52 protein-coding genes, 3 rRNA genes and 3 riboswitches (1 of these 58 only partly in view) are annotated in these 57,671 nt (G+C 46.4%); of the genes, 45 read left to right on the forward strand and 10 right to left on the reverse strand.

Annotated features, from left to right (window positions below):
- Positions 1–446: 446 nt before the first annotated feature.
- The gene (locus tag NSS95_RS07185; RefSeq protein ID WP_014098335.1) at positions 447–1,274 is read right to left on the reverse strand and encodes a class I SAM-dependent methyltransferase; all 828 of its coding nucleotides are present in this window, start codon (positions 1,272–1,274) and stop codon (positions 447–449) included.
- A 437-nt stretch (positions 1,275–1,711) separates the two neighbouring features.
- Here NSS95_RS07185 and NSS95_RS07190 point away from each other — a divergent pair, with 437 nt between their 5' ends.
- Both NSS95_RS07190 and NSS95_RS07195 read left to right on the forward strand, forming a co-directional pair.
- Positions 1,712–1,942 carry a hypothetical protein gene (locus tag NSS95_RS07190; protein WP_035184928.1) on the forward strand — a complete coding sequence of 77 codons (231 nt, stop codon included), beginning with the start codon at positions 1,712–1,714 and terminating at the stop codon, positions 1,940–1,942.
- Positions 1,943–2,053: 111 nt separating this feature from the next.
- Positions 2,054–2,344 (forward strand): hypothetical protein, encoded by a 291-nt coding sequence (locus NSS95_RS07195; protein ID WP_014098333.1) that lies wholly within the window; start codon positions 2,054–2,056, stop codon positions 2,342–2,344.
- Positions 2,345–2,614: 270 nt separating this feature from the next.
- Here the strand turns inward: NSS95_RS07195 and NSS95_RS07200 are convergent, their stop codons facing one another.
- Together NSS95_RS07200 and NSS95_RS07205 are read right to left on the reverse strand one after the other, a co-directional pair.
- Positions 2,615–2,797 carry a hypothetical protein gene (locus NSS95_RS07200; protein ID WP_014098332.1) on the reverse strand — a complete coding sequence of 61 codons (183 nt, stop codon included), beginning with the start codon at positions 2,795–2,797 and terminating at the stop codon, positions 2,615–2,617.
- Positions 2,798–2,817: 20 nt separating this feature from the next.
- A complete protein-coding gene (locus NSS95_RS07205) occupies positions 2,818–3,561 on the reverse strand; it encodes a type II toxin-antitoxin system SpoIISA family toxin (RefSeq protein ID WP_017551306.1) in 744 nt (247 codons plus the stop codon).
- Between the two features lie 137 nt (positions 3,562–3,698).
- On the opposite strand from NSS95_RS07205, the gene NSS95_RS07210 reads away from it, so the two are divergent.
- The 21 genes from NSS95_RS07210 (at position 3,699) to NSS95_RS07310 (ending at position 25,292) form a co-directional block, all read left to right on the forward strand.
- Positions 3,699–4,229 carry a GNAT family N-acetyltransferase gene (locus NSS95_RS07210; protein WP_017551305.1) on the forward strand — a complete coding sequence of 177 codons (531 nt, stop codon included), beginning with the start codon at positions 3,699–3,701 and terminating at the stop codon, positions 4,227–4,229.
- Positions 4,229–4,723 (forward strand): GNAT family N-acetyltransferase, encoded by a 495-nt coding sequence (locus NSS95_RS07215; RefSeq protein WP_017551304.1) that lies wholly within the window; start codon positions 4,229–4,231, stop codon positions 4,721–4,723. Before NSS95_RS07210 ends, NSS95_RS07215 begins: the two co-directional genes overlap by 1 nt.
- Entirely contained in the window at positions 4,720–5,133 is a 414-nt protein-coding gene (locus tag NSS95_RS07220) for a GNAT family N-acetyltransferase (protein WP_168986011.1), read from the forward strand. Before NSS95_RS07215 ends, NSS95_RS07220 begins: the two co-directional genes overlap by 4 nt.
- A gap of 344 nt (positions 5,134–5,477) precedes the next feature.
- On the forward strand, positions 5,478–5,918 hold the full coding sequence (locus NSS95_RS07225; protein WP_017550096.1) for an NUDIX domain-containing protein: 441 nt from the start codon (positions 5,478–5,480) through the stop codon (positions 5,916–5,918).
- 35 nt (positions 5,919–5,953) lie between these two features.
- Positions 5,954–6,394 (forward strand): nucleoside 2-deoxyribosyltransferase, encoded by a 441-nt coding sequence (locus NSS95_RS07230; protein WP_017550095.1) that lies wholly within the window; start codon positions 5,954–5,956, stop codon positions 6,392–6,394.
- Between the two features lie 14 nt (positions 6,395–6,408).
- Entirely contained in the window at positions 6,409–7,398 is a 990-nt protein-coding gene (locus tag NSS95_RS07235; protein ID WP_046722008.1) for a thymidylate synthase, read from the forward strand.
- Positions 7,399–7,563: 165 nt separating this feature from the next.
- Complete coding sequence (locus NSS95_RS07240) at positions 7,564–8,334, forward strand: class I SAM-dependent methyltransferase (protein WP_017551866.1); 771 nt, start codon at positions 7,564–7,566, stop codon at positions 8,332–8,334.
- A 122-nt stretch (positions 8,335–8,456) separates the two neighbouring features.
- On the forward strand, positions 8,457–9,668 hold the full coding sequence (gene bcmE, locus NSS95_RS07245) for a thiamine pyridinylase (protein ID WP_017551865.1): 1,212 nt from the start codon (positions 8,457–8,459) through the stop codon (positions 9,666–9,668).
- 271 nt (positions 9,669–9,939) lie between these two features.
- Positions 9,940–11,277 (forward strand): putative hydroxymethylpyrimidine transporter CytX, encoded by a 1,338-nt coding sequence (gene cytX / locus NSS95_RS07250; RefSeq protein ID WP_013859334.1) that lies wholly within the window; start codon positions 9,940–9,942, stop codon positions 11,275–11,277.
- 100 nt (positions 11,278–11,377) lie between these two features.
- Positions 11,378–12,196 (forward strand): bifunctional hydroxymethylpyrimidine kinase/phosphomethylpyrimidine kinase, encoded by an 819-nt coding sequence (thiD, locus tag NSS95_RS07255; protein WP_013859335.1) that lies wholly within the window; start codon positions 11,378–11,380, stop codon positions 12,194–12,196.
- 86 nt (positions 12,197–12,282) lie between these two features.
- A riboswitch (TPP riboswitch) is annotated at positions 12,283–12,394 on the forward strand.
- 67 nt (positions 12,395–12,461) lie between these two features.
- Complete coding sequence (locus NSS95_RS07260) at positions 12,462–13,223, forward strand: 3-oxoacyl-ACP reductase (protein WP_014098324.1); 762 nt, start codon at positions 12,462–12,464, stop codon at positions 13,221–13,223.
- Between the two features lie 138 nt (positions 13,224–13,361).
- Positions 13,362–14,174, forward strand: coding sequence for a hydroxyethylthiazole kinase (gene thiM / locus NSS95_RS07265; RefSeq protein WP_013859337.1), 813 nt, complete (start codon positions 13,362–13,364; stop codon positions 14,172–14,174).
- A gap of 5 nt (positions 14,175–14,179) precedes the next feature.
- Positions 14,180–14,986 (forward strand): bifunctional hydroxymethylpyrimidine kinase/phosphomethylpyrimidine kinase, encoded by an 807-nt coding sequence (gene thiD, locus NSS95_RS07270; protein ID WP_017551863.1) that lies wholly within the window; start codon positions 14,180–14,182, stop codon positions 14,984–14,986.
- A complete protein-coding gene (gene thiE / locus NSS95_RS07275; protein ID WP_035184916.1) occupies positions 14,983–15,627 on the forward strand; it encodes a thiamine phosphate synthase in 645 nt (214 codons plus the stop codon). The genes thiD (NSS95_RS07270) and thiE overlap by 4 nt, the downstream gene beginning before the upstream one ends.
- 353 nt (positions 15,628–15,980) lie before the next feature.
- Entirely contained in the window at positions 15,981–16,637 is a 657-nt protein-coding gene (locus tag NSS95_RS07280) for an MOSC domain-containing protein (RefSeq protein WP_017551862.1), read from the forward strand.
- Between the two features lie 400 nt (positions 16,638–17,037).
- Positions 17,038–18,591 (forward strand): 16S ribosomal RNA (locus tag NSS95_RS07285).
- A gap of 165 nt (positions 18,592–18,756) precedes the next feature.
- Positions 18,757–21,689, forward strand: a 23S ribosomal RNA gene (locus tag NSS95_RS07290).
- Positions 21,690–21,927: 238 nt separating this feature from the next.
- Positions 21,928–22,043 (forward strand): 5S ribosomal RNA (gene rrf, locus NSS95_RS07295).
- Together the 16S, 23S and 5S rRNA genes form the textbook arrangement of a ribosomal RNA operon.
- A gap of 853 nt (positions 22,044–22,896) precedes the next feature.
- Entirely contained in the window at positions 22,897–23,358 is a 462-nt protein-coding gene (locus NSS95_RS07300) for a GNAT family N-acetyltransferase (RefSeq protein WP_017550364.1), read from the forward strand.
- Positions 23,359–23,569: 211 nt separating this feature from the next.
- Positions 23,570–23,734, forward strand: a complete 165-nt coding sequence (locus NSS95_RS07305) for a hypothetical protein (protein ID WP_164931349.1) — start codon at positions 23,570–23,572, stop codon at positions 23,732–23,734.
- 445 nt (positions 23,735–24,179) lie between these two features.
- The gene (locus NSS95_RS07310) at positions 24,180–25,292 is read left to right on the forward strand and encodes a DUF6688 domain-containing protein (protein WP_340714051.1); all 1,113 of its coding nucleotides are present in this window, start codon (positions 24,180–24,182) and stop codon (positions 25,290–25,292) included.
- Between the two features lie 36 nt (positions 25,293–25,328).
- Here the strand turns inward: NSS95_RS07310 and NSS95_RS07315 are convergent, their stop codons facing one another.
- Both NSS95_RS07315 and NSS95_RS07320 read right to left on the reverse strand, forming a co-directional pair.
- On the reverse strand, positions 25,329–25,976 hold the full coding sequence (locus NSS95_RS07315; RefSeq protein WP_328229645.1) for a TetR family transcriptional regulator: 648 nt from the start codon (positions 25,974–25,976) through the stop codon (positions 25,329–25,331).
- Positions 25,945–27,195, reverse strand: a complete 1,251-nt coding sequence (locus NSS95_RS07320; RefSeq protein WP_328229650.1) for an MFS transporter — start codon at positions 27,193–27,195, stop codon at positions 25,945–25,947. The genes NSS95_RS07315 and NSS95_RS07320 overlap by 32 nt, the downstream gene beginning before the upstream one ends.
- A 429-nt stretch (positions 27,196–27,624) precedes the next feature.
- A riboswitch (TPP riboswitch) is annotated at positions 27,625–27,736 on the forward strand.
- A gap of 262 nt (positions 27,737–27,998) precedes the next feature.
- On the opposite strand from NSS95_RS07320, the gene NSS95_RS07325 reads away from it, so the two are divergent.
- Together NSS95_RS07325 and NSS95_RS07330 are read left to right on the forward strand one after the other, a co-directional pair.
- Positions 27,999–28,763 carry an ABC transporter permease gene (locus NSS95_RS07325; protein WP_328229646.1) on the forward strand — a complete coding sequence of 255 codons (765 nt, stop codon included), beginning with the start codon at positions 27,999–28,001 and terminating at the stop codon, positions 28,761–28,763.
- Between the two features lie 11 nt (positions 28,764–28,774).
- The gene (locus NSS95_RS07330; protein ID WP_168986015.1) at positions 28,775–29,764 is read left to right on the forward strand and encodes an ABC transporter substrate-binding protein; all 990 of its coding nucleotides are present in this window, start codon (positions 28,775–28,777) and stop codon (positions 29,762–29,764) included.
- Positions 29,765–30,059: 295 nt separating this feature from the next.
- Here NSS95_RS07330 and NSS95_RS07335 read toward each other — a convergent pair whose 3' ends face one another.
- The 3 genes from NSS95_RS07335 to NSS95_RS07345 are packed head-to-tail and all read right to left on the reverse strand — an operon-like array spanning position 30,060 to position 31,915.
- On the reverse strand, positions 30,060–30,458 hold the full coding sequence (locus tag NSS95_RS07335) for a VOC family protein (protein ID WP_017550371.1): 399 nt from the start codon (positions 30,456–30,458) through the stop codon (positions 30,060–30,062).
- Positions 30,442–31,227: a phosphosulfolactate synthase gene (locus NSS95_RS07340; protein WP_328229647.1), complete on the reverse strand. Its 786-nt coding sequence runs from the start codon at positions 31,225–31,227 to the stop codon at positions 30,442–30,444. Before NSS95_RS07340 ends, NSS95_RS07335 begins: the two co-directional genes overlap by 17 nt.
- Positions 31,220–31,915, reverse strand: a complete 696-nt coding sequence (locus NSS95_RS07345; RefSeq protein ID WP_017550373.1) for a 2-phosphosulfolactate phosphatase — start codon at positions 31,913–31,915, stop codon at positions 31,220–31,222. Before NSS95_RS07345 ends, NSS95_RS07340 begins: the two co-directional genes overlap by 8 nt.
- Positions 31,916–32,088: 173 nt before the next feature.
- Positions 32,089–32,189, forward strand: a riboswitch (SAM riboswitch).
- Between the two features lie 120 nt (positions 32,190–32,309).
- Between NSS95_RS07345 and NSS95_RS07350 the strand changes: the two genes are divergently transcribed.
- From NSS95_RS07350 to NSS95_RS07420, 15 genes are all read left to right on the forward strand, one after another.
- Entirely contained in the window at positions 32,310–34,166 is a 1,857-nt protein-coding gene (locus NSS95_RS07350) for an assimilatory sulfite reductase (NADPH) flavoprotein subunit (protein ID WP_328229648.1), read from the forward strand.
- Between the two features lie 17 nt (positions 34,167–34,183).
- A complete protein-coding gene (gene cysI, locus NSS95_RS07355; protein WP_328229649.1) occupies positions 34,184–35,896 on the forward strand; it encodes an assimilatory sulfite reductase (NADPH) hemoprotein subunit in 1,713 nt (570 codons plus the stop codon).
- A 197-nt stretch (positions 35,897–36,093) separates the two neighbouring features.
- Positions 36,094–36,612 (forward strand): hypothetical protein, encoded by a 519-nt coding sequence (locus NSS95_RS07360; RefSeq protein WP_225620885.1) that lies wholly within the window; start codon positions 36,094–36,096, stop codon positions 36,610–36,612.
- Positions 36,613–36,661: 49 nt separating this feature from the next.
- Positions 36,662–37,405, forward strand: a complete 744-nt coding sequence (locus tag NSS95_RS07365) for a MerR family transcriptional regulator (protein ID WP_017550377.1) — start codon at positions 36,662–36,664, stop codon at positions 37,403–37,405.
- A gap of 127 nt (positions 37,406–37,532) precedes the next feature.
- Positions 37,533–38,912 (forward strand): dipeptidase, encoded by a 1,380-nt coding sequence (locus tag NSS95_RS07370; protein ID WP_017550378.1) that lies wholly within the window; start codon positions 37,533–37,535, stop codon positions 38,910–38,912.
- Positions 38,913–38,975: 63 nt separating this feature from the next.
- Positions 38,976–39,962, forward strand: coding sequence for a DMT family transporter (locus NSS95_RS07375; protein ID WP_017550379.1), 987 nt, complete (start codon positions 38,976–38,978; stop codon positions 39,960–39,962).
- 159 nt (positions 39,963–40,121) lie between these two features.
- On the forward strand, positions 40,122–41,114 hold the full coding sequence (locus NSS95_RS07380) for a thiamine pyrophosphate-dependent dehydrogenase E1 component subunit alpha (protein WP_328229228.1): 993 nt from the start codon (positions 40,122–40,124) through the stop codon (positions 41,112–41,114).
- Positions 41,115–41,139: 25 nt separating this feature from the next.
- Entirely contained in the window at positions 41,140–42,168 is a 1,029-nt protein-coding gene (locus tag NSS95_RS07385) for an alpha-ketoacid dehydrogenase subunit beta (protein ID WP_026683425.1), read from the forward strand.
- Positions 42,169–42,194: 26 nt separating this feature from the next.
- On the forward strand, positions 42,195–43,403 hold the full coding sequence (locus tag NSS95_RS07390) for a dihydrolipoamide acetyltransferase family protein (protein WP_328229229.1): 1,209 nt from the start codon (positions 42,195–42,197) through the stop codon (positions 43,401–43,403).
- Positions 43,404–43,419: 16 nt separating this feature from the next.
- Complete coding sequence (gene lpdA / locus NSS95_RS07395) at positions 43,420–44,799, forward strand: dihydrolipoyl dehydrogenase (protein WP_035184897.1); 1,380 nt, start codon at positions 43,420–43,422, stop codon at positions 44,797–44,799.
- A 150-nt stretch (positions 44,800–44,949) separates the two neighbouring features.
- Positions 44,950–46,782 carry a sigma-54-dependent Fis family transcriptional regulator gene (locus NSS95_RS07400; protein WP_328229230.1) on the forward strand — a complete coding sequence of 611 codons (1,833 nt, stop codon included), beginning with the start codon at positions 44,950–44,952 and terminating at the stop codon, positions 46,780–46,782.
- Between the two features lie 60 nt (positions 46,783–46,842).
- A complete protein-coding gene (locus tag NSS95_RS07405) occupies positions 46,843–47,898 on the forward strand; it encodes a mechanosensitive ion channel family protein (protein WP_429890065.1) in 1,056 nt (351 codons plus the stop codon).
- A 126-nt stretch (positions 47,899–48,024) separates the two neighbouring features.
- Positions 48,025–49,002, forward strand: coding sequence for an MBL fold metallo-hydrolase (locus tag NSS95_RS07410; RefSeq protein ID WP_225620887.1), 978 nt, complete (start codon positions 48,025–48,027; stop codon positions 49,000–49,002).
- 247 nt (positions 49,003–49,249) lie between these two features.
- Positions 49,250–49,588 (forward strand): SCP2 sterol-binding domain-containing protein, encoded by a 339-nt coding sequence (locus NSS95_RS07415; protein ID WP_014098298.1) that lies wholly within the window; start codon positions 49,250–49,252, stop codon positions 49,586–49,588.
- 221 nt (positions 49,589–49,809) lie between these two features.
- A complete protein-coding gene (locus NSS95_RS07420; protein WP_035184889.1) occupies positions 49,810–50,715 on the forward strand; it encodes a R2-like ligand-binding oxidase in 906 nt (301 codons plus the stop codon).
- 175 nt (positions 50,716–50,890) lie between these two features.
- Here the strand turns inward: NSS95_RS07420 and NSS95_RS07425 are convergent, their stop codons facing one another.
- Positions 50,891–51,457 carry an O-acetyl-ADP-ribose deacetylase gene (locus tag NSS95_RS07425; RefSeq protein ID WP_014098295.1) on the reverse strand — a complete coding sequence of 189 codons (567 nt, stop codon included), beginning with the start codon at positions 51,455–51,457 and terminating at the stop codon, positions 50,891–50,893.
- Positions 51,458–51,581: 124 nt separating this feature from the next.
- Here NSS95_RS07425 and NSS95_RS07430 point away from each other — a divergent pair, with 124 nt between their 5' ends.
- From NSS95_RS07430 to NSS95_RS07450, 5 genes are all read left to right on the forward strand, one after another.
- Entirely contained in the window at positions 51,582–51,761 is a 180-nt protein-coding gene (locus NSS95_RS07430) for an H-type small acid-soluble spore protein (protein WP_014098294.1), read from the forward strand.
- A gap of 100 nt (positions 51,762–51,861) precedes the next feature.
- A complete protein-coding gene (locus NSS95_RS07435; RefSeq protein WP_035184886.1) occupies positions 51,862–52,617 on the forward strand; it encodes a 3-hydroxyacyl-CoA dehydrogenase in 756 nt (251 codons plus the stop codon).
- Between the two features lie 250 nt (positions 52,618–52,867).
- Positions 52,868–54,019 carry a thiolase family protein gene (locus tag NSS95_RS07440; protein ID WP_035184884.1) on the forward strand — a complete coding sequence of 384 codons (1,152 nt, stop codon included), beginning with the start codon at positions 52,868–52,870 and terminating at the stop codon, positions 54,017–54,019.
- A 101-nt stretch (positions 54,020–54,120) separates the two neighbouring features.
- Positions 54,121–55,629: a class I adenylate-forming enzyme family protein gene (locus NSS95_RS07445; protein ID WP_035184909.1), complete on the forward strand. Its 1,509-nt coding sequence runs from the start codon at positions 54,121–54,123 to the stop codon at positions 55,627–55,629.
- Between the two features lie 406 nt (positions 55,630–56,035).
- Positions 56,036–56,413 (forward strand): helix-turn-helix transcriptional regulator, encoded by a 378-nt coding sequence (locus tag NSS95_RS07450; protein WP_014098290.1) that lies wholly within the window; start codon positions 56,036–56,038, stop codon positions 56,411–56,413.
- Between the two features lie 214 nt (positions 56,414–56,627).
- Here NSS95_RS07450 and NSS95_RS07455 read toward each other — a convergent pair whose 3' ends face one another.
- A protein-coding gene (locus tag NSS95_RS07455; RefSeq protein WP_225620889.1) for a pyridoxal-phosphate-dependent aminotransferase family protein crosses the window boundary here: on the reverse strand, positions 56,628–57,671 show its 3' portion. Its footprint extends 210 nt past the window's final position; 1,044 of the gene's 1,254 nt are visible here — the last part of the coding sequence; the start codon falls outside the window, past its right edge; the stop codon is at positions 56,628–56,630.

Consider the following 57,671-nt stretch of genomic DNA (forward strand, 5'->3'; position numbering starts at 1 on the left):
TTTTAGCATTTTATAAAAATCAGATAAAGGTTTAAAATATTGTTGCCAAAGATCAAGCAGTCCCACTTCCGGCGGAAAAATGCCCTGATTTCTCATGGCCAGAGGCCGGGCGTGAGAAAAGGGGAAGGAAGAGATCAACCGGAGACTGCAATCTGCCAGCAGGGGTTATTTGGAAACCTTTTGGATTAAACAAAATAAACGTCTGGCATTTTGGACAAACCCAACCGGATCCATTTCTGATCCGGTTCCTTCTTCATTTTGAAAAATGGCGTTGATAATAGAAATTATTGCAGGGATGATGATAAAGCCAAGCCGGATACCCACCCAGTAATCCCTTTGGGCGCGCCGCCTAATTGAAAGTTTTTTTGTACCATAATCCGCCGCTTTGTATTTTGACGTAATCCTCAATAGGCGAGAATAATTTTGTCTCTATTTTCGACCATCTGTTATTGATCTTCCGGCTTTTGCGATTCATGGTACTTGCTCATCTTTCCTCCCCATGTAAGTGCAGATGGTTTGATTCCAATCACCCGGATGCGTTTATAGTCTGCGATCCAGTGCCCGTTTTTCCACAAACTGCCTTTCAGTTGTTTTTCTGTATTCGCAATGATCATTTCTGTTTCCTGTTCCGGGATGCCTTCCAGCAACTGCGTACAAAACATTCGGATCCAGTTTTTCAGGCCGTCTTCTCCCTCCAACGGTGTCGGCCGGTCAAAATGCATAGCGAACGTAACATAAAATCCGGCTTTTTCCATCAAAGCGGTATACTCGCCAATGCTGGGATAGTACCAGGGAAACTGTTCCGGAGAGAACTCGAACCCGGTTTCTGTGATTTGCTGGATGAGCGAAGACGTGATCAATTCTACATTACCTTTGCCGCCAAATTCTGCGACAAATCGGCCGCCTTGTTTCAGGCTCCGGAACACACCTTCCAATGCGGCGCCCGGTTCCTTGATCCAATGGAGGACAGCATTTGAAAAAACAGCATCAAATTGGTTCGTATAGGGCAGTTTTGCCGCATTCTGTACATCAAAAGCGATGTCTGGATATTTGCTTGAAGCCTGCCGGATCATATTTTCCGACTGATCGATGCCAACAATATGTGCGCCGCTTTCCCCGATTTTATAAGATAAATCGCCGGTTCCGCAGCCGAGGTCGAGAATGTTTTCGCTGGGTTGCGGAGAGAGCAGCCCGATCAGGCTGTTTCCGTATTCCGATACAAATTTGTGTTTGGTATCATACAATTCGGCATTCCAATTGTCTGCTGGCTTCATTACGGATTCTCCTTCTCTATTTTGCTGAAAAGTAAAAATAATATGGGTTTAAATAAAATATATCATACATCAAAAGGAAATGAGGATTGTAAAATTTTATTTTTCCGGATTGCGGTTGCTGCCCGGCACATGAATTCGTTTCCAAGAGCAGATCCCGCGTGATAAAATGGTTGTAATACCCGAGGAAAATAAATGCCCTGGTTTTAACCGTGGCGCTGGTGGGATTGTTATTTTCGTATTACTGAAAAAAGCCTTAACACCGGTTTGCCTGCTTTTGATCCGGTTATCAATGTCCGGCTTCTCTGCTTTGCCATATTGGAGATTATCATTTTGCTACAAATGAAAATATTCAATTTACAAGAAGGAATTTTGCATGTGTGCCCACAATAGTTAATATTAGATGTATCGCTTGCAGACAGGGGATGATTTTTTTGAAAATGGCTGGCGTGATTTTTGTGGTTATCGGTGTGATTCTTCTTCCGTTTGGCATTTTGCAGTTTAAAAAAGAATGGAAAGCCTACCGGAAATTTTCCCCGAAAACCCAAAAGGTATTTGTGCTGATTGAAATATTCGATGTATTATCGGGTGTCCCCATCCTGTCAACCTGGTTGATGTACCTTTCAGCATTCTGTATTGTGATGGGTGTCATCATGATCACAACGCATTAAGAAAGATGATGAAAAACGCGAAAAGATGGCGTCCTGCGGTTGTTTTGAGCCGAATGGGGAGTACATCGCCAAGTTGACATAAAAAAGCGCTGGAGATGAGGGGGCAACTGGATGTTAAAAAAATGCTTATTGGTGCTGACTGTATTTTTACTGGCTGCTGATGCTACTATTTTGTATATATGGCTTGCCAAATGGCAAAAACTTGCAACGATTCCCGGTATGGTGGGCTGGGGAATAGCCTTTTTGTCAGGATTGCTGTTATATATGATCTTAAAAAAGTTGAGTTCCGGAGAAAAAATGGTGATGGTCTTCAGCCGGCTTGCACTCGGTTCCGCTGTCCTGCTTTGCGGTTTAGCGGTTTTGACGGTTCTCATTACCCTTACTGTCCGCTCAATGCCGTAAGAGAGGTATGTTACATATCCCATTTGCAAGAACAAAAAATCTGCGGGTGCTAATCTGATTTCATGTTGCCCGCTTATTTTTCAGCTTATCAATAAAGCTGAGGAGTTCCACTGTCTGTTTTTTTCTGTTTTTTTCCATTGGGGAAGGAGAAGGGGGCGGAGAGTAAACGCTTGTTTCTTTATGGAACTTTTTCACATGATCACCTCTGCTGATTATCTGCAATAGTGTATGTAGAGTTGTTAAAAAGTATGAAGGGCAATAACCAGTTTGTTATTGCCCTTGAGAAGATTTTTTGCCGTACTTTTTCAGGATCTGTTCGTTTTCTTCCATGATTTTTAAAGTCGTCGGGCTGATGCCCACTGAAGGAACACGGACTCTTGATTTTCTTCTGAAAGTTCCCCGAATATTTCCGGTTTCATTTCTCTGTGCCAGGAGTGCACTGCTTTTTTTCATTTTTGTCACCGCCTTGTTTTTCAATCCATGTCGTCCGGCGGAGCCGCAAAATCATAAACATGGGCCATGATGACAAACAGGATACAATCCATTTCTGTAATGGCTCTGGAACCGGATATTTTTAATAGATACAATTCGTCATGAAAAAGATAAATCGGATGGAGCGCATCGTTTCCATCGACATGATACACCGTCTCCAGCCTGTCCAATTTTGCGCGGACGGAACCGGGATTTTTGTAACGATACAATGCCTGATCTTTCTCTAACGGTGTTGTAAACGGCAAAATATTAACGCTCATATCCGCTTTTTCCGCATAAGATGACAGTACTTCTTTTAAACCTAACAGATATCCTTCTTTACTACCATAATACCCTACGATGCCCTCGTTATTCAAGATGTCGAGCATATTTTTAGCCATTGACAGATTGTCCTGAAGCAAAGACTCGTTTGCAGAAACGGTTTTCGTAAATCTCTCCAATTCATATTTTCCGGCTTTACGGAAATACATATTTAAAAAAATAAAACCGTCGATTGCTGCAAAAATAAGCGCGGTGATGGCATAGTTTTTAAAATCCGTGAAAATGCTCGCCGGATGGATCGTCCAGTAAACCAGCGCGCCAAATAAATAAACCAAATACCAGATTTTCCGGATCAGAAAAACTTTTGCATCCATCTTTTCTTCATTTTTTCCATACAGGTAAGTGTATATCACGAGACCGGCAAAACAAAGCCAAACAAAAGTTTTAAAAAACAGCGTTTCCAAATCTCCGCCCCCCTATATTCCAGAAAAGTACTGTCTGCCATTATTTTATCATAAAAAGGGGAACTATTGTTTGGCTTTCTTCATAAAAGGCAGAATTGATGAAATGTTCCTAGGATGATAGACGGATAAAGAGAGATATGTTAGAATTTAACAAAATATGGGGGGAGCTGGCAGTTTTGGAAGCAAAAAACGCGTTAAACATCCGACAACTGGGAAACAAGGAAAAACTGCCGATGGATTTACTGCTGCTTGCCGACCCGTCACGCGAAATGGTGATGGCCTATGCCAAACGCGGGGAATGCTATGTGGCGGAAATCGAAGGAAAAGTGATCGGGGTTTACATCCTGCTAGCGGCAAGGCCGGGAATCGTGGAATTGGCGAATGTGGCGGTTTCAAAAGAACATCACGGAAAAGGATTTGGAAAACGGCTTGTGCTGGATGCCATCCAGAGGGCAGGAAGAAAAGGATTTAAATCGATCGAAGTGGGTACCGGTAATTCCAGCATCAGCCAGCTGGCCTTGTATCAAAAATGCGGTTTTCGGATCTCCGGGGTGGACAGAGACTTTTTCGTCAGGCATTATGATGAAGCGATTTATGAAAACGGGATTCACTGCCGGGATATGGTACGGTTATCACTCGATTTGGAAGAAACGACATGTAAGGGGTAATGGAATTGGAACTGGTCTTTTACAATGATGATTTAAAGCAACAATTGGACAACTATACGATAACGGATGATCAGCTCCGTTTTACGGGGCATCCAAATGAAGCCATTGCCCTTGCAAAAGAGGATCCGGAACGGCACCCTGTTGTTGCAGTCCGCCATAACATGATCACAAACTTTTTTGTGCTTCATGAAAAAAATGGCGCCAGGCTCTATACAAATCATCCGCATGCCATATTGCTGCGGACTTTTTCAACCGATTTCCACCAGCAGGGAAAAGGATACGCCAGGCAATGTTTAAAACAGCTGCCCCATTTTGTCTGTACCCATTTTCCGGAAATAGAGCAAATGGTCCTTGGGGTGAATGCGGAAAATCTTGCTGCCCAAAATTTATACAGACAAGCCGGGTTTGTGGATGAAGGGGACAGGATGATGGGGAAAAAGGGCGAATTGATCATTATGCATTACCATTTAGACAAAGAAGGGGTATACAGGTGAAAATAAAAGAACTTACAACCCGGGAAGAGTGGAAAGCGGCGTTTCCGGTGATGAAACAGCTGCGGAAACATTTGGACGAAGAAAACGATCTCCAGCTGGTGGAGGCGGCGGCAGAAAAATCGGATTACAAGATGGCCGCTGTAATAGATGGCGGAAACATTGTGGCGGTAACCGGGTATATGCCGATGATTACTTTGTACAACGGGCGGTTCATTTGGGTATACGACCTGGTGACAGATGAAGTGCACCGATCAAAAGGATACGGCGCCAGGCTTTTGGCGTATGTGGAAAAACAGGCTAGCGAAAACGGATACGGCATTGTATCCCTGTCATCCGACCTGCAAAGAAAAGACGCCCACCGGTTTTATGAAGAAAAAATGGATTATGATAAAGTCAGTTATGTTTTTTAAAAAGATTGTAGTTTGTGCATTTTGGCTTAAAAAAGCGCAGTTTATCGCCGTACCTCTTCATCTCCCGGGATGGCCGGTGTTATAATGCTGATAAGAATCAAAATTGAGTTAAAAATGCGGCTAATCTCTTGACATTGTGACTAACTTAATATAGAATAATATTGAACTGGAAAACTGGAGCTAGGGTTCCGCTTCATTCAGAAGGTCTGCGACCGAGGGCTTCATCTCTTGTAATAAGACAAGAGGCACCTATTGATATAAAAGATCCGAGGGGAAAGGTTCAGTGTATTTCTTATGCGCTGATTCTTTCCCCTCTTTTTTTATTTTAAAGGAGGAATGAGGCATTGAATGTAATCGACCAAATTTATCCGGGTGTAGCCGTTGTTCTTTTTGATCAACAGGAAAGAGTATTACTTCAAAAGCGGGTAGATGTTGGAAAATGGGGTCTTCCAACCGGCCATGTTGAACCCGGGGAAACTGTTTCACAAGCAGCAATCAGAGAGATGCAAGAAGAGACAAACTTAACAATTCGGATAAAACAAATAATTGGTGTTTATTCCGACCCTGAATTTCAAGTTTTCAAGTATCCCGATGGAAAGTGTGTCCATTTTATCACCACTTGTTTTTTGGCGGAAATTGCAGGAGGAAAGCTGCAAAACAATTCTTCCGAATCTTTAGCACTCCAGTTTTTTCAGAAAGATCAGCTTCCTGCAAATTTATTAAAAATGGTTCCGCTGTGGCTTGGGGACGCTTTAGCAGGCTATGCAGGTGCATTTATCCGATAAGATTTAAACGAAAAGAACAGGAGGGGTAGTTCAATATGAAACAAAAAATCTTTCTGGCAGCACCATTTAAAAAAGTGATGGATCCTCAGACATCATTATTAGAGGATAATATAAAAAGGCAAATAGAGAAACTAATTTCTGTATTAGAGGAAAAAGGATATTCAGTGCACAATGCTCATAAAAGGGAAGAGTGGGGGAACAAATTCATGGGCCCAAATGAATGCACAAAAGTTGATTATGAGGAGATCAAAAAATGTGATATTTTTATTGCATTTCCTGGAATTCCTGCTTCACCCGGCACTCATATCGAAATCGGGTGGGCTTCGGCGTTTAATAAAAAAATTATCCTTTTACTATTAGAGTCTGAAGAAAATTATGCCTACTTAATTAGAGGGTTAAGCGTGGTTAGTAATGTTCAATACATTGTTTATCAAAATGAAGAAGATTATCTTGATAGTCTAATAAGTATTTTATAAGGGAAGTGAAAAAATTGATCTACAATAATTTTCATGACGCATATTTGAATACACTTAAAGAAGTCTATAACACACCTCAATTTTATAACGCACCAAGAGGACATGAAAGTAGAGAAATATTGAATTATCATTTTACAATTGGAGATCCCATTAACAGAATTTGCTATCTTTCTTCGAGAAAGACAAATATTATATTTAATTTTGCAGAAGCGCTTTGGTATTTATCAGGGAGTAATAAACTATCTTTTATTGAATATTACGCAAAAAACATGAAAAGATACTCTGAAGATGGAAGAGTGCTTAAAGGCACAGCATATGGACCAAAAATATTTTCTTATGGTAAAGAGAACATTAATCAATGGAATAGAATCATCAATATATTTAAAGAAGACAGAGATAGCAAGCGAGCATGGATTCAAATTTTTGATGCCAATGAGATTCTAGATTTAACAAATATAGATGTGTCGTGCACTATAGGATTTCATTTTTTTATTAGGAGCAACAAACTTTACATGTCTACATTCATGCGAGCGAACGATGCGTACAGAGGAATTGTAAGTGACGTATTTTCTTTCACATTTATTCAAGAATTTTTGACAACTCAATTAGGTATTCAAATGGGCGAATATTACCACAATGTATCAAGCATTCATGTGTATCAGCCTGATAATGACTTAGTTGAACGGGTTTTGCAGGGTGACGATAAAACTGTTCCTGAATCAGTACAGCATTTTCCGAAGATGCCATGTAAAAACAATTGGGCCGATCTTAAAGTTGTTTGTGATTATGAAGAAAGATTAAGGACTAAGAAAATTAGATTAACTGTTCGTGATATTAGTGATATAAAAATTGATATTTATTGGAAACAAGTGATAACTTTATTTGCATTGTACCAGGAAATATACTATCAAGATCAAATCAATAAAGAACTATATGATACCCTTCCTACAATTTATAGGTATTTAATAAAATGTAAATGGCACCGACTATTTAGGAATTCTTGAATGATCAAAAATAATAGCTTTTTAAATAACCTTCATGTTATAACTAGAACCGTTTTGTTGGATTTAAAATAAATAAATGGGAAACTTTTGCACTGGAAAATGGTTGCAAATCATGTTCTGATTCATTTAACAAACAATAATTAAATTTAAGAGGAGGAAATAAAAATGATAACTGGAACTTCTTGGAAGACAGATGATGTTTCAAAAAAATTTAACTCCTACAATGACATGCTTGAAGAAATCTTGGGATACAATTTTATATTCAAACGTATTGGTTCAGTTTCAAACATAGTTAACATTATAGATTTTGGATGTGGTCCAGGCAAAGTTGCGGAAAGATTGTCTCAGATAAACGACAAGTATCATATTATTGCGGTTGATGAGTCCGAAAAGATGCTTAAGATAGCAAATGATCAACACAAAAATGCACAAATAGATTATAAATTAATTAAAAATGATAGCTTGGACTTCTTACCATCGCAATCGATAGATTGCGCGATAATGTGTTTTGTAATTATTAATAACGCAAATGCTGATAGAATCTATAGGATGGTCCACGAAATATATAGAGTGTTGAGGCCTAGTGGTTTGTTCGCTATCCTTGATTCAAATCCAGAAATTTTAGGTGTGCAGTTTACGACATTTAAGAATGGTGAAAAAGGGAAAAAATATAAAAATGGAGATCCTAAGCAACAAATTCTGCACATTCCGAATTGCTCTGATTTAATCTTGAATGATTTTTATTGGTCAAAAGAATTTTATCATGAATTACTTAGTACTACGGGTTTCAAAAAAATTAGATTTTCTGAACCTGTTTTGTCAAATTTGTCAAGGGAGGAACTTAAGAGATATGAAAAAAGATACAATTTCAATTCTTGGGGAAATGAAAAAACTTACTCTCCCTTTATGATCGTTGATTCTGTAAAGCCAGAATAGCTTATGATGTATATGATTTATATTAGGAAGCTTTAAAAAACATTTAAATTATATAAGGAAAGCATTAGATGAAATTAATAGTGGACTAAAATAAAACGCTTATGAACGGGGGTTAGAAAGTCGTGAAAAGAAAAGGTAATTACTTTAGAATTCTATCATTTTTTATCGTTGTAATCCTAGCGTTTAACTTACTGGGAGTTAGTAGCCATGCTAGTATACGTCCAAAAAAAACAACATTAAATGTGGCTTTATATGGTTATGTTCCAGATATTCAACGATTTGAGAAAGCTGTTTTGGAAAAATGGTCACAGAGTCATCCAAATGTGCAATTAAACTTTGTTAATTGGGATAGTTATGACTCGGATCCTCCAAAAAATTTAGATGTTTTTGTGTTTGATGCAATTTATATGTCCTATTTTATTCAACAAAATTATTTGCTTTCAATCCCGTCAAGTCAAATTAGAAACAAAAGGGATATTTTGAAGTTTGCTTTGGACGGAACAACATACCATAATAAGATTTATGCAATACCTCAAATTCTATGTACAAATTTACTATATACGAGAAAAAGTGATAAGTCTTTAAAAAATGTCAAAAACATACCACAACTTTATAACATAATTGGTCAAAGGCAAACTGCTGATATAATCCCACCATATAAAGAGGGTTTGCTTATAGATATGTCAGGTGGAACAACAAAAGCATGCATGTACTTAGAAGCATTAATTGATTTGAATCACAAATACACAGATTATGATGTTTTGCCTGATTTGAATAAGATAAATTCTAATGCTGTAACCAGTTTAAAGATGTTACAAGCAATGGCGGGAAATGAACAAGCTAACTTTTGGCCTGATAACGACGATGCTTATATAAGGGCAAAATGGTTTGAAAACGGGAATGGTCGTGCATTTATTGGTTATTCGGAAGCCATGAGTGCCATGCCAAACTATGTTAATCAAATCAATTTTAAACCCGTATCACTTTCAAGTAGCCGAGATATTCCTCTCTTTTATGGAGATGTTGTTGGTGTGAATTCTCATTTAAAAAATAACGCTAAAAAAAAGAAATTAGCACTTGATCTGGCAAATATAATAGCTTCTAGCGACACTATGATTCAAGCAAGCAAACCTAGCGACAAGAGTCAATCTCCGCAATATCTTTTGCCAGCGAGATATTCTGTCTACCAGTCCCTTGGAGCTGAATATCCTGTATATCAAAAATTACTGAAGATTGCTTCTAATCCTCATAACAGGTTATTTAAAACCGGACCGGATGTACGTGAATGGCTTGATTCAGCTAAACAAGTAATTCCAAAATACTTAGAACAATAATAAATAGGGCTTGCAGAATAGACAAGGGATCCAGACTTGGCAAGAATTTAACGGATAGAAGAAAGCAAAAACAACTTATTATTACAAATCCTTCTATTGTTGGTAACCATTGATGCAAAATTTCGGATAAAAAACCAAAATTCAGCAAGACCTAAACAAGACCGTCCAGAAAAGATATACCGTCATTCTTTTGGTCGTAAAAATGTAATTACCAAACCAATTGTTTTAACAATATATTTCGTTATCAAAAAATGTGAAAGGTCGTTTTCAAATGGAATCGAATGAGAAATTAAAAGTCCCATACTCATTAGAAGTAGTGCCAAAAAAGGAACAGCAAATTGCTTCGTTGCAGATTGCACTGTTATGGATCGGAGCAGGATTAGGACTGGCTGCTATTTTTTCAGGAAATACACTGGCAGGTCTTGGTTTGACGAATGGATTACTGACGATTATCGTTGGCATGCTTGTCGGGTCAGTTCCTATGTATTTCATGTCCCGCATTGGAACAAGAGAGGGAGTATCAGGTATGATTGCTACCCGTGCTTCATTTGGGATTAGAGGTTCTTTTTTTCCGAGCTTGTGCAATGCGCTGCAGTTAATTGGCTGGACAGCTGTGATGATTCTGATGGCAGCTGAAGCCTGTGTATCTTTAAAATTTGCAGGAATTCTTGGGAACCGAGATTTTTGGATTATCTTGATTGGTTTGATCACAACGGTTAACGCGCTTTTGAAACACAATCATTTAAAATGGTTTCAGATATTTACAGTTGGTGCAACATTGATTTTATCCATCATCATGACCTATGCTGTTTTGTCAACAGTAAATGTTGCAGACTTAATGGACAAGAAACCTAAAGGTCATCTTACTTTCTCTCTCGGATTAGATTATGTGATCGGCATGTGCCTTTCCTGGGTTCCTTTGGTTGCAGACTATTCCCGGTATGCAAGGAATATTAACGGGGCCGCACACGCTACATATTGGGGTTATGCGCTATCCAGCATCTGGATGTACTTTGTTGGCTTGCTTTGTACCATTGCTACTGGCCTTTGGAATGCAAGCCCAATTCCAATCATGGGTGCACTGGGCTTGGGTATCCCAGGTCTGCTTATTATTTTTTTTTCCACTGTAACGACAGCTTTTCTAGATGTTTTTTCAGCAGGTGTTTCTGCAAGCAATTTATTTCCAAAGTTTTCGGAGAGGCGTCTTGTATTCATTGCAGGAGTGTCAGGCACACTGATTTCGCTGGTGTTTCCAATTGATAAATATCAAAGCTTTTTATTAATCCTTGGTGCTGTCTTTATTCCCATTGAAAGCATCGTATTGGTTGATTATTTTTTAATCCGTAAACACCTGAAGCTAGCAGACTTGACTAAACCAGAAGGATCGTACTGGTACCGGGGCGGTGTTAATCTGGTAGCTTTCGTCGCTTTTGTGGTTGGTTTTGCTCTCTATGAAGTCAGCTATTTTCAAGCTTGGCCAATTGGTTCGTCATTTATTAGTCTGATTATTACGGCAGTCCTTTATTATTTCCTTATGAGACTTCTTCATAGGGATCAATTTTCAAAGGTTAGAAGCAGTGGCATATACAAGAATCATGCAGCAGGCTGATAAGTTATTTTCAAAAACATTATAACAAATGGATGGGATCCAATCTGTCAAATGCAGAAAAAAATAATACTATGATCATTTTAGAAGAGGTGTATATTAGATGAGACCACAGGTATTAACAATTGCAGGAACTGACAGCGGTGGCGGTGCAGGTATTCAGGCCGACCTGAAAACTTTTGAAGAGAGGGGTGTCTACGGCATGTCTGTAATCGTTGCCGTGACAGCGCAAAATACAAAAGGAGTTCAGGGAATTTTTCCAATGCCGGTTGACAGCATTGTCCGTCAAATGGAATCCATTGCGGACGACTTTTCAATTGCAGCTTTAAAAACGGGTATGCTGTTTGATGCAGAACGCATAGAAGCTGTTGTTGACGGAATTAAACGATTTAAATGGAGGCCGCTGGTTGTGGATCCGGTCATGATTGCAAAAGGTGGGACACATCTCGTTGCTCCTGAAGCAATTGCGACGATTAAAAAGAAATTGGTTCCGGTTGCTGATGTCATTACACCGAATACACCGGAGGCGGAAGTTCTGTCAGAAATGACGATACGTACTGATCAGGACCGGGAGCACGCAGCACGACTGATTCTCAAAAGAGGGGCAGGTGCTGTGCTGTTAAAGGGCGGACATGATCTGGTTACATCAGAAACTGTTCGTGATTGTCTGGTGACGAGGGAGCAGACAATATGGCTCGAATCCAAACGCATTGATACCGTTCACACTCATGGAACTGGTTGTACATTGTCTTCATTGATTACAGCTGAGTTGGCGAAGGGCCATCCCTTAGAAGACAGCGTAAAAACAGCTAAAAAATTATTGACAAGAGCAATCTCTGAGAGCCCGGGAATTGGGCATGGACATGGACCAATTGCCCATTGGGTATTAAGAGATGAAGATGGAGAAAGATTACAAAGCTAAATTCACATAATATAACCCCTGCCGGTGATTTTCATTAAGCTTTACAAAGCATAATAGAAAAGCTATAATTGAAAAAAGTAAATCTTTCAAACTACTAGGGGTGCCCGGATTTGGCGGGCTGAGAGAAAAACCGGCGTTTTTCAACCCTTTGGACCTGATCCGGATCATACCGGCGTAGGAAAGTAGGAATTTGTAAAAAAATTTCTTGCTGATGAAGTCAGGTCTTTTCGGGCCTGGCTTTTTTGCATGGGAAGGGGTGGGACAAATGAAACTGGATGAGCAGGTGGTTGTCGTCACAGGCGGAAGCAGGGGGTTAGGCAAAGCAGTTGTAAAAGCTTTTGCAAGAGAAGGGGCGGGCGTTGTCATCAACTATTTTGAGAGTGAGGGGAAGGCAAAGGATCTTCAGAATATTTTAGGAGAAAAAGCGGTTGCCCTGAAGGCGGATGTAAGGGATCCGGCGCAGGTAAGAAAGATGTTCCGGCAGGCCGAAGCTTATTTTTCCAGGCCTGTCACGACAATTGTAAATAATGCCCTCGTGCATTTCCGCTTTGATCCGGAATCCCGGCACGATGCTTCCCGAATTTCGTGGGAGGAATACAGCTTGCAGATGGAAGGTGCGGTTCGCGGCGCATTAAATACCATACAGGCCGGCCTTGCGGAAATGAAACGGCTGCATTTCGGCAGGGTGATCAATATTGGCACAAACCTGTTTCAAAATCCGGTTGTCGCCTACCATGATTACAATACGAGCAAGGCAGCGCTCCTCGGCTTCACCCGGAGCATGGCGAAAGATCTGGGGCAATATGGCATTACCGTTAATATGGTATCCGGCGGCCTTCTGAAAACGACGGATGCAAGTGCAGCCACATCTGAAGCGGTTTTTCAATTGATTCAGGAAACTACTCCGCTGCAAAAGGTGACAGAACCGGAAGACGTTGCGGATGCCGTGTTGTTTTTTGCATCGCCATGGGCGAGGGCGGTAACCGGACAAAATCTCGTCGTTGACGGCGGACTTGTAATGGATTAGGCGGATGGACCTTACCCTGCAAGAAAATCCCCATTTAGAGGTATGACAACGATTAGGTGTAAATCAAATGCCTGTGAAATTTGGAGAATACGCGAGTAAATGAGAGACAATTGTACTTTATTGAAGGAGGGAATGGAAATGGAAAAAGAAAAACCAATTGAACTGCTTGAAAAAATCAGGGAAGCCAATCCGCTTATCCATAATATCACGAATATTGTGGTGGCTAATTTTACAGCAAACGGGCTGTTGGCACTTGGCGCATCTCCGGTAATGGCCGATGCGGTGGAAGAAGTTGCCGATATGGCGAAAGCGGCAAATGCGGTCGTGTTAAATATCGGCACTTTGAACGAAAAAGCCGTCGAAGCAATGATTTTGGCGGGAAAGTCTGCAAATGAAAATGGCGTTCCGGTCGTCCTTGATCCGGTAGCTGCCGGTTCAACCCGTTACCGGACAGAAACGGCAAAAAAATTGCTGAAAGAAATCCGCTTCACATCCATCAGGGGAAATGCCGGAGAAATCGCCAATCTGATCGGAATAGATGCCAAAGTAAAAGGCGTCGATGCAGGAGATACCGGCCTGGATACGGGCGAACTCGCTTTAAAAGCGGCAAAAACGCTTCATACTACGATCGTGGTAAGTGGCAAGACGGATGCGGTGTCAAACGGTACAAACCTTTATCTCGTACATAACGGCCACCCGCTTTTAACAAAAGTCACCGGGACAGGCTGCCTTTTGTCCGCGGTTTGCGGCGCTTTTCTCGCTGTTGAGAAAGATCCGGTCCAGGCATCTGTTTCGGCGCTTGCGATTTACGGCGCTGCTGCGGAAATCGCAAGAGAAAAAACAGGCGGGGATTTGCCGGGCAGTTTTCAAATGGCGTTTTTAGACCAGCTGGCAGAAATAGGAGCTGAAGAAATCCAAAAATATGCCTCTTTTGAAAAGAAAGAAGGGTGAACATCATGAAAAAAGCACTCACGATTGCCGGTTCTGATTCCGGGGGCGGTGCCGGCATCCAGGCGGACTTGAAAACATTTCAGGAATTAGAAGTATACGGCATGTCCGTGATTACCGCGGTGACGGCACAAAATACACGCGGGGTCCAGGGGGTATTTCCGCTTGGTCCCGAAGCAGTCTCCCGCCAATTGGCGTCCATTGCCGAAGATATGGGGACAGATGCACTAAAAACCGGCATGTTGTTTGATTCCGGCATCATCGAAGTGGTCGCGGAAAAAATCAAAGCCTACCACTGGGAAAAACTCGTTGTAGACCCGGTGATCATTGCAAAGGGCGGGGAAACCCTTTTGCAAAAGGAAGCGGTTAAAGCCTTAAAAAGCCAGCTGCTTCCGCTCGCCTTCATTGTGACGCCGAATCTTCCGGAAGCGGAGAAACTGGCAGGAATGCCCATCCGAAATACTGATGATATGAAGGAAGCGGCACGCATCATTGCGGATTGCGGTCCCCGGTATTGTCTCATTAAAGGCGGACATCATGAGTCTTCCCCAGTTTCGAGCGACTTGCTTTTTGACGGGGCGAACTTTTACGAATATACAGCGAAAAGATACGTAACTAAAAATACGCACGGCACCGGCTGTACGTTTTCTTCGGCGATTACGGCAGAATTGGCAAAAGGCGCGGATATATTTGCTGCTGTGTCGACAGCAAAAGCATTCATTACCGCGGCGATCGAAGACGGCATTCAAATTGGACATGGGCACGGGCCGACGAACCATTGGGCCTACCAAAAAAGGAGAATGAATAACCGATGACAGGCGAACATTTGCGTGACGCATTGAAACTGTATTTTATTATGGGCAGCCCGAACTGCACGCTGCCGCCGGAACAAGTGCTGGAAAACGCCATCAGAGGCGGCGTCACCCTTTTTCAATACCGCGAAAAAGGAAAAGGTGCACGAAAAGGCGAAGAAAAGAAAGTGCTTGGTGAAAAATTGAAGTGGGTATGCCAAAAAAACGGGATTCCTTTTCTTGTAAATGATGACATTGCACTTGCTTTGGAACTGGATGCTGACGGTGTGCATGTCGGGCAGGAAGATGAACCGCTGGCATCCGTACGGGAAAAGTTGGGGGATAAGATTATTGGCGTCTCGGCCTATACGTTGGAGGAAGCCAGGCAGGCAGCAAACGGAGGCGCGAATTATCTTGGCGTTGGCCCCATTTTTCCGACGAAATCGAAAGAAGATGCGAAAGCGGCGAAAGGGACAACCGTCATTCGCGAAATCCGCCAAAATGGCATCCGGATTCCAATTGTCGGAATTGGCGGCATAGGGCCGGGCAATGCAAAAAGCGTCATAGAAGCAGGGGCAGACGGCGTTTCCGTCATTTCTTCCATTGCAGGCGCGGAAGATGCGGAAGCGGCAGCTGCCCTGTTGAAAAGGGAACTCACTTTATAATGAAGGCGTAAACCCCCCTGCGCCTTTTGACAGTTTAAAAATGGAATCAAGATAAGCCGGGTGTAGGAGCCTGGCTTTTTTGGTGCCAAGCAGGCTGAATGGCGGTGAATTTTTTGCGAGAATTTTTCAATATCTTGATTGATAAAACTTTTGTTCTTGTGATAAAATACAAACAAACATTCTGATAAAATAATGAAGCGATAAAAATTTTAGAAACCTTTCTGCAAAAGGATTGAAAACAGCGAATTCGGAAAGCTGAACGGGAGACCCGCGGGATTTTCTTAAAATGTTTTTCAAAATTTACGCAAAGGATGGTAAAATTTAGATAGCAATTTGGGGAAGGAGCGAACGTGATGGCGGACGGTGTTGTTGTTTCGGTAAATACAGGCAAACCAAAGGCGCTTACCTATAAACAGAAAGTGGTGCAGAGCGGCATTTTTAAAATACCGCAGGAGGGCCCGGTATATCTGGCAAAAGAAAATTTTGAAGGGGACAAGCAGGCGGACCTTGTTCATCATGGCGGAGCGGATAAAGCAGTCTGCGTGTATGTTGGTGATCATTTTCCAGTATGGGGGGAGAAATTTAACCGAACTTTTGAGCCGGGGGCATTTGGCGAAAATATTACGCTCTCGGGATGCTCGGAAGCAGATATCCATATCGGTGATGTTTTTCAAATGGGGGAAGCGATTGTGCAGGTATCACAGCCGCGGGAGCCTTGTTATAAAATTGCTGCGAAACATGGATTGGACAGTTTTCCTGCCGACATTGTTGAAACCGGTTGGTCCGGCTTCTATATGCGTGTGCTTGAGGAAGGCTTTGTCCGGAAAAATGACAGCTTTATCCTGCTTGAAAAAGGGGAAAAACAGCTTTCCATTCTGCATATCAATAAAATCAGATACCATGATAGAACAAATTTTGATGCGATAGAAGAAATTTTAAGTGTAAAGGCACTTGCCGGCGACTGGCAAAAAGCATTCCGAAAATTATGGATGAAAAAAGGGAATGGATAAAAGAAGCGGCAGCTGTGACAGCTTTCTCCAATGTAAACATACGAAGGAGTACTGCGGTTCCCTGAAAATGACCGGTACGTATGTAACTGAGGAAGTTCAATGCCGTTCCGCCATCTTAACTCGCAGCATAGATCCCTGTTTCTTCATTATATTATGGAGCAGGGATCTAAAAAAAGATGGAAAACATTACCTTGCTCTATCATATTGACTTAAGTTACGAATAAGTGATATGATATATGAGCTGGCCCGTTAGATGATTAAAAAACGGGTTTAAAAAAAGATGTTGACAGCGAATTGATATTTTGGTATAATAATTGATTCGCTGAAAAACAAAGCGATTGTTCCTTGAAAACTGGACAAAACGAAACGTCAAATTCTTTTTGAGCTTTTATCAAACATCTTTACTGAGAGTTTGATCCTGGCTCAGGACGAACGCTGGCGGCGTGCCTAATACATGCAAGTCGTGCGGACCTTTTAAAAGCTTGCTTTTAAAAGGTTAGCGGCGGACGGGTGAGTAACACGTGGGCAACCTGCCTGTAAGATCGGGATAACGCCGGGAAACCGGGGCTAATACCGGATAGTTTTTTCCTCCGCATGGAGGAAAAAGGAAAGACGGCTTCGGCTGTCACTTACAGATGGGCCCGCGGCGCATTAGCTAGTTGGTGGGGTAACGGCTCACCAAGGCAACGATGCGTAGCCGACCTGAGAGGGTGATCGGCCACATTGGGACTGAGACACGGCCCAAACTCCTACGGGAGGCAGCAGTAGGGAATCTTCCGCAATGGACGAAAGTCTGACGGAGCAACGCCGCGTGAGTGAAGAAGGCCTTCGGGTCGTAAAACTCTGTTGCCGGGGAAGAACAAGTGCCGTTCGAACAGGGCGGCGCCTTGACGGTACCCGGCCAGAAAGCCACGGCTAACTACGTGCCAGCAGCCGCGGTAATACGTAGGTGGCAAGCGTTGTCCGGAATTATTGGGCGTAAAGCGCGCGCAGGCGGCTTCTTAAGTCTGATGTGAAATCTTGCGGCTCAACCGCAAGCGGTCATTGGAAACTGGGAGGCTTGAGTGCAGAAGAGGAGAGTGGAATTCCACGTGTAGCGGTGAAATGCGTAGAGATGTGGAGGAACACCAGTGGCGAAGGCGGCTCTCTGGTCTGTAACTGACGCTGAGGCGCGAAAGCGTGGGGAGCAAACAGGATTAGATACCCTGGTAGTCCACGCCGTAAACGATGAGTGCTAAGTGTTAGAGGGTTTCCGCCCTTTAGTGCTGCAGCTAACGCATTAAGCACTCCGCCTGGGGAGTACGGCCGCAAGGCTGAAACTCAAAGGAATTGACGGGGGCCCGCACAAGCGGTGGAGCATGTGGTTTAATTCGAAGCAACGCGAAGAACCTTACCAGGTCTTGACATCCTCTGACCTCCCTGGAGACAGGGCCTTCCCCTTCGGGGGACAGAGTGACAGGTGGTGCATGGTTGTCGTCAGCTCGTGTCGTGAGATGTTGGGTTAAGTCCCGCAACGAGCGCAACCCTTGACCTTAGTTGCCAGCATTCAGTTGGGCACTCTAAGGTGACTGCCGGTGACAAACCGGAGGAAGGTGGGGATGACGTCAAATCATCATGCCCCTTATGACCTGGGCTACACACGTGCTACAATGGATGGTACAAAGGGCTGCGAGACCGCGAGGTTAAGCCAATCCCAGAAAACCATTCCCAGTTCGGATTGCAGGCTGCAACCCGCCTGCATGAAGCCGGAATCGCTAGTAATCGCGGATCAGCATGCCGCGGTGAATACGTTCCCGGGCCTTGTACACACCGCCCGTCACACCACGAGAGTTTGTAACACCCGAAGTCGGTGAGGTAACCTTTACGGAGCCAGCCGCCGAAGGTGGGACAGATGATTGGGGTGAAGTCGTAACAAGGTAGCCGTATCGGAAGGTGCGGCTGGATCACCTCCTTTCTAAGGAAATTAAGGAAAACTTCGTTTTCCACAATTAAGTTTGACGTTTCCGTTTTGTTCAGTTTTGAAGGTTCAATCCTTCAGTATGTGTTCTTTGAAAACCGGATAGGAGAAACAAACCAAGTAAACCGAGAATCGCTTATTTTTGGATTTAAACCTTTTTATGGTTAAGTTAGAAAGGGCGCACGGTGAATGCCTTGGCACTAGGAGCCGATGAAGGACGGTACAAACACCGATATGCTCCGGGGAGCTGTACGTAAGCTTTGATCCGGAGATTTCCGAATGGGGAAACCCCCTGTCTTTAATCGGACAGGATTCCTGCCTGAATCCATAGGGCAGGAAGGGCACACCCGGGGAACTGAAACATCTCAGTACCCGGAGGAAGAGAAAGCAATTGCGATTTCCCAAGTAGCGGCGAGCGAACAGGAAACAGCCCAAACCGGAAGGCTTGCCTTCCGGGGTTGTAGGACACTCATATGGGAGTTACAAAAGAACAGGTTAAGTGAAGCGGCCTGGAAAGGCCTGCCGGAGAAGGTAAAAGCCCTGTAACTGACACTTCGTTCTCTCCCGAGTGGATCCTGAGTACGGCGGGACACGAGGAATCCCGCCGGAATCCGGGAGGACCATCTCCCAAGGCTAAATACTCCCTAGTGACCGATAGTGAACCAGTACCGTGAGGGAAAGGTGAAAAGCACCCCGGGAGGGGAGTGAAAGAGATCCTGAAACCGTGTGCCTACAAGTAGTCAGAGCCCGTTAACGGGTGATGGCGTGCCTTTTGTAGAATGAACCGGCGAGTTACGGTCTCATGCAAGGTTAAGCTGAAGAAGCGGAGCCGCAGCGAAAGCGAGTCTGAACAGGGCGAAAGAGTATGAGGCCGCAGACCCGAAACCAGGTGATCTACCCATGTCCAGGGTGAAGGCAAGGTAACACTTGCTGGAGGCCCGAACCCACGCACGTTGAAAAGTGCGGGGATGAGGTGTGGGTAGCGGAGAAATTCCAATCGAACTTGGAGATAGCTGGTTCTCTCCGAAATAGCTTTAGGGCTAGCCTCAAGCGAAGAGTTTTGGAGGTAGAGCACTGTTTGGACGAGGGGCCCTCATCGGGTTACCGAATTCAGACAAACTCCGAATGCCAAAAACTTATGCTTGGGAGTCAGACTGTGAGTGATAAGATCCATGGTCGAAAGGGAAACAGCCCAGACCGCCAGCTAAGGTCCCAAAGTATACGTTAAGTGGAAAAGGATGTGGCGTTGCTTAGACAACCAGGATGTTGGCTTAGAAGCAGCCATCATTCAAAGAGTGCGTAATAGCTCACTGGTCGAGTGACGCTGCGCCGAAAATGTACCGGGGCTAAACGTATCACCGAAGCTGCGGATGGACACCGTATGGTGTCCGTGGTAGGAGAGCGTTCTAAGGGCGTTGAAGCCGGACCGGAAGGACCGGTGGAGCGCTTAGAAGTGAGAATGCCGGTATGAGTAGCGAAAGAAGGGTGAGAATCCCTTCCACCGAATGCCTAAGGTTTCCTGAGGAAGGCTCGTCCGCTCAGGGTTAGTCGGGGCCTAAGCCGAGGCCGAAAGGCGTAGGCGATGGACAACAGGTTGATATTCCTGTACCGCCTCTTCACCGTTTGAACGATGGGGGGACGCAGGAGGATAGGGCAAGCGCGACACTGGTTGATCGCGTCCAAGCAGTTAGGCCGGTGCGGAGGCAAATCCTTCGCGCCAAGGCGGAGCTGTGATGGCGAGGGAAATTTTAGTACCGAAGTTCCTGATTCCACACTGCCAAGAAAAGCCTCTAGTGAGGTGAAAGGCGCCCGTACCGCAAACCGACACAGGTAGGCGAGGAGAGAATCCTAAGGTGAGCGAGAGAACTCTCGTTAAGGAACTCGGCAAAATGACCCCGTAACTTCGGGAGAAGGGGTGCTTTTTGGGGTGTATGCCCCGGGAAGCCGCAGTGAATAGGCCCAGGCGACTGTTTAGCAAAAACACAGGTCTCTGCGAAGCCGCAAGGCGAAGTATAGGGGCTGACACCTGCCCGGTGCTGGAAGGTTAAGGAGAGGGGTTAGCCGTAAGGCGAAGCTCTGAACTGAAGCCCCAGTAAACGGCGGCCGTAACTATAACGGTCCTAAGGTAGCGAAATTCCTTGTCAGGTAAGTTCTGACCCGCACGAAAGGTGTAACGATCTGGGCACTGTCTCAACGAGAGACTCGGTGAAATTATAGTACCTGTGAAGATGCAGGTTACCCGCGACAGGACGGAAAGACCCCATGGAGCTTTACTGCAGCCTGATATTGAATTTTGGTACAGCTTGTACAGGATAGGTAGGAGCCTTGGAAACCGGAGCGCCAGCTTCGGCGGAGGCATCGGTGGGATACTACCCTGGCTGTATTGAAATTCTAACCCGCACCCCTTACCGGGGTGGGAGACAGTGTCAGGCAGGCAGTTTGACTGGGGCGGTCGCCTCCTAAAAGGTAACGGAGGCGCCCAAAGGTTCCCTCAGAATGGTTGGAAATCATTCGCAGAGTGTAAAGGCATAAGGGAGCTTGACTGCGAGACTTACAAGTCGGGCAGGGACGAAAGTCGGGCTTAGTGATCCGGTGGTTCCGCATGGAAGGGCCATCGCTCAACGGATAAAAGCTACCCTGGGGATAACAGGCTGATCTCCCCCAAGAGTCCACATCGACGGGGAGGTTTGGCACCTCGATGTCGGCTCATCGCATCCTGGGGCTGTAGTCGGTCCCAAGGGTTGGGCTGTTCGCCCATTAAAGCGGTACGCGAGCTGGGTTCAGAACGTCGTGAGACAGTTCGGTCCCTATCCGTCGCGGGCGCAGGAAATTTGAGAGGAGCTGTCCTTAGTACGAGAGGACCGGGATGGACGCACCGCTGGTGTACCAGTTGTCTTGCCAAAGGCATCGCTGGGTAGCTATGTGCGGAAGGGATAAGTGCTGAAAGCATCTAAGCATGAAGCCCCCCTCAAGATGAGATTTCCCACAGTTTATACTGGTAAGATCCCTGAAAGATGATCAGGTTGATAGGTCCGGGGTGGAAGCGCGGCGACGCGTGGAGCTGACGGATACTAATCGATCGAGGACTTAACCACGAAAAGCGGAAGCGCCTCGCTCATCGGCGTACGGATTTCGGAGCTTTCGACTGAGATAAAGGAAACACGGCGAGCCCCTAAAGGCGAGCCGATGTTGACTTATCGTAGGGAGAAAGCGTAGAAATACGCTAGCCGATAGGCGCTGGAGCTAGACAATTCTCAAAGTTAGAAACGCATTCTCCGTTTACAGTTTTTTCTCCCATCCGGTTTTCAGGGAACACATCCCAAATTATACAGGTCCGGTGATGATGGCGGAAAGGTCACACCCGAACACATCCCGAACTCGGAAGTTAAGCTTTCCAGCGCCGATGGTAGTTGGGGGTCTCCCCCTGCGAGAGTAGGACGTTGCCGGGCCAAAGCAAGCCGCAGATTACGATCTGCGGTTTTTTCATGCACTTTATAAATCTGGTAGTTGGTCTTCGTTTAAATGGAACGCTCACATCAAATGAAGTAGTTGTTCTTTTAAATGGCTGCAGTTATGATATCCGGAAAAACAGATCGGCTTCAGTTTCATGTACGTCATCAAACATTCCGGTTTCCTCCTTTAGTGTCCAAATAGATCATATTTTCTAACAAGGTGAACTGAACCAAGCCGGCTGGGTTATTTGTTTTTCGCCTTTTTAATTTTATGATCAATGACGGAAATTCCGGTAAACTCTATCAATAAAATAAGAGGAATGACAAGACTGTTTACGGTTTTAAAATATAATACTACTATAAGAAACAGGAATAAAATGGCAGCACTAAAAATATATCTCAATTTCAGGAAGCGAACGATCTGTTTATTGGGTATGTTATTCATATGATGGGATTCTTTTATAAAAAAGGAATCGATTTTAGACAGTTTCTTCGTTTTCATAAGAACGAGATACCGGTAAAGCAAAAAAAGTATAAGAATGATCATAGCAAAACCTAACACAGTATTTATCACTGTATCAAACATTTCGGAGCCCCCATTTCCGCATCCTTTACAGTCTCAACATAACATATTGCTTCAAAAATGACTATCCATAATTGACCGTTGATTCACGCTGAAAAAGTAAACGGACAATGTAAAAGAAGGAAATCCGCAGTTCTTGTGCTACAATAAATGACGATAAGAAAATAGAGAATTGTGCCAACCGATTGATAAATGGATTTCAGCTGCCGGGGCGAAAAGAAATGATAAAGGGCTGGCAAAGGAGGAAACAAGAGAGGAGGTTAATAAATGGATTTTATTCCCATTCAAGTTAGGCAGCATCTCCAGTATATTCTCCCGTTCCGCAGGGATTCTTTTATCGTAAGCTTCGGAACGGATGCAAATTTCAATGCAAGAGAGTACCTTGAATGGCTTGAAATGCAGCAAGTACGATTTCCGGAAGGTTTTATGCTTGCGATTGAAAATGGAGTTCCAATTGGACAGCTTGAGGTGACACGTAAAGATTTTGTAGGCAAATCGATTGGCTATGTCAACTTGTACTATCTTATTCCGGAAAAACGCGGCTTGGGTCTTGGTGCTGAGCTGCATGCGTATGCGATGAGCGTTTTCAAAAAACATCAATTGGAGGAATACCATCTCAGAGTATCCCCGACAAACAAGCAGGCCATTTCGTTCTATGAGAAAATGGGGATGAAATGGCTAAAGCCTGAAATGGACGGGAAAGTGTTCCGGATGGCAGGGAAGGTTTAGAACCTTTAACGATAAATAAAAAGCGGATAGAAGAGGAGCAAATGCATATCCGTATTTTACATGAGTCTGATGCTGACGCGTACCGGAAACTTTGATGCGTGCACTGCAATCAACCCCGGAGGCATTTGTCCTATCATAAAGAGAGAAGTCAAATTCACAACCGAAACTGTTAAAAAACCACTGGCTTCGACTGAGGAGGAGGCAACTTAAAATGAGAAATCATCCATACGAAGAATATGAAAATACGGATTTATGGAATACCATTTGGATGGCGATTGACGATCTTGTCAAAAACCAAGACCTTAAAGAAAGGACGCCCCGGGCATATATCGTTGGTTATTTATGTGAAAAGATATTGAAAGACGGCACACTGTGAAATATGGATGATCATCCGTAATCCATTAACTCAATTCCACTCCTCCTATATATTTTCCTATTGTTAAGGGAACTATCTTCATCTTCCTTTGAGGGGAGTACAGTACAGCATTCTTTTCGACCAAACTTACTTCAAATCCGCCTTTTTACGGGACTTTTGTAGAAAGGGGGTGGGGGGCACTTTAAAAAACGAATAAGCATAGCGAAAGAAACCAAAGGCCTGGAACAAATCAATTTAACTGTTATCCGGAAATACAATCGCAAAGAAACGCCAGAAGCGCGGGCGCATTTTTGAAAATATTCATTTAGCATAGGGGGGACTGGGGACTGCATTGAAAAACAACAGAGCGCCAATTGTAATCATAAGTTTAATTGCAGTCGTGCTTTTGTTCCTGGTAGCGGCATACATCCTAGGATTTGGCTATCATATTCTATCCGTATTTTTTGTGTTTTTAGCCCTATTTGTTCTCTGTATTCCTGTGTATGTGATTGCCAGATTCCTATCCAGCTTTAAAAAGGGAACACAAGTAGCCCCATCCATAAAAGTCAAAACAATGGATACGGTGAATGCAGCCGTGCTTATTTGCCTGTTCATCGTGGGGTGTTATCTGAACGCTTATGGTGCAAGGGCAGGCGAACAGCTGCACGTTTATGAAATCGGAGGGCGGGCGGACGGCTATGCTTCATTGGCTCCTAATCATATCCTTTCAGCGATTGTGTTGGTTGTATTGGGCCTGGTTGGGTTCCTGATATTGAATTTTTATGCCGGCCAGGTTTCACCGGTTATCTATGTCGTGAGCTGTACGATACTGGTTCTAAATATTGGGTTTGCTGCTGTTTATTTTACACATACGCTATTCTCAAAACTGGGGGATATGTATTCCGTCCGAGCATTTCAATATAGCTTATTTTGCCTTGCTTTACTGTATATCACCAAGTTAAAAGATTCACTGAATGAGTTTTCAATAAAAATGAGGAAAGAGACTGTACAGTATAAGGGATTTCTTCTTTTACTCTTTAAAATTTCCGTACGGTATAGTAAAATGCCTCGATTGTGGGCGGTTTGTTTTTTTCCTGTTTTGCTTATTGTCCAAATGGTCCTCATATTATTTGGTCAGCGGCCGGACAGCTTTATCCGTTTGTTTTTAGATACAAGTTCTTTCACCTATTCCAGGATACCCAATCCCCCTCCGGAAATGTTAAAAGGAGACGAACACTATTTATGTTCTGTGGCAGCGAGGGGGCACACAAAAGTCGTTAAGCCGGTAAGGGCAGGGCTCCGGCACGGCAAAAGAATTCCTGTGAATCGCCAGTTGCTCGTTGCGAATGCCTTCGAACATCTTCTTGAAGAATACATGCCGCGTATGCATCACTTCATCCGCTATATTTATGATAAATACGGTTATCCTCTCAGCAGGCATATCCGTACAAAGTGGTCAGCGGACCTTGTCTATCTTTTCATGAAACCTTTGGAATGGTTTTTTCTGTTTATCTTATATACAGTGGATCAAAAACCGGAAAACAGGATTCAGATTCAATATAGCGAATTGCGTAAATAACGATTCTTATCGTTTTATATCTGAACCCGGTTCATATCAACCGGGTTCAATCTTGGTGTCCAAATGCCAGTCTGTATTTTCATCGGGGCGCAAAGCCTGGATTAAGTATAAATTTAACGCCTCAAGCTGTCCGCCTACTGCCACTCTTTCCGGTTCCTCTACATGGGCCATTAAAATCAGGCCGTCCCATATGTTCACCATAAAATTGACGATCGTTTCAAGCGGCTGTACCGGGTGAAATTCACCCTGTTTTACGCCCTCTTCCAGAAGCGCTAAAAAGCTTTTCATGGCTTGGGTATACCTTTTTTGGAAAAATGCCTTTCTTTCCGGATTGCGCCACCTGGTGACAGAGTATTCATACATCACGATCCCGTAAAGATTTGGCAAACTCTGGAAAACCACTTTCTGATAGGCTTGAATGGCATCCCATACTTTTTCATGGCTGCTTGCCAGGTCTTGAATGTACGTATAAAATGAATCGTCATTTTTTTCAATAACCGCCTGCATGATTTCCTCTGTGTTAGAAAAATACTGATACAGATTTCCTCTGCTAATGCCGGCTTCTTTTACGATATCCTGCATGGTAACAGGTTCATAGCCTTTTCGTTCAAACACCCGCTTCGCAGCATCCAATATATGATTTTTTCTTTCTTCAAGATGTTGTTTTGATACCCTTGGCGACATGAATTTCCTTCCTTTCTGCTTTTTTCATTGCAATGGCGGAAACAGCAGCAAGCAGGCAAGTGGTTCCGCCAGAGATCAGGAATGCGAGACGGACGCCAAACCACTCTGAAAGCGAGCCTCCAAGTAATATGCCAACAAGCACAGCGAGTGTAGAAAGGCTGTTGATGGTACCGAACACTCTTCCGGTATGCGTTTCAGGCGTTTTCTTTTGGACGAGCACATCGAAAGGAATGGCAGCCATTGTAAAAGAAAAACCCATCAGAAAAAAGACGGAAGGGTAAACGGCTTCAATGATGCCGATCGGCCAGCCGGTACCCGTACTTACCATGATACAACCCAAACCAAGTATGGCGGGGCTGATTTTTAAAGTGATTAATTTCTCCCCTAACTTTATTTTCGTAAACAGCACGGAAGCAGTAAGCATGCCAAAACCGCTTGCCGCAATACACCAGCTCGCAAAATGGACCGTTGCGTTCTTGATATCCCTTATTAATATCATGGCCTGGGAATCAGAAATTTGCAAGGCCAGTATCATGGTACAAAAAACGATCAGACCCATTTTTAACACGGGAAAACCGGAGAGAAAGCGAAATCCTTCAGTTAGCGCGCCCTTTTCCCGATGTTCTAGATCACTTTTTACCGGGCTCTGTAATGTTCGCGCTTTGATTCCAAACAGCAGGAGGGCGGAGAGGAAGAAAGAAATGGCATCAAGATAAAAAGCGCCTTTGATTCCGGTCAGGCTGATCAATGTGCCGCCTGCTACCGGCCCGATGATTTTGGCGCTGTTATTGATCATCTCGCTTGTGCCGATTGCCGCCTGTATTTGGTTTTCACCAACAACCTGGCGAAGCAGGCCGCTTTCTGCAGGGGTGAAGACGGCTGAGAAAAAGCCCAAAAAAAATAGAAAGATATAAACTTGCCAAAGCGAAACGGAAAAAGCAATCCCGAGCACACAACCGCAGCGGGCGAAATCCGAGAAGCTCATCAGCATTTTACGGTTAAACCGGTCTGCCAGCCAGCCGGCAGGGGATCCAAATAAAATTGACGGCAGCACCATGCATAATGTAATGCCTGCCATTGCAATCGGGTCGGCGTGCCACTTAAATGCCACTAATGCAAACAATGCAACAAGATGCAGCCAGTCCCCAAGATTTGAAATGGTTTGCGCACTGATTAAGAACAGAAAGGAATGATTTTTAAAAAGCGGATTTTCATTTATGCTCCTCCTTAAATGACATTTGTGTCGTTTTTATTATTATAAGCGACATGAATGTCATTTAACAAGATGATTTTAAAATTTTTCATAAAATTGGGTGCTTTTTGTGAGTTACAAGCACGGGAAGAGGGGGCGATGTGGTTGTTTCCGTCAGCACTTACAACCGCAGCCGTTGCCATATAAATAATGGTTAAGCAAAATAACATATCTGAATGGCTGTCTATTCAATTTACGATGACGGAATGAAGCGGTAAATGAGCTTATATATCGTGAGTATCATCATGATTGAAAATTTTTGCGGTTTTTTTCGGGATTTTTGGAAAAACAGGAGACCTGACTTGGAGCCGATAATTGAACCAATCACCATAGAAAAAAGCCTGCACCACTTTACACAAGCAAATAGAAAGCCTATAATGGAAAAAAGTGAATATTTCAGACTACTAGGGGTGCCCGGATTGGCGGGCTGAGAGAAAAACAGTTGGTTTTTCAACCCTTTGGACCTGATCCGGATCATGCCGGCGTAGGAAAGTAGGGATTTGTGAAAATTTTCTTGCTTATTAAAGTCAGGTCTTTTACAGGCCTGGCTTTTTTCTGTTGGAAGGGAGGGGAAAATAGCTGTTTTTAGAGCGGTAACCTGGAAAAGCTCGCCAATGAAGACGGACTTGTGAGGAAAAGGGAAGAAATGAAGATGAAAAGAACTTGCCGGAAAACTGTTTTAGCAGCAAAAAATCTAAATAGTTGAACGGGCTTTGGAACGGTTTGCAGCTTGTACATATTGGAAGTTTGGATGAAAGGAGGTTTCCTAAATGAAGTGGCGAAAATGGCTGGGGGATTACGGACTTTTTTGCGTTACGATGCTGGTCTTGATAGCCGGCTGGCAGTGGGTCATACAGAAAGGGATGATCCCGTCTTTCATTTTGCCGTCCCCTACCCAAATCTATGCATCTTTCATAGAAAATCACAGGCAATTAATAAATGTGCATTTGCCAGCGACAGTGGAGGAAGTCGGCATCGGTTTTCTTTTATCCGTTACGGGTGGAGTGATGATCGGTGTCCTCATGTATGTTTCCAAAATGGCTGAAAAAATCTTTTATCCGTTTCTTGTTATTTCGCAAACGATCCCGCTTGTCGCCGTATCACCTGTTTTTATGATGTGGTTCGGTTATTCAGTTTGGAGCAAGGTAGCGATCATTGTGTTAACGGCTATCTTTCCGATTGTAATCAGCACTTTTGACGGATTAAAAACCGTTGATTCCGCCTATTTGAATTTGTTTCGGACAATGGGCGCCAGCCGCTGGGATATTTTTCGAAAACTTTCTGTCCCAATGGCTCTTCCTCAATTTTTATCCGGCTTGAAATTATCGGTTGTATATTGTGTCAGCGGGGCAGCGATCGGGGAGTGGCTTGGCGCAACTGCGGGGCTTGGATTTTTTAGCAAGCGAATGTCCGGATATTTGCAGTCGGACGCAGTTTTTTCGGCCGTTTTTCTTTTGGCTGCGTTCGGCATGGGATTATTTTTGCTTATTTATGGGATGGAAAAAGGCTTATTGAAAAACAGAACAAAAATTTAGGGGGATTTTCAATGAAAAAACGATGGATAATGGCCGCTGTGCTCGCATGTTTCCTAGGTGCCTGCAGCAATCATTCGCAGCAAGCAACGAAACATGTGCAAAAAGTAACGATCATGCTGGATTGGTATCCAAATGCGGTTCATTCTTTTCTTTATGTAGCCCAGGAAAAAGGCTATTTTAAAGCGCAGGGCCTTGATGTCAGCATCAAAATGCCTTCTGACACAAATGACCCGTTAAAACTTGCGGCTGCGAATCGAATTGATATTGCATTAAGTTATCAACCCCAAGTGTTAATCGCGCGCGATGAGAAGATTCCGGTCCAATCTTTTGGCACCGTCGTCCGCCATACGCTGAACCGTGTGATGGTGCCGGCTTCAAGCGGCATCCGCTCACCGAAAGACCTGGCGGGCAAAACGGTCGGCTACTCTTCCATTCCGCTGGAAGAAGCAGCCGTGCGGACAATGGTCAAAGCAGACGGGGGCGATCCGGACAAGGTGAAAACAGTGGATGTTGGCTATGATTTAATCCCTGCTCTGACAGCCCATAAAACTGATGCGATCGTCGGCGGTTTTGTCAATCATGAACAGCTGCTGCTGGAAAAGGAGGGCGTACCCGTTAGAGCGTTCAATCCGGCAAAATACGGCGTTCCGGATTATGACGAACTCGTTTTCATCGCAAACGAAAATAAGCTGAAACAGCAGCCAGACATTTTTAAAAAATTTCTTGCTGCTGCCGAAAAAGGCCAGCAATATGTCAAAAAACATCCGGAAAAGGCGCTTGCCATTTTGTTAAAACATGAAGATGCCTCCTCACCGCTGGATAAAAATGTGGAAACGAAGAGCCTGCACATTTTACTGCCGAAGATGGACGAGAAAAATAAAACTATTGCCGATCAGGACCCAAAAAAATGGCAAGACGTTTCGGATTGGCTGTACCAGGCAAAAATCACAAAAACACATGTCAATCCCGAAAAGGCTTTTGTCAACTTAGAAAATCAATAAGAAACCAAAATGACCGGAAGTGAAGACAACATTTACTTCCAGTAGCGTTTGAATACGAGGAATCCGGGTGAATGGGGCGGTAAATGTTGACGTTTGTTAACAACTTCCGGTCTATTCCCGAATTTCAAGCACCGCTCCTTCCTGTAAGAATTCGAAAACATCAGCCGCCTTTTGCTGAGGCAGATTAGGAGTAGAGACCGCTGCACCCAGAGCATGCCTGGGAAGCCGATAAAATGTGGTCGCTTTCCAGGAAAAGCCGGCGCATGGCCCGGCCTTGAGCAATGAATGGGACTGGTTAATACACCATGCTTTCATCATGATAATATTTAAATTCGAGCAAGTTGTTAGAGGGGTCTTGGAGGAAAAATGTCCAATGTTCCTCTTGCTTGCCTCCAAACCGGACCATTTTATCCTGGAAAAATGGTAAATGGTTTTTCTTTGCAGATTGAAGGGTTTCCTCAAATGCTGCTTTATCCAAAAAAGTAATGCCGAAATGGCGGGGATACATTTTCGGGTTGGGATCTATTTTTTCAGGGCTCAGATGGCAGACAACCTGGTCCCCGAAAAAATTGAAAGTGACCCGGTCATCATACCGGCGCGCTACCTTGCAGCCTAATTTTTGATAGAAATCGGCTGTTTCATCAAGATCTTTGCACGGAATCGCCAAATGAAAAATTTTATCCGTTTCTCTCATGGGAATCTCCTCCAATAAAAAAAGTATCTGATCGCAAACCGAGCCTTAATGTTTCAAGCGCAAGGGCATCCGAAAAAGGGATGTTGGCCAAATTGGCATCCGGACCGAGATGGTGGATAAAAAAAGCCTGGAGCTGCTTGTTGGGCGCTTCGAAAATGAAAGAATCGCGGGGAATCCCCGAGTCCAGGATGGCCGCAAACATCTCCTCCCGTATTTCCCCGTCCCCGTTGTAAATGCCGCTTGTGCCGCTTTCCCTTGCCTCTGTCATCACTTTATATGCGCCTGCTTCTAAATCTTGACTAATCGATTCCAACCATAATGCTGGCGTATCGGCCATTGATTTGGCAGTATCTTTTGAGCCGACTTCACTTAACACTTTAAAATCCTTTGAAAACTCCGCAATATAGCGGCATTTTTCCGGATTGGACAGCGGCAGGGTGCCATTTGAGATTTCAACATATTCGCATTCAAACCGCCGGCAGTATTGAACGTACCGATCCGTTTTTCCCTGGCTGGCAAACTTTTCAAATAAAGTGCCGCCGAAAAAGAAGGCAATGCCGTTTTGCCTCAAGTGATCTATTTTTTCTTCCAAATGGCTTGAAACGACCGATGTCCCCCAGCCGAATTTGATGAAATCAATATAAGGGGCTGCACTGTTCATGGTATCTTTAAAAAAGTTCAGCGGAATGCCATTGTCAATTAAGATGGTGATCCCGCAATCCCGCGGTTTCTCATTGCGTAAAGGCAGTGTCAAACCATGGTCATTCATCTTCAACCCTCACGATCGTTGGAAATTCTCCCGTTGGATCCATTTTCATCACAAACTCGCAGTCTCTTTCTTTGATACAATATTCCAGGTCAGCCGGGTTAAATGCAGGCTGGCCGGGATCAAGAAATTTCTTTGCGACACTGGCATTTACAATCTCCTTGATCACTGATTCCGGCTTTATCGTGCCCGAGCCGGTGAGGATGCTTTCCATGTATAATGCGCATGCCAGGTCATCTTCCCCTGTCGGATGGGAAGCGATCATGTTGATGCGGGCGTTGTCTTTGTCTTTCCATTTGCGCCGGATCCATTTTGCCGTCGTTTTTGCATTCGAAAAGCCGGTAACATAGACTTCCTTTGCATGAAGGGCGCGAAAAACTGCTTTTACCCCGTTTGTCGATGTTTGCACCAACGTTTTGCCGGCTAACGGCTGTTTGGCGATGGCGGCCGGTGAATGGCCCAAATCAAATCCCGGGATCGGAAGGCCGTTCCTTTCGCCCGTGAGCAAAACATGCGGGTATTTGTTTTTGATACGAAAAGCCGTTTCTATTGAGTCAGCCAACCAAATCTCTTTTACGCCGCCCAAAAAGGCATGGTGGGCAACCGTAAACGCGCGGATTACATCGATCACAATATTGGCGTCCCCGTCTTCCGGCGTCATCTCATTCCCCTGGTAAATGCGGATATTCATCCATTCCCCCCTCATTCTGTGCAAAAGATACATAAAGTATATTGGGGGGACGCTTGATGCGGAACTTGCCACCCTTTTCCTTTTTTAAATGTCCCATCTGTTCAAAAAAGAATTGACTGTACCTGCATTTGATTGTATAATGTTTTCAATGATTTCTAAATAATGATTCGTGCTTCTTATCCAGAGAGGTGGAGGGAAAGGCCCTTTGAAGCCTCGGCAACAGGTTGAAAAACACTGTGCCAATTCCTGCAGACAATCGTCTGAAAGATAAGAGAAGTTGACCATTGTGCGCCGGCTCTTCTTATCTTTGTAAGGAGAGCTTTTTTCGAAGGCGCTTCTCATGGAAAGAAGCGGATTAAAATCCAAGTAAACTTCTATGTATATTTGGATTAGGATGTCATACATAAATAAACAAATGAAAAGTGCATGCAAACATTGCGAGGTGGAAGATTTGCCGTTAAGTGTACAAAACAGCCCGTTTAGTAAAGAACAGGCGGAAAAGTTAAATGAACTGCTGCAACTATTAACGGATCAGCAAAAATTATGGCTAAGCGGATATTTAACCTATCCGTTTGCCGAACAAGGAACGAATCCCCTGGGAAGTACAGCTGTTGCTGAAAAACCGGTACAGACGGCAACCAAAACGGTTACGCTGCTGTTTGGTTCCGAGACAGGCAATGCCCAGGCGCTTGCCGAAGCATTCGCCGCCAGATTAAAAGAAATGCAGTTTACCGTATCTTTTTCGGCACTCGATGCAGCCAAGCCGAAAGATTTAAAAAATGCAGGGTATCTGCTCATCATTACAAGTACACAAGGGGAAGGGGATCCGCCTGACAACGCATTGTCTTTCTATGAGCTGATCCACAGCAGAAAAGCCCCGAAACTGGACGGGGTCCAATTTTCCGTTTTGGCGCTTGGGGACCAGACATATGAGTTTTTTTGCAAGGTCGGAAAAGAGATCGACAAGAGGCTGGAAGAGTTGGGCGGGGAACGGCTCTATCCGCGGGTGGATTGCGATGTGGATTATGAAGAAGACGCCCAGGAATGGTTTGAAGGGGTTACAGGCGTGCTCCAGTCATCTGCCTTGCCGCCTTCAACCGCAGCAGATGCCACCCGGCCCGCAAACACCGATTATTCCAAATCCAACCCGTTCCAGGCGGAAGTGCTGGAAAATATCAATTTGAACTGGGAAGGGTCCAATAAAGAAACGCACCATATCGAACTATCCCTTGAAGGTTCCGGTTTTACATTTGAACCGGGGGACAGCATCGGGATTTACCCGGAAAATGATCCGAAACTCGTGGAACGGCTGATCGAAAAGCTCGGCTGGGATCCGGAAGAACCGGTTCCGGTCAATAAAAAAGGGGAAGTGCTGCCGGCCAGGGAAGCATTACTCAGACATTATGAAATTACGAGATTAACAAAACCGCTGCTTCAGCAGGCAGCCGTGCTTTTCGGAAACAAAGCGCTTACGGCTTTGCTTGAAAATGAAGCGGAGGCAAAGGCGTACCTTGAAGGGCGGGGCCTGCTCGATCTTGTCGAGGAATATCCGCCGGAAAAAGTGGAAGTGCAAGCTTTCGTACAAATGCTCCGGAAAATGCCGCCGCGGCTTTATTCGATCGCAAGCAGCTGGAAAGCGAACCCCGATGAAGTCCATCTTGTCATTGCACTGGACTGCTATACAGCAAACGGAAGGGTGCGCGAAGGGGTTTGCTCCGGGCAAATCGCAGGCAGGATAAAACCGGGAGACAAGCTGCCGGTTTATGTCCACCGCAATCCGAATTTCAAACTTCCGGCTGACCCGGATGTGCCGGTGATCATGATCGGGCCGGGAACAGGCGTGGCGCCGTTCCGTTCTTTCCTGGAAGAAAGGGAAGCGGAAGGGATCACCGGACGAACATGGCTGTTTTACGGGGACCAGCATTTTGCGACGGATTTTCTGTATCAGCTTGACTGGCAAAACTGGCTGAAAAATGGCGTGCTCGAACGGATGGATGTGGCTTTTTCGCGCGACCAGGCAGAAAAAATATACGTCCAGCACCGGATGCTTGAAAAAAGCAAAGATTTTTATGCATGGCTTGAAAAAGGCGCCTGTGTGTATGTGTGCGGCGATGAAAAGCAGATGGCCCGCGACGTCCAGGAAACGCTGCTTGAAATTCTTGAAACAGAAGGCAATATGGCGAGGGAAGAGGCAGAGGATTATTTACAGGAAATGCGACGGGCAAAACGATACCAGCGTGATGTGTATTAACAGAGAGGGGCAGGAAGATGGCTGATAAAAAACTTGATCCGCTTGAAACGATAAAAGAAAAAAGCCGGTTTTTAAGAGGGACGATTGCGGAAGGGCTCAAAGATCCACTGACCGGCGCGATATCCGAAGACGATAATAAACTGTTGAAATTTCATGGCAGCTACCAGCAGGACGACCGCGATATCCGCAACGATCGGCGCAAAAAGAAACTGGAGCCGGCTTACCAGTTTATGGTGCGTGTCCGCATTCCGGGCGGTGTTGCGACCCCGGAACAGTGGCTTGTGATGGATGAACTGGCGCAAAAATACGGGAACGGAACGCTGCGTATGACAACCCGGCAGACATTCCAGATGCATGGCATTTTAAAATGGAATTTAAAGCAGGCCATCCGGGAAATGAACGATGCGCTCATGACGACGCTTGCCGCGTGCGGGGATGTGAACCGGAACGTCATGTGCAACCCGAACCCGTACCAGTCGGATGTGCATGCCGAGGTGTATGAATGGGCGAAAAAAACGAGCGACCACTTGTTGCCGCGGACTTCCGCGTATCATGAAATCTGGCTGGAAGATGAAAAAATCATTGATACAAAAGAGCAGGAAGAGGCAGAGCCGCTGTACGGGCCAACGTATTTGCCGCGGAAGTTTAAAATCGGGTTTGCTGTGCCGCCTTCCAATGATGTCGATATTTTTTCACAGGATTTAGGGTTTATCGCCATTTTGAATGAAGGGAAGCTTGAAGGGTTTAATGTCGCGGTTGGCGGCGGGATGGGCATGACCCACGGCGATCCGAAAACATATCCGCAGCTTGCCCGGATCATCGGTTTTTGCACGCCGAACCAGGTGATTGAAGTGGCGGAAAAAGTGGTGTCGATCCAGCGCGACTACGGCAACCGCGCGAACCGGAAAAATGCGCGTTTCAAGTACACCATTGACGCGCGGGGGCTTGAATGGATCAAGGCGGAACTGAATGAACGGCTCGGCTGGGATCTCGGGGAGGCCCGCCCGTTCCATTTTGACCATAACGGCGACCGTTACGGCTGGATCCAAGGCGATGGCAAATGGCATTTAACGTTATTTGTCCAAAGCGGCAGGATTAAAGATATTGACGGCTATCCTTTGATGACCGGGCTGCGTGAAATTGCAAAAATCCATCAAGGCGAGTTCCGCCTCACCCCCAACCAGAATGTCATCATTTCCAATGTAACCGAGGAAATGAAAGGAAAGATTGACGAACTGGTTGAAAAATACCATCTGACGGACGGCAAGCATGCTTCCGCCCTCAGAAGAAACTCGATGTCCTGTGTCGCATTCCCGACTTGCGGCCTTGCGATGGCGGAAGCAGAACGGTACTTGCCGGAACTGCTCGGAAAAATCGAAGAGATTTTGGATGAAGCGGGGTTGCGCGAAGAAGAAATCGTCATCCGGATGTCAGGCTGCCCGAACGGCTGCTCAAGGCCGGCGCTTGCGGAAATGGCTTTTATCGGGAAAGGCCCCGGAAAATACAATTTGTATTTGGGCGGCAGCTTCACTGGCGACAGGCTCGCTTGCCTTTATAAGGAAAATATCGGGGAAGAAGAGATCCTCGCTTCCCTGCGCCCGATTCTTTTGCAATATGCAAAAGAACGGCAGGAAGGCGAACATTTCGGGGATTTCGTCATCCGCGCCGGAATTGTAGAAGCGATCCGTGACGGACGTGATTTTCATAAACCGGCAGCGGTGAATAAATAATTTTACAAACTGTGCCTAGAAGGATTTTATTCTCCGGGCACAGTTTTTTGTTTCTTTACAAAAGCTTCCAATTGGGACATACTGTTTAGCAGAATACCTCATAAAGGATGGTTGCCATGCTGGGAAAAAATTTAAAAACATATATCGAAAACCAAAAGGATACTATAATAATATTATGTAAACAAGAAATAGCGTATTTGGAGCGCTATAAGGATTTTTTCAAAGATGCTGTCAGGGAAAAAGAAATTGTTGAAAAAGAGGGTACCGCCCGTTTTGCCGATGCATCTATTGAACGGTGCAGCAAGGAAGCCGATGAGACCCTTGCGGTGGAAACGGCGGCGTTTTTAAATGAACCTGTCATCTATTTGAAAAAGCATAGGAAAGAATATGTTTACATCGTGTCAGACTGGTTTGGCATCATCGGCGTCGACGGGATTGCCCTTGAGCTGGATGATGTCTTCGGCCATTACAATTGCATGCTCGGGCTCAAAGTGCAGAAGAAATACGGGCCGGCGATTCAAACGGGATTGTCTGAACTGCTCGAAGGAGACGGGAAGGGGGAAATCCTTTTTGATGGCAATGAAGGCATCTGGGATGTGAACTTTCCGTTGAACGATGTGCCCGGTTTCAGGGAAGAGATGCCACTCATGGAAGCTTTCGTGAAAATATACGAAGTGCTGTTTGCCTTGCAGGAAAAACTCGAAAAAATGTCTTGACCCTCACGCTGCGTCACCCCTTACAGTAAAGAAGAAAGGGGGCTGCATGATGAGAATTAAAGAAGTTGCAGAGCTCGCCGGGGTAAGCATCCGGACATTGCGCCACTATGACGAAATCGGGCTACTTAAACCGGCCGAAGTTTCACCGTCCGGCTACAGGCACTATTCGGAAGAAAACTTGAAAACGCTCCAGCAAATCTTATTTTTCAAGGAATTGGGCTTCCCTTTGCAAAAGATCAAGGAAATCATGGAAAGCCCTTCGTTTGACAGGCTCGGGGCGCTCGAGCTGCAGCGCCATTTGCTGATTGAAAAACAGAATCGGCTCGGGAACATGATTGCCTTGATCGAAAAAACAATCCAATCGGAGAAAGAGGGAATGAAAATGTCCAGTGAAGAAAAATTTGCCGGTTTCCGCTTTGACAGCAATCCGTATGCGCGTGAGGCACGCGAAAAATGGGGGGATCAGGCAGTAGATGCAGCGGAAGCGAAAATGGCGAGACTTGACGGAGATGAAAAATTGGCTTTGGCTGATGAGATGAACGAAATTTACCGTGAACTTGCTGCCATCCGCCACAAGGACCCGCGCGCACAAGAAGCGCAAACAGCGATCCGGAAATGGTTTGATTTTTTAAACCGCCATTTCGGGGATTATACGCCGGAAGCCTTTAAAGGGCTTGGCCAAATGTATATAGAAGACAGCCGGTTTACAAAAAACATTGATCAATTTGGCCCAGGGCTTGCGGCGTTCATGGCCGCAGCCATGGCGGAATTTGCGAATCAAACGCATCAATAAAAAATGCGGGGAGCTGCCAAAAGGGGGCTCCTGCTTTCTTTTTTTCATTTGCCACCTTGCAAATGAATTGGAAAAATAATGAAACTTGTCTTACAATAAAGAGAAAGCATGACGAGGAGGTATAGGCATGTCACAAACGTATCAGCAATATTTAAAGGAACACCATGAACAGCACTTAGAAGAACTGTTTGATTTTCTCCAAATCCCGAGTATCAGTTCCCTATCCGAACATCAACCAGATGTCAGAAAAGCAGCGGAATGGCTGAAAGCAGAGCTTGGGAAAACAGGCCTCGAACATACCGCAGTGATGGAAACGAAAGGCAACCCGGTTGTATACGGTGACTGGCTTCACGCAGACGGGAAGCCGACCGTCCTGATTTACGGGCATTACGACGTCCAGCCGGTTGATCCGCTGAACCTCTGGAAAAGCGATCCGTTTAAACCGGAGATCCGCGATGGCAAAATTTTTGCCCGCGGCGTGAGTGATGATAAAGGACAGGTGTTTATGCATATCAAAGCGATCGAAGCATTGATGGAAACGGAAGGGGAACTGCCTGTCAATATCAAAGTGCTGTTTGAAGGAGAAGAGGAAATCGGCAGCCCGCATCTCGCACCATTTGTAGAAGCACATCAGGAACTTTTAAAAGCGGATTTGATCGTCGTTTCCGATACCGGCATGCCGGAGTTGGGAAAACCGACGATCTGCTACGGGCTGCGCGGCTTATGCGGCCTTGAAATCCATGTAAAAGGCGCATCAAGCGACCTTCATTCCGGCGAATATGGCGGCGGGGTGCAAAATGCTGCCACTGCGCTGGTTGAATTGCTGGCGTCCTTCCACGACCAGGACGGCAGGGTTTTGGTGGAAGGCTTCTATGACAAAGTGGAAGCAAGCACGCCGGAAGAAAAAGAAGCGTTCGCAAAACAGGCGGCAGATGAAGGCCAAATACAGGCGCAGCTTGGCGTACCGGCATTGTTCGGGGAAAAAGGCTACTCGTACGCGGAAAGAACATCCGTCCGGCCGACGCTTGAGATCAACGGCTTACAAAGCGGTTTCACCGGAGAAGGCCTGAAAACCGTTTTGCCGTCTGAAGCCTTTGCGAAAGTGACCTGCCGCCTTGTGCCAAACCAGGACCCGTACGAAATTCTGTCGTTACTGAAAAAACATATTGAAGCCCATGCCCCAAAAGGCGTAACCGTTTCTGTAACCGAATTTGACAAAGGTTACCCGTATGTCACGCCGCGCAAGCATCCTGCCATCCAGCTTTGCGGAAAAGCGTATGAAAAAGTGTACGGCGTGCCGGTTACCTATACAAGGGGCGGCGGGTCGATTCCGATTGTTGCAGAATTTGACCGCATTTTAAACATACCGGTCGTGCTGATGGGGTTTGCCCTTTCGTCGGAAAATGCCCATGCGCCGAACGAGCATTTCCATCTTGAAAATTTTGATAAAGGTATCCAGACCATTTGCACGTATTGGAACGAGCTCAAAACATTGCCGCTTTCATAAGATAAGGAGGAATGCCCCGTATGCGGGGTTTCATTCCAAAACGCTATAAAAAGGATGTGGGAGATGTTGCGTCCGGTCTTATTAGGGGTATGTGCCGCCTTCTTTTTCGCGGTGACATTTGTTTTAAACCGGTCGATGGAACTGTCGGGCGGCAGCTGGATTTGGAGCGCCTCCCTCCGGTACATTTTGATGGTTCCGTTTTTGCTTGTGATCGTGCTTGTCAGGAAAAATTTTCAAGCCTTATGGGCGGAAATGAAAAAGCATCCAGCCGGGTGGTTATTGTGGAGCTTTACCGGTTTTGTTCTTTTTTATGCGCCGTTATGTTTTTCGGCAGCCTATGCGCCCGGATGGCTCGTGGCCGGCACTTGGCAGATCACGATTTTATCCGGTTCACTGCTTGCCCCGTTCTTTTTTAAAACGGTGGAGACGCCGAAGGGCCTGCTGAAAATCCGGGAACCCATCCCGTTCCGCGGCTTGCGCTGGTCGCTTGTGATTTTGCTCGGCGTTTTGATGATGCAGCTTGAGCAGGCCGGCCGGATCAGCTTCCGGGAAATGATGCTGGGTGTCCTTCCCGTCATTGTGGCGACTTTTGCTTATCCTTTGGGCAACCGGAAAATGATGGAATTGTGCGAAGGCCGGCTCGATACATTTCAGCGTGTGCTCGGCATGACACTTGCCAGCCTGCCCTTTTGGTTTATTCTGTCATTGTACGGTTTAAAAGCGTCCGGCCCGCCGTCCGGAAACCAAATCGTGCAATCAGGCGTGGTTGCGGTCTTTTCCGGGGTGATTGCCACGGTATTGTTTTTCCGGGCAACCGATCTTGTCCGCGGCGACATGCAAAAATTATCGCTTGTGGAAGCGACCCAGTCATTGGAAGTGCTGTTTGCGCTGTTCGGGGAGATGGCCATTTTACCGGTTGCGGCGCCATCGCTGTTGTCCTGGTTCGGCATCATCACAGTTGCAGCCGGTATGGTGCTGCACAGCCTGATGTCACGAAAACCCGTTGCACCGGCTGCATGGAAAATGAAAAAGTCAGAAATCAGCGGATAAGAAAATATGGGAAAAAATGAGACAAAATGAGACAGCTGTCCCGGTTTGTCTCATTTTTTTATGTGCCGGGCAGACGAAGCAGGATGAAAGCGGGGTTTTCAGTTGGCACGCTTTTTGCTTGTTTACCAAGTGAAAGACGACGATAAGGAGGATGGATAAATGGAGACAGTAAAAGCGGGCGAACTGCAGTTAACGAAGGAAAAAGCGCAGTGGATGTTGCAAAAAATGTTTGAAATCCGCAAGTTTGAAGACAAAGTGCATGAAGTGTTTGCGACCGGCATTTTACCGGGCTTCGTCCACTTATATGCCGGTGAGGAAGCGGTTGCAGTCGGCGTTTGCGCCCATCTGAACGATCAGGATATGATCACAAGCACACACCGCGGCCACGGCCACTGTATCGCGAAAGGCTGCGATTTAAAAGGGATGATGGCGGAAATCTACGGGAAAGCGACAGGTCTGTGCAAAGGAAAAGGCGGTTCCATGCATATTGCCGACCTCGACAAAGGCATGCTCGGTGCAAACGGGATTGTCGGCGGCGGGTTCCCGCTGGCATGCGGCGCAGCATTGACGGCGAAAGTTAAAAAGACGAGTAATGTAAGCGTTTGCTTCTTTGGGGACGGCGCGAATAACCACGGTACGTTTCACGAAGGCATCAACTTGGCAGCCGTATGGAAGCTTCCGGTCATTTTTGTGGCGGAAAATAACGGCTATGGGGAAGCGACGCCATTCCATTATGCGTCAAGCTGTAAAACGATTGCCGACCGTGCCGTTGCCTACGACATTCCGGGTGTTCGTGTCGACGGGAAAGATATCGTCGCCGTGTACCAGGCGGCAAAAGAAGCGGTGGAACGCGCCCGCAACGGGGAAGGCCCGTCGCTGATTGAATGCGTGACGTACCGAAACTACGGGCATTTTGAAGGGGATGCCCAAACTTATAAAGCAGAAGCAGAAAAGGCGAAACAGCTGAATGAAAAAGATGCGATCGTCCAATTTAAAAAATTTGTGCTTGAACAAAACCTGTTCAGCGAAGCAGACATCAACAGCCTGGAACAAAAAGTGGAACAGGAGATCGAAGAAGCTGTGAAATTCAGCGAAGACAGCCCGTATCCGGACCCTTCCGAACTTTTGAAAGATGTCTATGTATCCTACTAATCTATGAAAAAAGGAGGCCTTTCCAATGGGAAGACAAATTTCTTTTTCGCAGGCCATTAACGAAGCGATGAAACTGGCGATGAGAAGAGATGAAAATGTAATTTTGATGGGGGAAGATGTTGCCGGCGGTGCGGAAGTTGATCACCTGCAGGATGAAGAAGCATGGGGTGGCGTGCTTGGCGTGACGAAAGGCCTTGTCCAGGAATTCGGCCGCGGGCGGATTTTGGATACGCCGATTACGGAAGCGGGCTATATGGGGGCTGCGATGGCTGCTGCTTCAACAGGATTGCGGCCGATTGCAGAGCTCATGTTCAACGATTTTATCGGCAGCTGTCTGGACGAAGTGCTCAACCAGGGCGCGAAATTCCGGTACATGTTCGGCGGCAAGGCGCAAGTGCCGGTGACGGTCCGGACGATGCACGGCGCCGGTTTCCGGGCGGCGGCCCAGCACTCGCAAAGCCTGTATGCGCTGTTTACGTCGATACCGGGCTTAAAAGTCGTCGTGCCGTCAACGCCATATGATGCGAAAGGGCTGCTTTTGGCTGCGATCGAAGACAATGACCCGGTTATCTTTTTTGAAGATAAAACGCTTTACAACATAAAAGGGGAAGTGCCCGAAGATTACTATACGATTCCGCTCGGTAAGGCGGACAGGAAACGTGAAGGAAGCGACATCACCATTGTTGCAGTTGGCAAACAGGTGCAGACGGCGCTTGAAGCGGCAGAACGGCTTGCCAAAGACGGCATCGAAGCGGAAGTGATTGATCCGCGCAGTTTATCGCCGCTCGATGAAGGGGCGATTCTCCAGTCGGTCGCAAAAACAAACCGGCTCATTGTGGTCGATGAAGCGAACCCGCGGTGCAATGTGGCAACCGATATTGCGGCACTTGTTGCCGATAAAGGATTTGATGATCTGGACGCCCCGATCAAACGGATCACGGCACCGCACACGCCGGTTCCGTTCTCGCCGCCGCTTGAAGATTTGTATTTACCATCCGCCGGGAAAATTGTGCAGGCGGTATCAGAGCTCTTGGGGGAACCGGTCGGGCAATAACGGACAGATAGAAAGGAGTGGTTGGCATGCCGGTTGAAGTTATTATGCCCAAACTTGGGATGGCGATGAAAGAAGGAACCGTTTCACAATGGAATAAAACAGAAGGAGAAGCCGTTAAAAAAGGCGACCCGATCGCCAGCATCAGTTCGGAAAAAATAGAGATGGAAATCGAGTCCCCTGCGGACGGCAATGTATTAAAAATCAATGTGCCGGAAGGAAAGGGCGTGCCGCCGGGAACGGTGATTTGCTATATCGGAAACCCGGATGAAGAAGTGGCGGCAACAGCAGCCCAGGTGCAGGAAGAAAAAGGAGAAGAAGAAATAAAGGCGGCCCATCCCGCACCGCTCCCGAAAAAACCGGGAAAAGCGCGCGTGAAAATTTCCCCGGTCGCGCGGAAAATGGCGGAAGCAGCAGGCATTAAACCGGAAGATATAAAAGGGACCGGGCCAGGGGGCAGGATTACAAAAGAAGATGTGGAACAGGCAATTGCATCAAAGAAAGAAAGCCGCAAACAGGACAGCCTCATCCAGGCGCCGGCAGGAAAAGAACCGAAGCACACACCGGTATCCGGCATGCGCAAAGTGATCGCAGAACGGATGCATGCCAGCCTGCAATCGGCTGCACAGCTAACGATCACGATGAAAGCGGATGTCACGGAACTATTGGCGCTAAAAACGCAAGTGAAAGAGACAATCGCAAAACGGTACGACAGCAAACTGACGATCACGGATTTTACAGCAAGGGCTGTCATCCTTGCCCTCAAAAATCATCCGGAAATGAACAGTGCATTTCTCGATGATACCATCGTCACTTACCCGGAAATCCATTTGGGCATCGCAACGGCGGTTGAAAAAGGGCTGATTGTCCCGGTCATCCGCAATGCCGAAAGCAAATCGCTGATCGACTTGGCAAAAGAAATCAAAGAAAAAACAGCGGCAGCAAGATCCGGAAAACTGCCGGCAGATGAGATGCAAGGGTCCACTTTTACCATTTCAAGCCTGGGTGCAAGCGGCGTCGAATTTTTTACGCCTATTTTGAACCCGCCGGAAGCCGGAATATTGGGTGTCGGTGTCGTTTCGGATGAAGCTGTTTTTATCGGGGACAAAATTGAAAAAAGGAGCCGGCTGCCGCTCAGCCTGACGTTTGACCACCGCGTGCTCGACGGGGCGCCGGCAGCGGCCTTCCTGCAAACGGTCAAGCAATATTTGGAAGAACCGGTTACGATGCTTTTGTAGGAAAGAAGGGATCAGGATGGAAACCATCGGGATTTTAGGCGGCGGGCCTGCGGGCTACGTCGCTGCCATTACAGCAGCACAGCAGGGTGCGGATGTCATTTTATTTGAACAGGCGACACTCGGCGGTACATGCTTAAATGAAGGGTGCATGCCGACCAAGACGCTTTTGGAAAGTGCAGGGCGCTACCGGGACATCCGGGAAGCGGACAAATTCGGGATCCGGGTGAACAAGGAAGCGGTGTCCATTGACTGGTCCTCCCTGCTTGAAAGGAAAAATGCGATCGTTTCCCGGCTTGTACAGGGCATTCAATACTTAATGAAGAAAAACAAAATCAAAATCGTGCAGGGAAAAGCGGCATTCCAGTCACCCCATGTTGTTCTTGCAGAAACAGCAAACGGCACGGTTGAAATAAAAGCGGACCAGTTCATCATCGCAACAGGGTCTGAACCGAGCTCCCTCCCGTTTGCGCCGTTTGATGGCAACTGGATCATCGACAGCACGCAGGCCATGTCTCTTCCCGGCCTGCCTCCATCGCTCGTAATTGTCGGCGGCGGGGTAATCGGTTGCGAGTTTGCGAGCATTTACAGCCGGCTTGGGACAAAAGTGTCGATCATAGAGATGGCCCCACATATTTTGCCGGGGGAAGATGCGGATATCGCGAATATTTTAAAAGAGCAGCTTGAAAAAGACGGGGTGGACATTTATACATCTGCTGCCGTAAAAAAACTGGACCGTGATAAGAAATGCGCGCTGATTGAGCAGGAAGGGGAAACGCGCGAGATTTACGGGGAATACGTGCTTGTTTCAATCGGCCGGAAACCGTCTGTCAACGGGATCGGCCTCGAAAATGCCGGGGTGGCGTATGAAAAATCGGGCATAAAAGTCAATGAAAAGATGCAGACGAACATCCCCCATATTTATGCCTGCGGCGATTGTATTGGCGGCATCCAACTTGCACATGTCGCTTTTCATGAAGGAAAAGTGGCGGCGCTCAATGCATGCGGAATGGAGGCAAGTGCGGATTACAAAGCCGTTCCCCGCTGCATTTATACGTTTCCGGAAATTGCCGGCACCGGCCTCACCGAAAAGCAGGCGAAAGAAATGTACGGCGCTGTTCGGATCGGCGAATTTCCGTTTTCGGCAAACGGAAAAGCGATGATCAGCGGGGAACAGGTTGGGAAAGTGAAAGTCATCATCGAGCCGGAATACGAAGAGGTGGTCGGCTTGTCCATTTGCGGCCCGCATGCAACAGAACTGGTCGGGCAGGGGGTATTGATGCTGAACGGGGAAATGACGGCTGATTTGCTTGAGCGCTTGATTGCCGCTCATCCGACCGTCTCAGAAGCCATCCATGAAGCCGTTTTAAATGCACAGGGGCATCCGGTGCACGTATAATCATTCCCGGCAGTCTCTCAGACTGCCGGGAATATTCATAAGCCCTGTCTACATATTGAAAACGCTTTCCGTATTCGATTATAATAGAAAAGAACATCACGACTTTCTTCCTGATGCGCAATTTTCTATGATGAGTCGGAGGGATGAAAGATGGCTGTATGTTATTGGAATACGTGGAAAAAGTTTGTGCAGGAAGGGACATTGGATCCCGAGAGAATCAACAACCGAATCGCTGAATCGTGGTACCGCTGTAAAAAACGGGATGTGAACCCGTATTTGCGGAAAGGGCAGCATATCCTGCCTGTTGAAAAACTATTGGCACACCGGGAAAGGCATAAAGATTTTTTAAATATTGCCGAACGCCATGTGAAAAAGATGGAGCCTGTGTTTCAGGAAGCCGGCATGATGGCGCTCCTGATTGATCCTTGCGGGCATGTGCTGTCCGTATCAGGAAACCGGAAAACCATTTTTGAAGCGCAAAAAATTAATTTTGTCGAAGGGGTTTGCTGGACGGAAGAGCGGGTCGGCACGAATGCGATCGGCACTACGCTTGAGACAGGGGAAGCCGTGATGGTGAACGGCCCTGAGCATTTTTCGGTTGCCTCCCACCAGTGGAGCTGTGCAGCCGCGCCGGTTTACGACAGCCAAAGGAATCTTGTTGGCGTCATGGACTTAACATGTCCATATACCGAATCCCACCCTTTCATGCTCGCCATGGTTTCATCGCTGGCTTATACAGTAGAGCAGGAAATCGTACGCATGGCAAAAAGCCGGCATGAACGTTTCATCCAAAAAGCTGTTGAACTTTCGGACCAGTACGGGGACCGGTTACTCGTCATTACGGATGAAGAAGGAAAAGCCGTTGCGGCAAGCCGGCCGCTTCGGAAGAAAATGCCGGATTATTTTGGTAGAACGATTGAAGAAATGACCTCCCAAACGGATACCATTGTGAACCAATCCATTCCATTGCCTTCCAGCCGGGAAAAAATCGGCACCTGTTTCTTTTTATCTGAAAATAAAAATCTTTCCGGCACCCTTCTTCAAAAAGAAAAGTTCGTCTTCCGCGGCGTCACCGGCATAAGCAGAAGTTTTCAGGAAACGTTGCGCAAAGCCCGGATTGCTTCCCTTTCCGATACCACTTGTTTTATCACGGGTGAGACCGGAACTGGAAAGGAGCTGGTCGCACGGGCCATCCATGAAAACAGCAGCCGGAAAAACGGCCCGTTTATTGCCGTCAATTGCGGGGCTGTGCCGAAAGAATTAATGGAAAGCGAGTTTTTCGGTTATGCCGACGGGGCTTTTACCGGCGCAAAACGGGGCGGCCATAAAGGAAAATTCGAGCAGGCCCATGGCGGAACCTTATTTCTTGACGAAGTGGCCGAGCTGCCGCCTGCCATGCAAACGGCGCTGCTCCGCGTCCTGCAGGATAGAAAAGTTGTGCCGGTCGGTGCCACAAAAGAAGTGGCTGTGGACGTCCGGATCATTGCCGCGACCCACAAGGATTTGCCGAAGCTCGTGAAAGAAGGGAAGTTCCGTGAAGATTTGTTTTACCGCCTGTATGTTTTTCCCGTCCGCCTTCCTGCCTTGCGCGAAAGAAAAGAAGACTTGCCTGCTTTGATTCATTATATCGGCAGGAAAAAAAATCAAGACTTCGAAATCCCGCCGGCGGTTTTGAAAAAAATGCAGGATTATCATTGGCCCGGCAATATCCGCGAACTGATGAATGTGATTGAAAACGTCCGACTGCTTGCTGTGGCCGGTGAAGAAGAAGCGGAACGGTATGTGGACGAATATGTTTCCGGGCAGACCGGGCTTTGCGGCAAAGAAAAACAGGACGCGCCGCTGACCCCGCGGGAAGCGATTGAGCGCGATATGATCCTGGAAGCTTTGAAACATACGAAAGGAAATGCAGCGGCGGCGGCGAAAATGCTGGATATTCCGCGCAGCACATTTTACAGAAAACTGCGGAAATACGGCTTGTAACGATTGAATGCCCGGTTTCAGGGTATAGAAAAAATATCATCTTGGAACCGGGTGGTTATGTTGTTGGATACCGTATGGAAAGAATTCTCGGACATTCATCTTTTTCGTTTTGCGCTGGGTACGGCAGTGCTGCTTGTTGCCGGCAAGTTGTTGAAGTGGACGGTATCCGTGCTTGCAAAAAGGAACCGCCGGCTGCAAAAAACGGTCGTGCCGGCGGTTTATTCAATTACAAACTGGGCTTGTTTATACGGTGTACTTTTGATCTTCCTGTTTGATTTCTCCGATAACAGGTGGTTGTTTTACCCGCTTTATTCCAAAGGCGGGCTCGATGTCACGCCGTTTTTGCTGATTGTTGCTTTAATGATTGTCACGCTCGCGCACAGGCTTGTGAAGCTTCTGACAAAATATGTGCTTTCAACCGTTTATGACCATTATCACGTTGACCGCGGGCTCGGGTATACGTTTAACCGCCTCATTTATTATACCGTCATGATTGTTGCACTTTGTATCAGCTTTACAACGGTCGGCCTTGACCTGTCTGCACTTGGGGCGGTTTTAAGCGTAATCGGGATCGGGCTCGGCTTTGGCATGCGCAACATCGCGGCAAACTTCGTATCCGGGATCATCATTTTATTTGAACGCCCGATTGAAGTCGGTGAAACGGTTGAAATCAATGAGGAAACCGGCAGAGTGGAGAAAATCAATCTCCGCTCTACAACGGTCCGGCTCGATAAAAGCGGTACGCTGATTGTCCCGAATCAATATTTTATTGAACAGGTCATTAAAAACCGGACGACGGAAAAGCCTTCTGCTTCTATTCAGGTCAGCGTCAGTTCCGAAATGGATACAAAAAAGGTGGAAAAGCTGTTGCACGAGGCTTTTGAAACAGTGAAAGAAGCAGATCATGGTCTCGCACCGGATACGATAGCGTCTGTAAAGCTGATCCGGTTGCGGAACCATAGCTTTGATTTTCTTGTAGAGATCCCGCTTTTGCCGGGCAACCAGAAAGATGAGATTGAAAATGAAATGCGCCATGTGATCGTCCGGCTGTTCCGCGAAAACGGCATTGAATTTGCAAAAGAACCGATCGAACAGGTGATTTTGCGGGACAGTTGAGCCCAGCCCAAAAAGGCAGGTACTTATGGCGCCATCTGCCTGATTGGCGGCATCAGGCATACGATTAAAAAAAGTGAAAAAATTTGCCCCAGTTCCTCCGAAAAGTTATGCTTATGGTAGGAGGGGATGGATTTGGCAAGTTTTACAGAGAAAAAGGATTCATGCGACTTCACGAAAGTGGCGGAAAATGTATGGAAACTGGTCGTCCGTTTTCCATTCGGCATGCGGGAGGTCAATTGCTATCTTTTTAAAGGAAAAAAAGGGTACACGATTGTGGATACCGGGGACTTCCATGAAACGGCGAAGGAAACATGGAACAAAGTGCTGGCATCGGTTTTTCCCATTGAAAAAATTGTGCTGACACATTCGCATCCCGACCATCTCGGGCTTGCGAAATGGCTGAAAGAAAAATACAGTGTACCTGTTTTCATGTCCGATTTAAGCTTTCAGACCATGCAGGAAACAAAGGCCCGTTTTGCCGTTTCACATGATAAATACGAAGCGGTTTTGCAAAAGCATGGCGGGCCGACTTTGCCGAAACGGAATTTTGCACGGGAGATCCCGAAATATGATTTTGAACCGGACGGCCTTTTTAAAAATGGCGAACAGGTTCTGCTCGGTGATGATCCTTACGAAGCGATCCGGACGCCTGGCCATGCGCCGGACCATTTTTGTTTTTACAATCGCAAAAAGCAAATTCTGGTGCTCGGAGACCATGTGTTAAAAGACTTGTCCCCCATTGTTGCCGCCTGGTCTGAGAACGACAAAAACCCGCTTGGGGATTATTTTGATTCGCTTGACCGGATTAAAGACCTGCCTGTCAAAGTGGCGCTTCCGGGGCACGGCGGGCTAATTGAGGATGTAAAGGCGCGGGCGGAGAGCATCCGGATGCGCCATGAGCATAGACTCAAGCAAATTGTCATGTCGCTTCAAGAAGGAGAGAAAACAGCGGCGCAAATCTGCCGGGATACTTATGGGGATATGGCAATAAAGCAATTTTTCGCTCCGTTTATGGCAACAATTACAAGATGTCTTTATCTGGAATTTGCCGGAAAAATATCGAGCCGACTGGTGAATGGACAAATTTTATATTTTTTGCCCTGATCAGCTCGCATCTGCTTCAGCTTAAGAGGCAGATGATTTTTTTGCGCCGAAGGAAAAGACGTGCAGCCGGTAAACCAAAAACCGGTTGTTCAAGTTTGCGCAGAAGGTATGGCTTTAGACGGGCGATAAATATAGGGCAAGCAGAAAACCGGGCTTCCGATTTCCCTACATATATAGGAATTGGCCTTGAAAGGTTCGGAATATATAATTAGTTGTGAAAGCCACTTTTACAACAAGGAGGAACCGCATGGAAACCGTTGACGAAATTTTTCAAACAATTGATGCTGCCTTAAAGAAAGATCCTTCCCGGTCACAAGGAATGAATGCGGTATACCAGTTTAATTTAAGTGGGGAAGAAGAAGGGACTTACCATGTCGTTATGCGTCCGGAAGGCAGTTACGCTGGGGCGGGGGAAGCGGAGGATCCGAATTGTACGCTCTCCATGTCATCCGCTGACTTTAAAAAACTGGTGCAAGGCAAAATGAACGGCACGACGGCTTTTTTAACCGGCAAACTCCGGCTGAAAGGGGATATGGGGCTGGCTTTGCGGTTGCAGGACGTTTTGTCAGCATATAACGCTTCCTGATGGAAACAAAAGAAGCGAAAGCCCTTTACAACACCGCTCCTGGGATCCGTTTTGAAAAAGGGAAACCCTGGTGTGGCAAGGGATTCCCGCTCGCTTGGGTGTGCCGGCACAGAAGTTGACCGGATTTTTTGGCGGAAGCTGATAAACCGAGCACCATGCCTGCCGGTTAGAGGCACGACAGGACCGTTCCGGCATGGCGCACCTGACAAGGAGATGAAAAGATGGCGCATGAACGTTTTCAAACCGTTGAGGGTCAAATCAACTGGAATGACCCGATGTATAAGCTTTATGAAAAAGCAAAGCGGAACGGCGGGTGGAATCCGGCTGACATTGATTTCAGCCAAGACCGGGAAGATTTTCTCCAATTAAGGGAGGAAGAGAGGATAGCATCGTTACCGCTTATTTCCTCTTTTTCAGCCGGGGAAGAAGCGGTTACGCTCGATATTTTGCCGATGCTCCATGCGATGGCAAGACAGGGCCGGCTTGAAGACACGATGTTTTTGACCACCTTTTTGCACGATGAAGCCAAACATACGGAAATGTTTTCGCGCTGGCAGCAGGCAGTGGGCGTCGGCGATCTTGATTTATCGGCCTACCATAATGACAGCTACAAGCGGATTTTTTACGAAGCGCTGCCCGAAGCAATGGAGCGCCTGTATACAGACGATTCGCCTGAAGAGGTCATCCGTGCGGCGACGGTTTACAATATGATTGTGGAAGGCGTGCTTGCGGAATCCGGTTATTATTCGTTCAGGCAGATTTATAAAAAATCCGGCTTGTTCCCGGGCATTTTACAGGGCATTGATTATTTAAATATGGATGAAGGCAGGCATATCCAGTTTGGCATTTATACGATACAGCGGCTTGTAGTTGGAAATGAGGAAAGGTTTAAATTGTTCCATGACTATATGGATGAGTTGTGGATGCATGCTTACGGCGTTGTCGAATACCTTGTCGGACTGGCGGTTTTACAACGGGAACAGTCAAATTTTGAATCGCAGATTGTATTCGAGCCGGATATAATGCGGCAATACGCTGTTAAACAGTTTCATATTCGAAAAAGCAAGATCGACCGGGCCAGAAAATACAAGAACCTTACCGAATTGGAAGCTGCTGCAGATTCCTAAAACAGAAGACCCCGGGCCCGGGGATCCAGCGGGAGGACAAAGTAAGTTTCCCGGTGAAGCGGCATGGATGTGGAAAAACGGCGGCAGCTGCGAAACATCTGTAAAAATGTCTCTGCTTCCCGGTTTTCCAGCACGTACCGGCCCGGGCAAAAAAGCCGGCATGCTGTGCGAAACCTCAATTTACCAGGATTGTCACTTTATTGCCCGATTTTTCGCTATCATATGAAATGCTTTTCCATTCTGTTGCTGCTTTTTCGTACGCTTGTTTTGTCCGCTCGTCAAAACACACCATCCACACTTCCTGCACCGAGTCGGAAGTTTCAAGGAATGTACAAATGGTGCGGACAGCGATCCGGGCAGCCGCATCCAGCGGGAAATGGTATACACCGGTGCTGATGGAAGGAAAAGCAACCGTTCGCAGTCCTTTCGATTCAGCGAGGCGCAGGCTGTTTTGGTAACTGTTTTCCAATAATTCGGCTTCATGATGGCCGCCTCCCTGCCAGACGGGGCCGGGCGTATGAATGACGTATTTTGCCGGCAGCCGGTATCCTTTCGTCATTTTTGCTTCGCCGGTCGGGCATCCGTTCAATTTCCGGCATTCCTCAAGGAGCTCGGGCCCTGCTGCTCTATGGATGGCCCCGTCCACACCACCGCCGCCGAGCAGTGTTGTATTCGCCGCATTTACGATGGCATCCGTTTTGACTTTTGTAATATCGCCAAGTACGATTTTAAAAGACTTCATCTCCATCATCTCCGTTTCTGTTCTTTGTTTTATTTTAACAGGAAGGGGTGGATGTTTAAATACCGGTATAGTTTCACACTCCCCTATCCATACTTTAATTGTAAAAAGAAACGGAGGTTTTGGTATGGATGCAAGACGTGCGCAGGAAATTATGAATGTGCCAGAAATGGTGACGGTCACTTTGAACGGGGAAAGGATTTACATCGAGCATGTTGACCGGCAGGAAGAAACAGCAACGGTGCATACCCTTGATCATCCGGATAAAAAGATGAGCGTTCCCGTCAACCTTTTGCTGGAACATTAAAACCGCTTTTTGAGCGGTTTTTTTTCGGTTGACAGTGAAAATACAAACATTTAGAATTTTAGATACGGAACAGATCTTCATGGGAGAGGGGTTTAGTCAAATGAATCTGGAAAACAGCACAGCCATTGTAACCGGCGGGGCATCAGGGCTCGGGGAAGCAACGGTAAGGAAATTGGTGGAAACGGGCGCGAAGGCGGTTGTTTTTGACCTTCAACAGGAAAAAGGAGCAAAATTGGAGCAGGAACTAAAAGGGCGGGTTCGTTTTTTCAAAACGGATGTAACGGATGAGAAAAGTGTTCAAGATGCGCTAGAACAAATTGAAAGCGTTAACATACTGGTAAATTGTGCCGGCATCGGAGCGGCGAAAAAAACATACGGCAAAAGCGGCGTACATGATCTTGCCTCTTTTCGGAAAGTGATTGAGGTGAATCTGATTGGCACGTTTAATGTGATCCGGCTTACCGCTGAAAAAATGGCACATAACAGCCCGAACGAAGAAGGGGAAAGAGGAGTGATCATTAATACAGCCTCGGTTGCCGCTTTTGAAGGGCAGATCGGGCAGGCAGCCTACAGCGCGTCAAAAGGCGGCATTGTCGGGATGACGCTTCCGGTTGCCAGGGATCTTGCCAGCCTTGGCATTCGTGTTGTCACGATTGCACCGGGTGTATTTGAAACGCCGCTTTTCGCTTCTTTGCCAGAAAAAGCAAGGGATGCGCTTGGCAAGATGACACCGTTTCCTCCCCGTCTCGGACGGCCGGCAGAGTATGCGCAGCTTGTCCAAAGTATTGTCTTGAATCCGATGCTGAACGGGGAAACGATCCGACTTGACGGTGCGATCCGGATGCAGCCGAAGTAATGTGAAGCTGATGATGGAAAAATCCGCCTGGCAGGCAGGCACGGGAAACATCTCAAAATCGCACGCGCAAGGCGGATTGGGCCGGTTGCTTAACGGGTCGATAAAAACAGTCCGGGCCGGGCACCATTTTCAAAAGAGTCCCGTGCAAATGCGAGACTAAGACAGGAAATACGGGTTTACAAGCGGAATCGCAGTTTAAAAACGCAGGGTATAAGATGAATGGAATATTTTTATGGTGAGGGGAATGCGGATGCGGGAAGCGGTCATTATAGAAGCGGTTCGGACACCCGTTGGAAAGCGGAATGGATTATTAAGCGGGATCCGGGCAGAAGAGCTGGCGGCGAAAGTTTTACAGGAAGTGGTCGAACGGGCGGGGATATCTCCGGATATGGTGGAAGATGTGATCATGGGCTGTGTTTCCCAGGTCGGGGAACAGGCGTCTGATATTGCGCGGCAGGCAACGTTGATCGCAGGATTTCCGATTGAAGTGCCCGGCGTTACCATTGACCGCCAGTGCGGATCCAGTCAGCAGGCGGTGCATTTTGCAGCTCAGGCGGTTCTCTCCGGCGATATGGATGTGGTGATTGCAGGCGGGGTTGAGAGCATGTCGCGCGTTCCGATCGGCTCCAACAGGAACGGCGCCGCATTCAGCAAGTTGCTCACTGCAAAATACAACATGATCCATCAGGGGCTGTCCGCAGACTTGATTGCGGAAAAGTGGGGCATTAGCCGTGAAAAGATGGACCACTATGCGCTTGAAAGCCACAGGCGTGCATTGCAGGCGCAAAAAGAAGGGCGTTTTGACAGGGAGATCATGCCGGTTGAAGCGGAACAGCCTGATGGCAAGACCGTGACAGTTGTGAAAGATGAAGGCCCGCGTTCAGATACATCGATTCAGAAATTGTCCGCGCTGAAACCGGCTTTTCAGGAAGACGGGCGTATCACGGCAGGTAATGCGAGCCAGATTAGCGACGGGGCAGCTGCCGTTTTAATCATGTCCCGCACAAAAGCAGAGGCACTTGGCCTGAAGCCGCGGTTCCGAATTCTCGCCCGGACCGTTGTTGGGTCTGATCCGACACTGATGCTGACAGGGGTGATCCCGGCTACGGAAAAAGTGTTATGTCAGGCGGGGCTTTCGATTGATGACATCGATGTATTTGAAGTGAACGAGGCATTTGCTTCCGTACCGCTTGCCTGGCTTTTAGAAACCGGCGCCAGTCCGGAAAAACTGAACCCGAACGGCGGTGCGATTGCGCTTGGCCATCCGCTTGGCGCAAGCGGGGCGCGGCTCATGACAACGCTAATACACGAGCTGGAACGAACAAACGGTCGTTACGGCTTGCAAACGATGTGCGAAGGTTACGGTATGGCAAACGCGACGATCATTGAAAGATTGGATTAAAAAACATGTTGTTTCCGGCTGGGGAAAGGAGCGTATCACCGCAGCCGGCGCTTTACTGCGGCAAACGGAAAAACCGGGTTTTTCGAACAGGAGGAGTAAAAATGTTTGTTGGGCAACAGCTCAAATGGCATGCCATTCATCAACCGGACCATATCATTACGTCTTACCGGGGAAAGAAAATGACTTATGCTCAATTTTACCGGGAGGCGATAAATGTCGCCGGCTTTTTCCAAAAAAAGGGGTACAAAAAGGGAGACATTATTGCCCTTTTTCTTCATAATTCCGATGTGCTGCTCATTGCCTATTATGCCTGCCAACTGGGCGGTTTCACAGCCATGCCTGTCAATACAAAATTGGCACCACCCGAAGTGCAGTATATTTTTCATCACTCAGAAGCAAAAGCCCTCATCTATGATACCCGTCTGCTCCATATATTGCATGAAATTCCGCGCGAGTTTCATCAATTCCAAGACCGCCTGATGGTCGGCGGGGAAGACACATTCCGGGCTATTGCCGGAGAAAATACGGATGCTTTTATGCCTCCCCAAATAGAGGCAGATGATACTGCTGTGATTTTTTATACATCCGGCACAACCGGCAGGCCAAAAGGCGTCATGCTGTCTGCCGCAAATGTCCGGGCAGCGGCACAAATCTGGGCTGAGGCAATGGATTTAAGCAGGGAAGACCGTGTGCATATTGTCACCCCATTATTCCATTGCGCGGCATGCCATGTCTTTAGCATTCCGGCCATCTACCGTGGTGGCACCATGATCATAGAAGAACAATTTTCCCCTGAGAAAACGCTTGAAACAATGGAAAAAGAAAAAGTTACTGTTTTCTTCGGGGTGCCGGCAATGTACAGTATCCTTCTCAATACGCCGAAAATGGCTGAAGTTGACCTGTCTTATTTGCGATTGTTCTGTTATGGTGCGTCTCCGATGCCGTATGAACGTGTGCGCCAGTTAAAAACGCGTTTTCCGACAGTAAAAGTACAAAATTTATACGGCCAGACCGAAAATGCGCCGGCAGCTTCAACATTAACTGACCGTTTTGCTATGGAAAAGGCAGGTTCGGTTGGCCAAGCATTGCCGCAAACGGAAATTCAAGTGGTAGATGCGGGCGGTTCACCTGTTCCCGCCGGGGAAGTAGGCGAAATCATCGTTAAAGGGCCGCAAGTCATGAAAGGATATTTGAAAAATGAAGAAGAAACGCGGAGGGTATTGCAAAACGGTTGGCTTTACAGCGGAGATTTGGGCTATTTCGATGAAGCCGGCTTTCTGTATTTAGTTGACCGTAAAAAAGATATGTTAATACGTGGAGGCGAAAATGTTTATCCGGTGGAAGTAGAGGAAGTGCTGTATGAAATGCCGGAAATTTTGGAAGCGGCAGTAGTCGGAATTCCGCATGAAATATACGGGGAAGTGCCAAAAGCCTATATTGTCGTGAAAAAAGGCGAAACATTGACAGAAGAAAAAGTGTTTGCCTATTGTTCGGGAAAACTTGCAAAATATAAATGGCCGGCCGAAATTGAATTTTTACAGACGCTTCCACGAAATGCGAGCGGGAAAGTTTTAAAACACGTTTTGCGAAAACAAATTTCCGGGGTGTAAGGCAAACAGCACGGCAGCAAAAAATACCCATTTTGAGAAAGGGCGCCCGTGCCGTTTGGGAAAAGCGTAATGCCGGCAATGCGCCGGTATTTTTTTGTTTAATTTGGTTTAATAACACTATGTGCTAAAAGATAAATAATATTTGACCAAATGTTTGCACGATAAAAATGAACGAATTTTTACCATTCTTTTGCCGGCTTAGCCGGATGCACGGTTGATATAAAACGCGACTCCATTTTATAGAAATGAAAGGGTTTCAGAGCAGATTTTATAAAAATTACACAATGTGCTAAAAACATAATAAAAAACAAAAAACCTACACAGCTAAAATAACATACGTTCGAGTGTTAATTTTTGTGTGCTGCCGGCACATTTTACTATAATGGAAGAAAAAGGGGTGAGTAGCATGGCGGAAAAACGGCAAAGGGAGAGTACCGGCTTTTTAATCAAACAGCGCGCCTTTTTAAAACTTTATATTATCACCAATATTGAAAACGGACGGTGGTACGGGCTGCAGCTTTTGGATGAATTGAAAAAAGAATTTAAGCCGCTCGGTTTCGAACCGCAGCATTCCGAAATCTACCGGGCGCTTCATGAACTGGAAGATGAGGAGCAAATTTTGACCAAAATAAAAGTAAAACCGGACGGGGCAAAAAGAAAAGAGGTTGTGGTATACAAAATCAAAGACATGGAAAAAGCAAAAGCGTACAAAAAACTTGTCAAGGCTGACTTGGAACGGTGCGAGCAGCTTTTGCGAAAAGCGCTTCAGGATAACTTTTCATAAAAAAAGCCGGGTGTGCCGGCTCTTTTTTATTTATCATTTTTCGTAAGAAGCGGCCCTTTTGGCTGCGAGTATGTGCTTATCCCGCGTATAGGTTTACCCGTCCTGTTTCAAAAAGGGGGATAAAAGAAATATTTTTCCGCACAATGGTCAATCCCCGTTCGGCTCAAGCAAGTATTTTAACATTCGCTGTCCATGCCGAAAAACAGCAGAACGTTCACTTTAAAACAATCGATTTCGTTTTTTCTGATTGATATACATCCAATGCGGCCTGCAATCCTTCTCCACGGTTCACTTTTACGCCATGCCTAATCAGAACGGCTTCAAGGCCGCCTAATAATGCGAGCACATTATCTTTTCGACAGCCGTAGCCCATCGTGCCAATCCTCCAGATTTTTCCGTGCAGTGGGCCAAAAGAAGAAGCGATTTCAATGCCGAATTCCTCAAGAAGCATGTGGCGGACAGATTCGCCGTCGGTTCCGTCCGGTATGTTGACGCAAGTGACGCAGGGGAGTTTGTGCACAGGGTCGCCGAATAAAGACAGTCCCATTGCCAGAAGCCCTTCGATAAGCGCTTTTTCATGCAGTTTATGGCGTGAAAAACGTGCTCCCAGTCCTTCATCCAACACAAGCCGTAATCCTTCTCGTAGCGCGTAGATCATGGACGTTGCCTCTGTGTGGTGGTTCAACCGGCGCGGGCTCCAGTAATCCTGGAGCATGCCCAGATCAAAGTAATTGCTTGTGATCGGGCGCATGCTCCTTGGATAAGCACGGTCCTCATCAGTTGCAATGCCGCGTTCCACTTTTTTGCGTGCCAGCACGATTTTTTCTATACGACTGTTGTACGTAATCGGCGCCATGCCGGCAGGGACTGACAGACATTTTTGCGTTCCGGCAACAAGGGCATCGATATACCATTCATCTGTCCTGACATCTGCTCCTCCGATGGATGCGACTGCATCTACAACAAACAAAACGTCCTGTTCGCGGCATGCCCTTCCGATTTCTGCAAGGGGCTGCATTCTGCCGGTGGAAGTTTCACCGTGCACCATTGCCAGCACTTTCGGCTTTATTTTCTTCATCTCCGCAATGACATGGCCCGGTTCGAATACTTCTCCCCACGGACATTCAATGGTGTGGACTTCAGCACCGTACCGTTCGCAAATTTCTGCAAATAAATGGCCGAATCTGCCATAAATGGGCACCATGACACGGTCTCCGGGTTCAAGAATGCTGCAAAGCACAGCTTCTAATCCGGAGCG

The organism is Weizmannia sp. FSL K6-3076 (genome assembly GCF_038007245.1).
GTDB classification, from domain to species: Bacteria; Bacillota; Bacilli; order Bacillales; family Bacillaceae_C; genus Weizmannia; species Weizmannia faecalis.

What these genes read in the sequence shown, in the direction of transcription:
- NSS95_RS07190 (WP_035184928.1), top strand. Translation starts at nt 1,712, where the DNA reads ATGGCTGGCGTGATTTTTGTGGTTATCGGTGTGATTCTTCTTCCGTTT.
- NSS95_RS07415 (WP_014098298.1), top strand. Translation starts at nt 49,250, where the DNA reads ATGGAAACCGTTGACGAAATTTTTCAAACAATTGATGCTGCCTTAAAG.
- NSS95_RS07440 (WP_035184884.1), top strand. Translation starts at nt 52,868, where the DNA reads ATGCGGGAAGCGGTCATTATAGAAGCGGTTCGGACACCCGTTGGAAAG.
- NSS95_RS07375 (WP_017550379.1), top strand. Translation starts at nt 38,976, where the DNA reads ATGTTGCGTCCGGTCTTATTAGGGGTATGTGCCGCCTTCTTTTTCGCG.
- NSS95_RS07280 (WP_017551862.1), top strand. Translation starts at nt 15,981, where the DNA reads ATGGCGGACGGTGTTGTTGTTTCGGTAAATACAGGCAAACCAAAGGCG.
- NSS95_RS07260 (WP_014098324.1), top strand. Translation starts at nt 12,462, where the DNA reads ATGAAACTGGATGAGCAGGTGGTTGTCGTCACAGGCGGAAGCAGGGGG.
- NSS95_RS07365 (WP_017550377.1), top strand. Translation starts at nt 36,662, where the DNA reads ATGAGAATTAAAGAAGTTGCAGAGCTCGCCGGGGTAAGCATCCGGACA.
- NSS95_RS07410 (WP_225620887.1), top strand. Translation starts at nt 48,025, where the DNA reads ATGGATTTGGCAAGTTTTACAGAGAAAAAGGATTCATGCGACTTCACG.
- NSS95_RS07445 (WP_035184909.1), top strand. Translation starts at nt 54,121, where the DNA reads ATGTTTGTTGGGCAACAGCTCAAATGGCATGCCATTCATCAACCGGAC.
- NSS95_RS07215 (WP_017551304.1), top strand. Translation starts at nt 4,229, where the DNA reads ATGGAATTGGAACTGGTCTTTTACAATGATGATTTAAAGCAACAATTG.
- NSS95_RS07450 (WP_014098290.1), top strand. Translation starts at nt 56,036, where the DNA reads ATGGCGGAAAAACGGCAAAGGGAGAGTACCGGCTTTTTAATCAAACAG.
- cysI (WP_328229649.1), top strand. Translation starts at nt 34,184, where the DNA reads ATGGCTGATAAAAAACTTGATCCGCTTGAAACGATAAAAGAAAAAAGC.
- NSS95_RS07200 (WP_014098332.1), bottom strand. Translation starts at nt 2,797, where the DNA reads ATGAAAAAAAGCAGTGCACTCCTGGCACAGAGAAATGAAACCGGAAAT.
- NSS95_RS07185 (WP_014098335.1), bottom strand. Translation starts at nt 1,274, where the DNA reads ATGAAGCCAGCAGACAATTGGAATGCCGAATTGTATGATACCAAACAC.
- NSS95_RS07435 (WP_035184886.1), top strand. Translation starts at nt 51,862, where the DNA reads ATGAATCTGGAAAACAGCACAGCCATTGTAACCGGCGGGGCATCAGGG.
- cytX (WP_013859334.1), top strand. Translation starts at nt 9,940, where the DNA reads ATGGAATCGAATGAGAAATTAAAAGTCCCATACTCATTAGAAGTAGTG.
- NSS95_RS07345 (WP_017550373.1), bottom strand. Translation starts at nt 31,915, where the DNA reads ATGAATATCCGCATTTACCAGGGGAATGAGATGACGCCGGAAGACGGG.
- NSS95_RS07390 (WP_328229229.1), top strand. Translation starts at nt 42,195, where the DNA reads ATGCCGGTTGAAGTTATTATGCCCAAACTTGGGATGGCGATGAAAGAA.
- NSS95_RS07335 (WP_017550371.1), bottom strand. Translation starts at nt 30,458, where the DNA reads ATGAGAGAAACGGATAAAATTTTTCATTTGGCGATTCCGTGCAAAGAT.
- NSS95_RS07425 (WP_014098295.1), bottom strand. Translation starts at nt 51,457, where the DNA reads ATGAAGTCTTTTAAAATCGTACTTGGCGATATTACAAAAGTCAAAACG.
- NSS95_RS07350 (WP_328229648.1), top strand. Translation starts at nt 32,310, where the DNA reads ATGTCATACATAAATAAACAAATGAAAAGTGCATGCAAACATTGCGAG.
- thiE (WP_035184916.1), top strand. Translation starts at nt 14,983, where the DNA reads ATGACAGGCGAACATTTGCGTGACGCATTGAAACTGTATTTTATTATG.
- thiD (WP_017551863.1), top strand. Translation starts at nt 14,180, where the DNA reads ATGAAAAAAGCACTCACGATTGCCGGTTCTGATTCCGGGGGCGGTGCC.
- NSS95_RS07330 (WP_168986015.1), top strand. Translation starts at nt 28,775, where the DNA reads ATGAAAAAACGATGGATAATGGCCGCTGTGCTCGCATGTTTCCTAGGT.
- NSS95_RS07385 (WP_026683425.1), top strand. Translation starts at nt 41,140, where the DNA reads ATGGGAAGACAAATTTCTTTTTCGCAGGCCATTAACGAAGCGATGAAA.
- NSS95_RS07315 (WP_328229645.1), bottom strand. Translation starts at nt 25,976, where the DNA reads ATGTCGCCAAGGGTATCAAAACAACATCTTGAAGAAAGAAAAAATCAT.
- thiM (WP_013859337.1), top strand. Translation starts at nt 13,362, where the DNA reads ATGGAAAAAGAAAAACCAATTGAACTGCTTGAAAAAATCAGGGAAGCC.
- NSS95_RS07380 (WP_328229228.1), top strand. Translation starts at nt 40,122, where the DNA reads ATGGAGACAGTAAAAGCGGGCGAACTGCAGTTAACGAAGGAAAAAGCG.
- NSS95_RS07400 (WP_328229230.1), top strand. Translation starts at nt 44,950, where the DNA reads ATGGCTGTATGTTATTGGAATACGTGGAAAAAGTTTGTGCAGGAAGGG.
- NSS95_RS07305 (WP_164931349.1), top strand. Translation starts at nt 23,570, where the DNA reads ATGAGAAATCATCCATACGAAGAATATGAAAATACGGATTTATGGAAT.
- NSS95_RS07300 (WP_017550364.1), top strand. Translation starts at nt 22,897, where the DNA reads ATGGATTTTATTCCCATTCAAGTTAGGCAGCATCTCCAGTATATTCTC.
- lpdA (WP_035184897.1), top strand. Translation starts at nt 43,420, where the DNA reads ATGGAAACCATCGGGATTTTAGGCGGCGGGCCTGCGGGCTACGTCGCT.
- NSS95_RS07195 (WP_014098333.1), top strand. Translation starts at nt 2,054, where the DNA reads ATGTTAAAAAAATGCTTATTGGTGCTGACTGTATTTTTACTGGCTGCT.
- thiD (WP_013859335.1), top strand. Translation starts at nt 11,378, where the DNA reads ATGAGACCACAGGTATTAACAATTGCAGGAACTGACAGCGGTGGCGGT.
- NSS95_RS07430 (WP_014098294.1), top strand. Translation starts at nt 51,582, where the DNA reads ATGGATGCAAGACGTGCGCAGGAAATTATGAATGTGCCAGAAATGGTG.
- NSS95_RS07340 (WP_328229647.1), bottom strand. Translation starts at nt 31,227, where the DNA reads ATGAATGACCATGGTTTGACACTGCCTTTACGCAATGAGAAACCGCGG.
- NSS95_RS07420 (WP_035184889.1), top strand. Translation starts at nt 49,810, where the DNA reads ATGGCGCATGAACGTTTTCAAACCGTTGAGGGTCAAATCAACTGGAAT.
- NSS95_RS07370 (WP_017550378.1), top strand. Translation starts at nt 37,533, where the DNA reads ATGTCACAAACGTATCAGCAATATTTAAAGGAACACCATGAACAGCAC.
- NSS95_RS07325 (WP_328229646.1), top strand. Translation starts at nt 27,999, where the DNA reads ATGAAGTGGCGAAAATGGCTGGGGGATTACGGACTTTTTTGCGTTACG.
- NSS95_RS07210 (WP_017551305.1), top strand. Translation starts at nt 3,699, where the DNA reads ATGTTAGAATTTAACAAAATATGGGGGGAGCTGGCAGTTTTGGAAGCA.
- NSS95_RS07230 (WP_017550095.1), top strand. Translation starts at nt 5,954, where the DNA reads ATGAAACAAAAAATCTTTCTGGCAGCACCATTTAAAAAAGTGATGGAT.
- NSS95_RS07240 (WP_017551866.1), top strand. Translation starts at nt 7,564, where the DNA reads ATGATAACTGGAACTTCTTGGAAGACAGATGATGTTTCAAAAAAATTT.